Here is a 57,671-nt window from a genome sequence, read left to right on the forward strand (position 1 = left end):
GCGGCGCTGCCAGTGCCGTTCGGCGGCGCCCGGGTCGCGCCCGCGCAGCCAGCCGACGTAGTCGCGGTGGGGCGGGCGGTCCGGGAGGGCGCCGGGGTCGCCGCCGGCGTGGTGGGCGAAGACGTCCGAGAGCACCTGGAACAGGCTCCAGCCGTCCAGGAGCAGGTGGTGGAAGGACCACACCACGCGCACCTCGGTGTCGGAGAGGCGGGCGAGGAGCAGCCGCTGGAGCGGGGCGCGGCCGAGGTCGATGCCGTCGGCGCGGTCACGGGCCAGTACGTCGTCCAGCCGGGCGCGGCGCTCGCCGTCGGTCAGGTCGCGCCAGTCCAGGTGGGTGACCGGTACCGCCGCGTGGCGCCGCACCACCAGCAGCGGCTCGGGCACGTCCTGCCACACGACGCCGGCGCGCAGCACCTCGGTGCGGTCGGTGACGTGCTGCCAGGCGGCGGCGAGGGTCCGCGGGTCGGGCACGCCGTCCAGGACGAAGGTCAGCTGCTGGAAGTAGACACCGCGGTCGTCCTGGGACAGGCCGTGGAAGAGCATGCCCGCCTGGGTGGGCGTGAGCGGGTACACGTCCGCGACCGCCGCCGGGTCCGCGCCGGTGATCCGGTCCACCGCGGCCTGGTCGAGCCGGGCCAGCGGGAAGTCGGACGGCGTGCGCCCGGCGGCTCCGGGCCGGGCGGCGTACCGGGCCAGGTCGGCCAGCGCGTCGGCGAAGCGGCCCGCCAGCCCGGCGACCGTGTCCTCCCGGTGCAGCCGGCCGGAGTAGAACCATGTGAACTCCAGCGTGTCGCCGGTGAGCCGGCCGACGACCTCCAGGGCGTGCGGGCGCTCGGCCGCCGGGTCGGCGTCCAGCTCCAGTGGCCGCACGGTGCACCGGTAGAGGCCGTCCGGGTCCTCCGGCAGCCCCATCCGGCCGAGGTAGTTGAAGCTGATCTGCGCCTCGGGGGTGCGCGGGGCCGTGGCGGGATCCGTCAGGCGGCGCAGCGCGTCATGGCCCAGGCCGTGCCGGGGTACGGCGCGCAGCTGCTCCTTGACCCGCTTGAGCACGGCGTCCCAGCCGGCGTCCTCGGGGACGGCGAGCGCGACGGGGTACCGGGTGGTGAACCAGCCGACCGTGCGGCTGATGTCCAGTTCGGGGAAGAGTTCCTCGCGGCCGTGCCCCTCGACGTCGACCACCACCCGGTCCTTGCCGCTCCAGGCGCACAGCGCCCGGCCGAGGGCGCCGAGCAGGACGTCGTTGGCCTGGGTGCGGTAGGTGTCGGGCAGGGTGCGCAGCAGGGCGGAGGTGTCCTCGGGGCTCAGGCGCACGGTGACGGCGCGCTGGGATGCGTAGGTGTTCGCGTGCGGGGAGCCGTCCGCGCCGGGGTCGCTCGCCGGCACCACGGGACCGGTCTGCGGGACGGCCCGGGTCCAGTACTCCCGTTCGTCGTCGAAGCCGCCGTCCGCCGCGTGCGCGGCCAGCCGGCGGGCCCACTCCCGCAGGGCCGAGGACTTCGCGGGCAGCGCCGCCGCGCCGTCGTCGCCGGCCCGGCGGGCCCGGTAGGCACGGTCCAGGTCCTCCAGCAGCACCCGCCAGGACACCCCGTCGACGACCAGGTGGTGGACGGCGAGGTGCAGGGCTCGGGGGCGGCCGGTTGCGTCGTCGTGCAGCACGGCCCGCAGCAGCGGGCCGCGGGCGAGGTCGAAGGGGCCGAAGTGCGGGGTGTCCGTGTCCGGGCCGGTGTGGCGGGCGAGGTGGATCCGGGGCGCCCGGTCCTCGATGTGCCAGCGGACGCCGGTGCCGCTGCCGTCGGTGACGAAACGGGAGCGCAGGGCGTCGTGGTGGGCGACCAGGTCGTTCAGCGCGTCTTCCAGCGCCGCCGGGTCCAGGTCGTCCGGCACGCGGACGGACAGCGCCTGGGCGTAGTGGCCGGCGCGTGCGGCGGCGGTCTCGAACAGCCAGTGCTGGATGGGTGTCAGGGGGGCCGGGCCGGTGGCCGCCTCCGGGGCGGGGGCGGCCTCGCGGGGACCCCGGGCGGCGTCCGCGCAGCGGGCGAGGGCGGCGACCGTCTGGTGCCGGTAGACGTCCCGGGAGGTCAGCGACAGCCCCTCCTGCCGGGCGCGGGCCACCACCTGGATGCTGAGGATGGAGTCGCCGCCGAGTTCGAAGAAGTTGTCGTCGACGCCGACGCGTTCCACGCGCAGCACCTCGGCCCAGATCGCGGTGAGCGCACGTTCGGTGGGCGTGCGGGGCGCGACGTGCCGTACCGCGCGCACGGCGGGGCCCGGGTCGGGGAGCCGGGCGCGGTCGAGCTTGCCGTTGGGGTTGAGCGGCAGGGTGTCGAGCACGACGACGGCCGAGGGCACCATGGAGGCGGGCAGGGTGCGGCCGAGCTCCCGGCGTACGGCCTCGGGTTCGACCCGCTGCCCGGCGGCCGGGACGACGTATCCGGCCAGCCGCCGGTGGCCGTCGGCGTCGGTGGCGACGGTGGCCGCCGCCTCGGTGACCCCCGCGCAGCGGCGCAGCGCCTCCTCGACCTCGCCCAGTTCGATCCGGAAGCCGCGCACCTTGACCTGCTGGTCGATGCGGCCGACGTACTCCAGTGCGCCGTCGGCACGGCGGCGCACCAGGTCGCCGGTGCGGTACATGCGCTCCCCCGGCGCGCCGAACGGGTCGGCGACGAACCGGGCGGCGGTCAGTCCGGGCCGGTGCAGGTAGCCGCGGGCCAGGCCGCCGCCCCCGAGGTACAACTCGCCGGTGACGCCGACCGGCTGGGGGCGCAGGCAGCCGTCGAGGACGTAGGCCCGGGTGAGCGCCACGGGTCCGCCGATGGGCGGGGCCTGTTCGGGCAGCCGGTCACCGGCGAACCAGGCGGTGGCGTACACGGTGGCCTCGGTGGGCCCGTAGAGGTTGGCGACACGGCACTCGGGAAGGGCGGCGCGCAGGTCCCGCAGCGTCTGCTCGGGCAGGGCCTCACCGGCCAGCACGACGGTGTCCGCGGTGACGGGCGCCGTGCCGGCCGCGATCAGGCGGGAGACGACGGACGGGACTCCGCTGAGCAGCCCGGCGCGCCGGGGGCCGGTGCCGTCGGCGAGGGCGGGCAGGTCGGGGACCACCTCGACGGTGCCGCCGGCCGTCAGCGGGCACAGCAGCTCGAAGACGGAGACGTCGAAGTTGAGGGAGGTGGAGGCGATCACGTGGTCCAGGCCGGCGGTCCCGAACCGCTCCTTCGTCCACGCGGCCAGTGCGGCGACCGTGCGGTGGGTGACCACGACTCCCTTGGGGCGGCCGGTGGAACCGGAGGTGTAGATGACGTACGCGGGATGGTCCGGCAGCAGCGGCCGGGGCCGGTCGGCGTCGGTGAGGTCCGTGTCGGGCACGGCCGGGCCGGCGCAGTCCTCCAGGAGGAGGGGGGCGCAGTCGGCGGGCAGGGCGGAGGCCGTCTCCCGGGTGGCGAGGACGAGGGCGGGCCGGGCGTCGTCGAGCATGAGCCGGACGCGTTCGGCCGGATAGCCGGGGTCGACGGGGAGGTAGCCCGCGCCCGAGGCGAGCACGGCCCACAGCACGGGCACGAGGTCGGCGGTGCGCGGCAGGCACAGCGCGACCAGGGTCTCCGGGCCCGCGCCGCGCGCGAGGAGCAGCCGGGCCAGCCGGTTGGCGCGCCGGGCCACCTCGGCGTAGTCCAGCCGGTCCGCGCCGCAGATCACGGCGGTACGGCCGGGGGTCCGGGCCGCCTGGGCGCGGAACAGGTCGGGCAGCGTGCCGTGGCGGGTGTCCCGGCAGCGGTGGGCGGGCGGGTTCCAGGCGTCGGTCAGGGTGCGCTGTTCCTCGGCCGAGAGCATGGGCAGCTCGGCGAGCGTGCGGCCCGGTCCGTCCGCCATGCCTTCCAGCAGGCGGTGCAGATGGGCGGTCAGCCGGGCCACGGTGGCGGCGTCGAACAGGTCCGTGTTGAACTCGGCGGTCAGCACGCAGCCGCCGTCCTGGTCCGGTGAGAACTCCAGGACCAGGTCGAAGCGGGCGGCGGGGCGGGGCAGCGGGTGCTCGGCGAGGCGCAGCCCGCCGGACCGGGGCGGCACGGGCAGCGCGGTCTGCTGCACGACGAGGGCCTGCACCAGCGGGGTGCGGCTCGGGTCGCGGGGCGGTGCCAGCTCCTCGACCACCCGGTCGAACGGCACCCCGTCGTGGGCGAAGGCGTCCAGCACGGTCGTCCGCACGCTCTCCACGAACCGGTCCACGGTGGCCCGTTCGTCGACCTCGCCCCGCAGCACCACCGTGTTGGCGAAGAAGCCCGGCACGTCCTCCAGGTCACGCCGCCCGCGCCCGGTGGTGACGGTGCCGAACGCGACGTCCCGCTGGCCCGAGTAGCGGGAGAACAGCAGCGCGGAGGCGCCGGCGAAGAGGGTGAACACCGTGGTGCCGCGCCCTGCGGCCAGTTGCCGCAGCCGGGTCACCAGCTCGGCGGGGAGCGGGTGCCGGTGGGCCGCTCCGGCGGTGGTGCGCACGGCGGGACGCGGCCGGTCGGTGGGCAGCTCCAGCTGCTGCATGCCCGCCAGGTGACGTCTCCAGTAGGCCAGGTCCTCCGTGTCGGCCTCGGTGGAACGCTGCCGCCGCTCCCAGACGGCGAAGTCCGGGTACTGCACGGCGGGCCGCGGCAGGCCGTCGGGTTCGCCGGTGGTCTCCGCGTGGTAGAGGGCGGCGAGTTCGCGGGTGAGGATGCCCACGGACCAGCCGTCGGTGACGATGTGGTGCTGGGCCAGGAGCAGCAGGTGGTCCTCGGCGGCGAGCCGGACGAGCAGCGCCCGGGTGAGCGGGCCGGCCGTCAGGTCGAAGGGACGGCCCAGTTCCTCGGTGAGCAGCGCCTCCGCCGCGTCCGGACGGCACGCCCCGGGTACGCCGGTGAGGTCCGCCGTGCGCAGGGGCAGGTCCGCCTCCGGTGCGACACGCTGGGCGCCCTGTCCGCCGGCCGTGGTGAACGTGGTGCGCAGGGAGGCGTGGCGGGCGGCGAGGCGGTGCAGGGAGCGGCCGAGCGCGTCGGGGTCCAGGGGTCCGCGCAGCCGCAGGGACACGCCGGTGTTGTACTCGGTGCCGCCCTCGGTGAGGTCGTCGAGGTACCAGAGCCGCCGCTGCGCGCTGGACAGGGGCAGGGCGCCCTCGCGCGGCGCCGGCGGTATCGGTTCCGGCGGCGCGGCGGCCGACGGGTCGCCCAGCAGGGGGGCCAGGGCGGCGACCGTCCGCGCGGTGAAGACGTCCCGGACGGTCAGCCGGACACCGAGCTCGTCCCGGATCCGGGCCAGCGCGCGGGCGGCGAGGATCGATTCGCCGCCCAGGTCGAAGAAGTCGTCCGTCACCCCGACCGCGTCGACGCCCAGCACCTCCGCCCAGATCCGGGCGAGGGCACGCTCGCCCGCCGACCGCGGCGCGACCCGGTCCTGCGTGACCGTGCGCCCCGGCGCGGGCAGGGCCCGCCGGTCGATCTTGTGCTGCGGGGTGAGCGGCATCCGGTCGAGCACCACGACGGCGGACGGCACCATGTGGGCGGGCAGGACGGCGGCCACGGCCGAGCGCAGGGCCGCCGGGTCCAGGGGGCGCGCAGGACCGGAGGGGGCGGGGGCGGCGGGGTCGGCGGCGCCCTGGCCGGCGGGGGTGACGTAGCCGACGAGGCGTTGGTGGCCCGGCTCGTCCTCCCGGACCACGACCACGGCCTCGCCGACGCTGCCGGCGCCGGCGCGGCGCAGCGCCGTCTCGATCTCGCCGGGTTCGATACGGAAGCCGCGGACCTTCACCTGCCGGTCGAGCCGGCCCAGGAACTCCAGTTCCCCGTCGGCGGTCCAGCGCGCCCGGTCCCCGGTGCGGTACAGACGGGCTCCGGGCGGGCCGAAGGGGTCGGGGACGAAGCGGGCCGCGGTCAGGCCCGGGCGGCCCAGGTAACCGCGGGCCACCGCGTCGCCGCCGATGAACAGCTCGCCGTCCGCGCCGTCCGGTACGGGGCGCAGCGCGGCGTCGAGGACGTGCACCCGGGTGTGCGGCAGGGCGCCGCCGATCGTCGGCGTGCCCTGGCCGGCGGTGAGCGGCCCGGTCCAGGTGGCGACGATGGTGGCCTCGGTCGGGCCGTACGAGTTGATCATGCGGCGCCCGGGGGCCCAGCGGTCGACCAGCGTGGCGGGGCAGGCCTCCGCGCCCACGATCAGCGTGCGCAGATGGCGGCCGGTGCCCCGCGCGGGGTCCGGCAGGGTGGCCAGCGCGGCCGGCGGGATGAGGGCGTGGGTGATGCGGTGCTCGTCGAGGACCGCGGCGAGTTCGTCACCGAGCCAGGGGCCGTGCGGCGGTACGACGAGGGTGGCGCCGGCCAGCACCGAGACGAACAGCTCCAGCACGGAGGCGTCGAAGCTCGGCGAGGAGAACTGCAGCACGCGGTCGCCGGGGCCCACCGCGTACCGTTCGGCGGCGGCAGCGGTGAAGCCGCCGATGCCGCGGTGGGTGACGGTCACGCCCTTGGGGGTACCGGTGGAGCCGGAGGTGTAGATGACGTAGGCGGCGTGGTCGGCGCCGGCAGGGACGACCGCGTCGGCCTCGTGTCCCCGGCTGTCGCCGGTGTCCAGCAACTCGCGGACGCGGCGCGGGTCGTCGAGGGTGACGGCGGGCGCGGCGTCGGCGAGCATCAGCGCGCGGCGCTCGGCGGGATAGGCCGGGTCCACGGGCAGGAACGCGGCACCTGCCCGGGCGACGGCCAGCTCGGCCGCGACCAGTTCCATGGAGCGCGGCAGGACCAGGGCGACGATCCGGTCGGGACCGGCTCCTCGCCGGGCGAGGTGTACGGCCAAGCGGTCGGCGCGGGCGGCGAGTTCGCGGTAGCTCCAGGTCCGCCGGCCGTCGGTGAGCGCCGGGGCGTCCGGGGTGCGGGCCACCCACGCGGTGAACAGCTCGCCGAGCGTCGGGTGCGCCACGGCGGCCGCGCTCTCCGAGGCGTCGGCGGCGGAGCCGGCCTGCGGCGGCAGGGAGGACGCCGGTGCGGGCTTGTCGTGCAGGTCCGTCATGGGTGAAGTCCTTTGGAGAGCGGGACGATGCGGCGCGGACGATCCCGGCCCCGCCGAGGGGGGCCGTGCGTGGGCTCGGGGTGACACACCGGGGGTGCGGGCGGTGCGGGGTGCGGCACGGCGTGCCGGGGCCGGCCGGCTGTGCCGGGGAGAGCGGAGGGCACGTTCAGGTGTGCCGCCCGGCCGGTGCCGGCCACCGGTCCCGGCGGCCGGCACCGGGGCCACCCGGATGCACCCGGACCGGGCGGAGACAGGCCGGAACCGGCCACCGGATCAGCGGCTGGACCGGAATCGGCACCGCCGCCTCACGGCCCGGGGCCCGAGTCGGCCGAGGCGCCGGCGGGGACGCACCGGGGCCGGCACCCCGGCCCGGGCCGGCGGGCACCCCTGTTCAGTCGGGGTCGGTACGGCGGGCCGTGCGGCCGGAGATCTGCACCCGTTCGATCCTCCCGGTGGCCGGATCGCGGTGGAAACGGCCTCCGGGTTCGAGGCACCCGGTGCCGGGATCGACCAGGTCGCAGGAGAGGTCGGCGTAGCAGACCAGCGGCAGGGGCAGGTCACCGTCCACCGACAGGGCGGGCGAGCCGTCGGGGCCGGGCGCGATGCGGTAGGTCGTGGTGCCGTTGCGGTAGGTGCCGGCGCACTCGGGCAGGGCGACGGGACGCCCCCGGTCCGCGGTCGGGGTGCCGGCGGGCACCCGCACGCCGGTCAGCCGGCCCAGTTCCTCCGTGAGGTCGCGCCACAGCGCGGTGGCGCCCCCGGCGTTGCCCGTGAAGGCGACCACCACCCCGCTCTCCGCGTCGGCCCGCAGATGGCAGGACGTGCCCTGGGCGTTGCCGTCGTGCCCGCACCAGACGCGCTCGTCCCGCTCGTAGAGGGCGAGCCCGGGGCTCCAGCCGTCGGCCAGGGTGCCCGGCCGGGCGGCGGTCTCGGGGCGGCGCATCTCCTTGGCGACGGCGGGCGGCAGCAGGTCCCCGCGGCCGATCAGCGCGTTGCCGAACGCGACGAGGTCCCGGGCGCTCGCGAGCAGTGCTCCGGCCGGTGCCTCCAGCGGCGCCAGGTTCTGCAGGGCCGGACGGATCTGTCCGGTCCGGGCGTTGACGGCGTGCCCGGTGGCCGTGTGCCGACCGGGCGCGGGGTCGCCGATGAACGCGGGTGTCACGCCGAGGGGTTCGAGGAGCAGCGCCCGTACCGCCTCGTGCCAGGGCATGCCGGTGACCGTCTCCACCAGGCGTCCGGCGGCGACGTAGCCGGCGTTGGAGTAGGAGAAGTCGGTCCCCGGCGGGAACAGCGCGTCGCGGGCGGTGCACACGGCGGCGAGATAGCGGGGGGCGGTGGTCGTGGCGGCGGTGTCCGAGTCCGGTCCGGTCGGCAACCCGCCGGTGTGGCTCAGAAGGTGACGTACCGTCACCTCGGGGACCGCGCCGAGCTCGGGGAGGTGGGCGGCGGCGGGTTCGTCCAGGTCCAGGTCGCCGTCGTCGGCCAGGAGCATGACGAGCGCCGCGGTGCAGGGCTTCGTGAGCGAGCCCAGCGGGACCGCCGTGTCGTCGGTGAAGGGGCTGCCGGTCGTGACGTCCGCGGTACCGGTGTGCACGGCGATGACGTCCGTGCCGGTGTCCAGGGCCAGTTGGGCGCCGGGCACCCGGTGGGTACGGGCGAGTGCCGCAAGGCGGTCCTGTATCTCCCGGCGTAACAGGGACGGCGGCCGGGAGGCGGCCGGAGCGGTGGGGATGGTGTACGGCATGAGAAGGGGACTCCCGTTGGGTGGGTCTCATGTGCGGGTGTGCCGGTCCGGGCCCGTGTCCGAGCGGTGGCGGGGCCGGCCGGTGCGCTGGTGCGCTCGGGCTACGGTCTGCGGACCTCGACGGGCAGCTGCCGTACGCCGATGATCACGGCCGGATTCTGGTAGGCGATGTCCTCGTAGGAGGGGATCGCCAGCATGCGGAATCGTTCATGCAACATCCGCAGGGCGATCCGCGCCTCCAGCCGGGCCAGGGGCGCGCCGAAACAGAAGTGGATGCCGTGCCCGAAGGTCAGATGCGGGTTGGGGTGCCGGGTCACGTCGAAGACGTCGGGCGCCTGGAAGCGGGCGGGGTCCCGGTTGGCGGCGCCCAGATGGGCCATGAGCAGGGTGTCGGCCGCGATCTCGTGGCCGCCGAGGACCACGGGCCGGGTGACGCGGCGGCCCAGCTCCGGGAACGGGGGCAGCCAGCGCAGCACCTCCTCGACGGCGGCCGGGATCCGCGCGGGGTCGGCGCGCAGCGCGGCGCTCGTACCGGGGTGCCGGTCGAAGGTGACGACGGCGTTGCCCAGCAGCGCGGTGGTGGTGATGTGCCCGGCGACCAGCAACAGGGCCACGAAGCCCACCATCTCCTGGTCGGCGAGGCGGACGCCGTCCACCTCGGCGGCGATGAGTCTGCTGGTCAGGTCGTCACCGGGGTCGGCACGGCGGGCTCGGATGTGGTCGAGCATGTAGCCGTTCATCTCGCGCACGGTGGGCGCGATGGCCTCCAGCGCCCGTTCCAGGTCGGCCATGTCGGGCGCCTCGCCGAGCTGGTCGCCGCCGAACAGGACGCTCGCCCACTCCTGGAAGAGGCGGTGTTCCTCCGCCGGGATGCCGAGCAGTTCGGCGATGACGATGATCGGCAGCGGATAGGCCAGCGCGTCGACCAGGTCGAACCGGTCGCGGTCGGCGACGGCGTCCAGCAGCCGCGCGCAGACGGCCTCGATGCGGGGGCCGAGCCCCTGGACCACCCGGGGGGTGAACGCCTGGCTCACCAGGGTGCGGAGCTTGCGGTGCTCCGGCGGGTCCATGCCGACGAAGTTGCCCTGCCGGAAGGTCTCGAAGTCGGACTGGGTGGGCGCGAGGGAGGACATGTCGGAGGAGTACGTCGCCGGATCGGCGAGCACCGTGGCGACGGTCTCGTGGTCCAGCACCTGGAAGACGCCCTGCGTCTCGTCGTACCGCACCGGCCCGGCCTCGTGTAAGCCACGCCAGCGTTCGGGTAACTCCTCCAGGAGGAGCCGTTCGCCCGTCGATTGCTTGCTGATCACCTTGTCTCCTTGCTGGCGCGTGCGGGCATGGAGGAGTCGTGCGGCGGGGAGGGCCGTGGACCGCCGCCGGCCGGGAGGCCAGGCGGGTTCCGGGCACGGCTGCGCCCCCGCTGCCGGGACATCCGGACGGGAAGACGGGAAGAACGTGACCCCCGTGTCCCCCTGGGGTGCGGCGGCGTCGGCCGCCGTCGGACTGGTGTCCGGGTGGGCCGGGGAGCCTCCGCTCCGCGACGAGGTCCCGCCCCGTGTGGCGGGACTCGGCCCCCGCGATCGGTGAGCGGGCCTCAGCCCGTGCGAGGGAGCCCCGGCACAGGCGACGAGGTCTCCGCCCGTGCGGCGCGGCCCCCGGACACGTGGCGCGTCCTCAGCACATCCGGCGTAGGACGTGGCCGCTGCGCGGCCGGCCACGGCCCCGTAGCGAGCGCTGTCGTGCGGCGCGCCGATCCGACATAACAGATCCCCCTCGGCGATAGCTCCCGCGCACGGCTCACGCGGGACCCTCCCGGCTGATGAGGTGTGAGAATACGCAGTCGCAGCGCGTGCCGCCCCACGATTGGCATGATGCGTACCCCGAGACACCTTCGTTTCGATGGAACTCGGCCACAGTCTTCACGGCGCGTCACACACAAGCAACCCCCTGAAGTTGAACGGAGAGTACTCTGGCGGTGCTTTTGCGTCACTGCCCGGCCACTGCGCCGGGCCTGTGCGCACACGAGACCCCCGGCCGGATCGTCGCACCCGCGTGTGCCCCGGTGTCTCGTCCGCAAACCGAGCACGCGCAGAAAATCTGTCATCGATCGCCGGACGCCACGTCGTGCGGGGCGCGCCTGTCCACGGGCCGGTGTGCCGCCCCGCTGTGACACCCGGTGGCCGAACTGCCCCTGATCAGGCGTGATGATTCGGCCAGCGGAGACCTCGGCCCCCGCCGGGCGACGGCGACGACACGCGCGGCGCGCCGCACCGGCCCACCGCCGACACGCCCGGCGGTCACCCGTCCCGCCGCTCCGCACTCGACCGCTCGGACGCCGCGCAGGGCCGAGAACCGGCGCCGATACGCATGTTTTCGGCCATACGGGCGCGGCGGGGGCGCACACAAGAAGCCCGAACACCACCCGTGCTTCCCGCCCACCGCCGGGCGCCGCCCCGGGAGGCCGGCCGGTCCCTCGCAACGGCGCGCTCGTCCGCCGTGGTCTCGTCCGCGGCACGCCCGTCCCCTCTCCCGCGGCACGCCTCCCCTTCCGCGCCGGCGCATGGAGACGGCCGGGCGGGGTATTCGGAGCCATCCGGCACGCGCGGGCGCGAACGGAGCCCGGTGCGCGTTCACCGTGCGCGGGGCGCCGCCGCGAGGGAGTCTTGTGGCCGGGATGCGACGCGCGGCCGTACGAGGAGGTGGTCGGCGTGTCCGACGGGCCGGAGCCGGGACGGGCACCGGCGGCCGGCACCGCGCCGGCCCGGCAGCCGGTGCTGTCGCTGGAGCTGGCCACCCTGCTGGAGGAGGTGCAGGCGCACTCCGGCGCGGTCTACCTGCTCAGGCCCGACGAGCCGGTCCTGGAGATGGCGGTCATGGCGGGCATGCCCCGCGCCTTCGCGGCACCGTGGGAGCGGGTCGGCCTGAGCGCGCCGATCCCGGTCGCGGACGCGGCGCGGGAGAGACGGCTCGTGTGGGTGGGCGGCGAGGCGGAGATGGCCCGCCGCTACCCGAGGATCTCGGTGGTGCTGCCGTACCCCTTCGCGCTGGCCGCCGCGCCCGTGGCGACGGAGCGCACAGTGTACGGCGCGGTGTTCGTGACCTGGCCGGGCACGCGCGCGGAGCTGTCGGACCGGGAGCGGGAGCATCTGACGGCGGCCTGCGCACGGCTGGCGCTGCGGCTGGAACGGGCCGCGCGGCAGGACCGCCCGCTCGGGAACGAGCCGGACGTGCTCGCGGCGCCGGCGTCGTTCGTGGCGGAAACGCTGGGCTCGGTCGAGGCCGCGCGGATGGTGTCCCGGCTGCCGTACGGACTGATCTCGCTGGATCTGCGCGGCCGTATCGGCTTCCTGAACGCGGCCGCCGCCGAACTGCTCGGCCGGCCCGCCGCGGAACTGCTGGGCACGGTGCCCTGGGCGTCGGTGCCCTGGCTCAACGACCCGATGTACGAGGACCGTTACCGGGCGGCGCTGGTGAGCCAGCAGGTGACGTCGTTCGTGGCGCTGCGCCCGCCCGGTGAGTGGCTGTCGTTCCGGATGTATCCGAGCACGACCGGGCTGAGCGTGCGCGTCACCCGCGCCCGGGCGGTGGCGGAGATGACGGGCGCGGCCCCGCAGACCGGCCCGGGCCCGTACCGGCTCGTGACGATCTCCCAGCTGCTGAGCCTGGCGGGCGCGCTGACCGAGGCGGTCGGGGTGCGGGACGTGGTGCAGCTGGTCTGGAACGAGGTGGTCCCGGCCGTCGGCAGTCAGGCCCTGGCGGTACTGCGGGCGCAGGGCGGGCGGCTGCACGTCCTGGGGCACCGGGGCTATCCGGACCCGCACGTCGTCGAGCGGTTCGACGGGCTGCCGCTGTCCGAGCGCACCCCGGGCACGCACGTCCTGAGCAACGGGGTGCCCGCCTTCTTCGACTCCAAGGAGCAGTTGGAGCGGCTGTATCCGAGCCGGCACCACACTCCCGACGGCTTCGCGGCCTGGGCGTACCTGCCGCTGATCGCGTCCGGGCGGCCGGTCGGCACCTGTGTGCTGGCCTACGCCGAGCCGCACGTCTTCCCCGCCGACGAGCGGGCGGTGCTGGCCTCGCTCGGCGGGCTGATCGCACAGGCCCTGGAGCGGGCCCTGCTCTACGACGCCAAACACCGCCTCGCGCACGGCCTGCAACAGGCGCTGCTGCCGCACTCGCTGACGCCCCCGCCCGGCATCGAGGCCGCGGCCCGCTATCTGCCCGCCACCCACGGCATGGAGATCGGCGGCGACTTCTACGACCTGGTGCCGAGCCGGCCGCTGGCGGCGGCGGTGATCGGGGACGTCCAGGGGCACAACGTGACCGCGGCCGGCCTGATGGGCCAGATCCGCACCGGGGTCCGCGCGTACACCACGGTGGGGCAGGCCCCGCACGAGGTGATGAGCAGCACCAACCGGCTGCTCATCGACCTCGGTTCCGAACTGTTCGCCAGCTGTCTGTATCTGCGGCTTGACCCGGCGCGCGGGCGGGCCGTCATGGCGCGGGCGGGTCATCCGCCGCCGCTGCTGCGCCGGCCGGACGGACGGGTGCGGGTGCTGGACCTGGCCGGGGGCCCGCTCCTCGGGATCGACGCCTCGGCCCGGTATCCGACGACCGAGGTCGCCCTGGTCCCCGGCTCGGTGCTCGTCCTGTACACCGACGGCCTGGTGGAGTCCCCGGGCATCGACATCGAGGACGCGCTGGTCGACCTCGGCGGGCTGCTCGCGGAGATCGGAGACCAGCCGCTGGAGAGCCTGGCGGACGAGGTGGTCCGGCACAGTGCGGGGGCCCGGGGGCGGGTGGACGACGTGGCGGTGCTGCTGCTGCGCGCACGCGACGACGGGTGACGCGCGGCCGGCCCGGCCCTCCCGCCGGAGGGCCGGGCCGGCCAGTGGGAGGACCGGTCAGCGCGAGCGCGGCCGGTCAGTGGGAGCCGGTGGAGGACGACGACCCGTCGTCCGCCGCGCCGGCACCGGACGGATCGGCGCCGCCCCCGATCCGGTCACCGCCGGCACCGGCCTGGTGACCGGCACCTGCCGGCTCACCCGCACCGGACGGGTCGCCCGCACCGGACGGGTCGCCCGCACCGGACGGGTCACCCGCGCCCGCCTGGTCACCGGCACCGGCCTGGTCGCCCGCCCCGTTGCCGCCACCGCCGCCGTCGCCGAGCGTCGCGCCCGTGGCCTGCAGGGCGGTGGTGACCGGCTGGAAGAAGGTCTCGCCGCCGCTGGTGCAGTCGCCGCTGCCACCGGAGGTGAGGCCGAGGGCGCTGCCGTCCTGGGTGAACAGGGAGCCGCCGCTGTCGCCGGGCTCGGCGCAGACGTCGGTCTGGATGAGGCCGGTGACCGTGTCGACGCCGTTCGGGTCGGTCTCGCTCTGGAAGTTGACGGTGGCGTCGAGGCCGGTGACCTGGCCGTCGTGCAGCCCGGTGGTGGAGCCCATCCGGAACACGGTCTCGCCGACGGTGGCGTCGGCGGCCTGCTTGATCTGGACGGTCCGGCCGTTGCCGGCGTCGACCTCGCTGGGCGCCTGGGTGTTGGGGTCGTCGTACTTGACGAGGGAGAAGTCGCCCTCGCCGGGGAAGGTGGCCTGGTCGACGGTGGCGATGGGCTGCCCGGTCTCGGAGTCGGACCACTGCTTGGCGGCGACCCCGCAGTGACCGGCCGTCAGGAAGGCGGGGCTGCCGTCGGAGGCGGTGACGTTGAAGCCGAGGGAGCAGCGGACGCTGCCGCCCTGCACCTGGGAGAAGATGGCGTCGCCGCCGGAGACGAAGGTCTTGAAGGTGCCGGAGGACTTCTTGAGGGTCGCCATGCCGGTCCCGAGGCCGCGCACCGCCGACTGGAGCCTGTTCCAGTCGGCGCCGGTCACGGTGGAGTCGGCGGTGACCTGGATCTTGTCGGTGCGCGGGTCGACGGCCCAGGAGGTGCCGGGGATGGTCGCCCTGGCCTTCAGCGTCCGTGCGGCGGCCTGGAGTTCGGCGGCGCTGTTGTCGACCTGGCGGACCACCGCTCCGGCCTTCTTCGCCTGCACGATGACGTTGTCGTCGCCGCTGACGACGTTGACGACGAGCTGCTGCTTGCCGCTGTCGTAGTAGGACCCGGCGAAGGCGTCGCCGAGGATCTTCTGGAGCCGCCCGGCGAGGTCCGAGGCGTCCGTGGCCTTCAGGGTCCTCACGTCCGCCGTACCGCCCGCGGTCGCGTTGTCCTGGTCCTGGGAGGCGTTGGCGTTGGGCAGCAGGAGGGCCGCCGCCCCGAGCGCCGCGACACCGCCCACCGCTATCGCGGCCTTGCGCTTGGGCATTCGCTTGTGACTCAACTTCTCGACCTCCACGGGGTCTGCCGCTGACGGGCAGTGCGTATCGGGTTCGTACCGGGGCGCCTGGATGGCCGTACGTACGCACCGGCCGCGTGGTGTGTTCAATTCCGCTTCCGCGCGGCCGCACCGGCGTGGGGAACCGGCCATGCTCCGCGTGCCGGGACGGCCGGCCGGGAACCATCCCCCCTATGACGATGACCACTGCCGAAGCCGACAAGATCCTCTCCGCCCGCTTCGCCCCCTGGGTGCTCGATCTGGGCCTGGCCGTCGAAGCGCTGGGCGAGGACCGGGCCGTGCTGCGTCTGCCCTGGTCGGACCGGCTGGCGCGGGAGGGCGGCGGGCTGTCCGGACAGGCGCTGATGGCGGCGGCCGACACGGCGACGGTGATCGCGGTCTCGGCGGCCCGGGGCGGGTTCGTGCCGATGACGACGGTGCAGCAGTCGACCTCGTTCCAGCGGGCGGTGAGCGGCGCGGACGTCCTGATCGAGGCGGTGCTCACCAAACTGGGCCGTCGGATGGCGTTCGCGGACGTCACGTTGAGCGACGCCGCCTCGGGCGCGCTGGCGGCGCGGGCGAGCACGGTCTACGCGATTCTCGGCTGACGCCACGTCGGCTGACGTCCCGTCGGCTGACGTGCCGTCGGCTCGCGTACCGTCGGCTGACGCAATTCCGCGCCGATACGCTCGGCAACCGATCGGACACGTTCAGCTGCGAACACGAAGCGGAATCCACCCTTCAGGGAATCTGCACATCCAATACCCAGGCGCGTCACGGCCGTACGGAGATCTGCACATCCGCGCGCCCCCCGGCACGTCTTTGGCGAGGAGTGCCGGATTCGCGATCCGAGGGGCAAGGTGCCCGGCGCGGCGATGCCGTGCGGCATGTGAAGGAGTCGCCGACATGCCGTGCGCACACCTGCACGGTTGGACCCCTCTCGCGCGTCAAATCCCCAGGTGGGAGCCCTGGTTGATTGGAAGCGCGCCCCGCGTGCGTGCTTTGATCCATCGCACCGCGGGGGTCCGGCGGGCCCCCGGAGACGGGTGCCCGGCGCCCGCGGCCGCGGCCGTCCGTCTGTCCCCAGAGGGGGCCGCTCCCCCCTTGTGAGATATCCATATGAAGGGAAGTTCCATCATGAACTCCACCCCCCAGGTCCAGACCGTCGAGATCTCGGACGCCGAGCTGGACAACGTCTCCGGCGGTCTGTCCGTCAACACCCTCAACAGCACCCTGGGCACCGTGAACGCGGTGGCCCCGGGCGTCACCGGCCTGGTCAACACGGTCGTCGGCACCGTCGAGGGCGTCTCCGGCCTGAACGTCGCCCCGGTCAACGGCCTGGTCGCCGGTCTCTGATCGCACCCCCGGTGTGACCGACGTCCCGGAGCCGTCCCACGGCTCCGGGGCTCATCGGTGCCCTGAAACACCCGCGTCTCTCCCACAGGTGAGGGAAGTCCCGTGCAGTTCCGCCAACAGGCCCTCGCCAAGCTCCAGTCACCGGAGGAGCTGGACCTCCCGGTGCGGCTGGCCCGCCCGCAGGGCTGGCTCGCGCTCGGGGTCACCGTCGTCGTCATGGCCGCCGCCTCCGTCTGGGCGGTGACCGGCTCGGTCGCCTCCACCGTGAGCGCGCCCGCCGTCCTCACCCACGCGCAGGGCAGCTACGTGCTGCAGAGCCCGGTGGCCGGACAGGTGACGGCCGTCCTCGCCCGGCAGGGCCAGCGGCTGCCCGCGAACGCGCCCCTGCTCAAGGTGCGCACGGCGGGCGGCGAGACCGTGGTGCGGACGGTCGCCGCCGGACGCGTCACCACGCTCGCCGCCACCCTCGGCCAGATCGTCCGGACCGGCACCGACGTCGCCGCGGTCGAGAAGGTCGCCCACGCCTCCGACCCGCTGTACGCGACCGTGTACGTGCCGGCCGAGAACGCCGCCGCCATCCCGGCGCACGCCCCGGTCGACCTGACCGTGTCCGCCGTTCCGACGCAGCGGTACGGCGTGCTGCGCGGCGAGGTGAAGTCGGTGGACCGCACGGCGCAGTCCGCCCAGTCGATCTCCGCGTTCCTCGGCGACAGCCAGCTCGGCGAGCAGTTCACCCGCAAGGGCCGCCCGGTGGCCGTCCTGGTGCAACTCGCCGCGTCCTCGTCGACCAGGAGCGGTTACCGCTGGTCCTCCACGGACGGACCGCCGTTCCGGCTCGACTCCATGACACTCGCCACCGGCTCCGTCCGGCTCGCCGACCAGCATCCCGTCGATTGGCTGCTCCCGTGACCACCGCCCAGGAGACCCGAGGCCGCAGACGCGCGGCCCCCGCCAAGCGGCCGGTTCCCAAGTCCCGCACCGGCACGGTCCGTACACCCACCGTGCTCCAGATGGAGGCCGTCGAGTGCGGCGCCGCCTCCCTCGCGATGGTGCTCGGCCACTACGGCCGGCACGTCCCGCTGGAGGAGCTGCGCATCGCCTGCGGTGTCTCCCGCGACGGCTCCCGCGCCTCCAACCTGCTGAAGGCGGCCCGCGGTTACGGCCTGACGGCCAAGGGCATGCAGATGGACCTGGCCGCCCTCGCCGAGGTGCGGGCCCCGGCCATCCTCTTCTGGGAGTTCAACCACTACGTCGTCTACGACGGCATGGGCCGCCGCTTCGGCCGGCGCGGGGTCTACGTCAACGACCCCGCCAAGGGCCGCCGTTTCGTGCCCATGGAGGAGTTCGACGGCAGCTTCACCGGTGTCGTGCTGGTGCTGGAACCCGGCGAGGGCTTCACCAGGGGCGGGCGCAAACCCGGTGTGCTCGGCGCGATGCCGGCCCGGCTGCGCGGCACCGCCGGTACCCTGCCCGCCGCCGTGCTGGCCAGCCTGCTGCTGGTGGCGGTCGGCGCGGCCGTGCCCGCGCTCAGCCGTACCTACATCGACATGTTCCTCATCGGCGGCCAGACCTCGCTGCTGGGCGTCCTGTTCGCCTCGATGGCCGCGTGTGTGCTGCTCACACTGGTGCTGACCTGGCTCCAGCAGGCCAACCTGCTGCACGGCCGGATCATCTCCTCCACCCTCTCCAGCGCCCGCTTCCTGCGCCATCTGCTGCGGCTGCCGGTGACGTTCTTCGCCCAGCGCTCCCCCGCCGACCTGGTGCAGCGCCTGCAGTCCAACGACCAGGTCGCCGAGACCCTGGCCCGCGACCTCGCGGCGGCCGGCGTCGACGCGATCGTGGTCGTCCTGTACGCGGTCCTGCTCTACACCTACGACCCGCAGCTGACCTTCGTCGGCATCGGCGTGGCCCTGCTGAACGTGGTCGCCATGCGGCTCGTCGTACGGCTGCGCGCGACCCGGACGGCGAAGCTGCGCGCCGACACCGCGCGGCTCACCAACACGTCGTACACCGGCCTCCAGCTCATCGAGACGCTGAAGGCGACCGGCGGCGAGGACGGCTACTTCCGCAAGTGGGCCGGGCAGCACGCCACCACGCTGGAGGAGCAGCAGCGGCTCGGTGTGCCGAGCGCCTGGCTCGGCGTGGTCGCGCCGACGCTCGCCACCTTCAACAGCGCGCTCATCCTGTGGATCGGCGGGATGCGCGCGGTCGAGGGGCACATCTCGGTCGGTCTGCTGGTCGCCTTCCAGGCGCTGGTCACCCGCTTCACCGCGCCGCTGACCCGGCTCAACGGCGTGGCGGGCCGCATCCAGGACTTCGCGGCCGACGTGGCCCGGCTGAAGGACGTGGAGAACTTCCAGGCCGACCCGCTCTACGCCCGCCCCGGCGACGGCGACTCGACCCGGCGGCTGCACGGGCACGTCGAGCTGGAGAACGTCGCCTTCGGCTACAGCCCGCTGGACCAGCCGCTGCTGACCGGGTTCGACCTGACCGTCGGCCCCGGGCAGCAGGTGGCGCTGGTGGGCGGCTCGGGCAGCGGCAAGTCCACGGTCTCCCGGCTGATCTCGGGGCTGTACACGCCGTGGGACGGGGTGATCCGCATCGACGGCCGCCGGCTGGAGGACATCCCGCGCGGCGCGCTCGCCGCCTCCGTCTCCTTCGTCGACCAGGACGTCTTCCTGTTCGAGGGCTCGGTCCGCGACAACGTGGCCCTGTGGGACCCGTCGATCCCGGACGAGGCCGTGGTGGAGGCGCTGAAGGACGCCGCGCTGTACGACGTGGTGATGCGCCGGCCCGGCGGCATCCACAGCAGGGTCGAGCAGGACGGCCGGAACTTCTCCGGCGGGCAGCGCCAGCGCCTGGAGATCGCGCGGGCGCTGGTGCGCCGGCCGAGCATCCTCGTGCTGGACGAGGTGACCAGCGCGCTGGACGCCGAGACCGAGCAGGTCGTGATGGACAACCTGCGGCGGCGGGGCTGCGCCTGCGTGGTGATCGCGCACCGGCTGAGCACGGTCCGCGACAGCGACGAGATCGTCGTCCTCCAGCACGGCACGGTCGTGGAGCGCGGACGGCACGGGGAGCTGGTGGCGCGCGGCGGCGCGTACGCGGCGCTGGTCAGGGAGCGGTGAGATGACCTCCGTACACGAAGGCGACCTCGTCCTGGGCGCGCTCGGCTCGCTCGGCACGCGGTTCGACTGCGCCGGTCTGGGCCGCCTGGACCTGGAGGGTCCGCAGGTGCTGTGGCTGGTCGCGGCCGGCGCCCTGGACCTGTACGCGGTGGACGCCGCCCAGCAGGGCCACTGGCACCACCTCGGCCGGCTGGAGGCGGGCACGCTGCTGCTCGGCCCGGTCGCCGGCCCCCAGCACACCCTGGTGGCGCGGCCGGTCCGGGACTGCGTGGTGCACCGCGTCAACCTGCGCGAGCTGTACCAGCCGGCGCAGACCCAGACCTGGTCGTACGACGAGTACGGCAACCCGCAGTACGTGCCGCCGACGTCGAGCCCGCTGGAGTACGCGCTCGCCCTCGGTGTCGGCCGCGGCCTGTCCGTCCTCTTCCAGGCCCCGCTGGCCGAGGAACGGGCGGCGGCCCCCGCGGACGACGACGTGTTCTGGATGCAGGTCCCGCCGGGCAGTGTGCAGTACGGCTCGCTGTACGGCGCGGAGGCCGCCGCCGATCTGCTGGTGGACCCGGCGCTGTGGCAGAGCATGGTGGACCAGCAGTACCGGCTGCTGACCGCGCTCGACCGGTGGATCGAGCAGCTGGAGCGCACCCACGAGACCCGGACGGCCGCCGGGATCAAGGCCGGTGAGGCCGTGCGCGCCCAGGCCGACCGGACCCTGCTGGCCTCCATCGGCAAGCGCTCCTCGCGCCGTACGACCGCCGCCGACGCAGACGCCACGTACGCGGCCTGCAAGCTGGTCGCCGAGGCGGCCGGCATCCGGCTCGCCGAGCCCGCGCAGAGCGGCACGGGGGGCGACCGGCTGGACCCGGTGGAGCGGGTGGCGCTGGCCTCCCGGGTGCGGACGCGGGCCGTCCGGCTGGACGGGCGCTGGTGGCGGGAGAACGTGGGCCCGCTCGTCGGCCACCGGGCGCTGTCCGGGGCGCCGGTCGCGCTGCTGTGGCGGCGCGGCGGCTATGTCGCCGTGCACCCCGGGACGGGGCGCGAGACACCGGTCGAGAAGGCGAACGCGGAGGAGTTCGAGCCGCGCGCGGTGATGTTCTACCGGCCGCTGCCCGACAAGCGGCTCGGGCCGCTCGGGCTGCTGCGGTTCAGTCTGCGCGGCACCCGCGCCGACCTGGTGAACCTGCTCCTCGCGGGGCTGGTGACGGTGGCGATCGGCGCGCTGGTGCCGATCGCCACCGGCAAGGTGCTCGGCGAGTACGTGCCGAGGGCGCAGGAGGACCTGATCGTCCAGGTGTGCCTGGCGGTCATGGTGAGCGGGGTGGTCGGGGCGGCGTTCACGCTGCTGGAGAACCTGTCCATCCTGCGCCTGGAGGGCCGGATCGAGGCGGCGCTGCAACCCGCCGTCTGGGACCGGCTGCTGCGGCTGCCCACCCGTTTCTTCACCCGGCGCTCCACGGGTGAGCTGGCCAGTGCCGCGATGGGCATCAGCACGATCCGCCGGCTGCTGGCGGGCGTCGGACCGGTCGTCGCCCAGTCGGTGACCGTCGGCGCGATGAACCTCGCCCTGCTGTTCTGGTACAGCCCGGCGATGGCGACGGCCGCGATCGGGATGCTCGTCGTCATCGCGGCGGTGTTCGGCGGGCTCGGGCTCTGGCAGGTGCGCTGGCAGCGGCGCCTGGTGGTGCTCGGCAACAAGCTGAACAACCAGGCGTTCCAGACCCTGCGCGGGCTGCCGAAGCTGCGGGTGGCGGCGGCCGAGAACTACGCCTACGCGGCCTGGGCGCGCCAGTTCGCGCACAGCCGGGAACTCCAGCAGAAGGCCGGCCGGATCAAGAACCTCTCCACGGTCCTCGGCGCGGTCTACCTGCCGGTGTGCACGCTGCTGATGTTCATGCTGCTGGCGGGCCCGGCCCGGGGCACGATGTCGGCGGCGGACTTCCTCGCCTTCAGCACGTCGGTGACCATGGTGCTGACCTCGGTCACCCAGCTGACCGGCGCGTTCGTGTCGGCGGTGGCGGCACTGCCGCTGTTCGAGGAGATCAAGCCGGTGCTGGAGGCCACGCCCGAGGTGCGCACGGCGAGCACCCGCCCCGGCCCGCTGTCCGGCGCGGTGGAGGCCCGCCGGCTGTCCTTCCGCTACGCCGACGACGGCCCCCTCGTGCTGGACGACGTGTCCTTCGCCGTACGGCCGGGCGAGTTCGTGGCGGTCGTCGGGCCGAGCGGCTGCGGCAAGTCCACGCTGCTGCGCCTGCTCATCGGCTTCGACCGGCCGGTCTCCGGCAGCGTGCTGTACGACGGGCAGGACCTGGCGGCGCTCGACCAGTCCGCGGTGCGCCGCCAGTGCGGGGTCGTCCTCCAGCACGCCCAGCCGTTCACCGGCTCGATCATGGACGTCATCTGCGGCACCGAGCCGTACACGCCCGAGGAGGTGATGGCGGCGGCCGAGCTGGCGGGGCTGGCCGAGGACATCCAGCGGATGCCGATGGGGCTGCACACGATCGTCGCGGGCAGCGGAGCGATCTCCGGCGGCCAGCGGCAGCGCCTGATGATCGCCCAGGCGCTCATCAGGCGCCCGCGCATCCTCTTCTTCGACGAGGCCACCAGCGCCCTGGACAACGACACCCAGCGCGTCGTCATCGACAGCACCCGCAAGCTGAACGCCACCCGGATCGTCATCGCCCACCGGTTGTCGACCGTCATGGACGCCGACCGGGTGATCGTGATGGAGGACGGCAAGGTCGTCCAGCAGGGCACCCCGGCCGAACTGCTCGCGGACACCGGGGGCCGGCTGCACGAGTTGGTGCGCCGGCAGCGGGCCTAGAGCCGTTCGTCCGGCTCACGGCGGGCCGGCTCGTCCTCGTGGTGGGACGGCACCCAGTGGTGCTCGGTGAACCAGCGGCCGAACAGGGCACCGCCGTAGATGACGAAGCCGACGCCGATGAGCCAGGACTCGACGACGAGCACGGTGCCGACGGGGCCGTAGCTCAGGGCGTTGGTGACGATGAGCGGGGTGAAGACGAGGTAGGAGAAGGCGCGCAGGCCGGCCAGGCCGACGACCGTGGCCACCGCGCCGGGCAGCAGTGAGCGCCAGTGGACCTGCCCGCCGAGCAGGAAACGCTGCCCCCACCAGAAGAACAGCACACCGATCAGCGCGGAGAACACGATCCGCTGCGTCCCGTACAGCGTCGACTTCGTCGCGACCTCCTGGTAGAGGTACGCCGTCAGCACCACCAGCCAGGTCGCCTGCCGCCACACCCGGTGCCAGGGCCCGGAGGCCAGTCCCCAGATCCGCTCGTAGGCGTTCTGCACGCTGCCGCCGAAGGAGATGCCGAACACCGCGAGCAGGACGCCGCTCCACACGCTGGTGGTGCCGATGACCTTGCGCGGGGGGCTGATGACGTCGGTGACGACGTGGGCGGACCGGCCGGACAGGCCCATGCCGTCGGTCAGCCAGGAGGCGAAGCCGCCCCGTACCAGCGGGTCGGCCGCGGCGACCACGATCAGCAGCGGGGCGAGCGTGACCAGCGCCAGGGTGGCGAAGCCCATGGCCCGGTGCATCAGCTCAAGCTCCCGGCCGTGCTCGAACAAGGCCTGGACCCGCAGCCACCGCCACGCGCGGTGCAGGCCGCGCCGCAACCGCCTCACGGCTCCTCCCGCCGCTCGCCGCCCACCACACGCTTTCCCGTGCCGATTCCTCCAGCCTGGCACGCGCCGCGCGACTCGCAGCCGCAGGGTGGGGCACCGGCACGGCGCGCTGCTGCGCACGGGTGACCGTCCGGCCGGCGACACGGCCGGCGGGCGCGGTTTGCGCGGCGCGGCGGCGGAGAATCGGACTCCGTGCCTACCACCGAGGACGCGCCGGACGGCCGGCGGCGCATGCTGATCCTGAGCGCGAGCATGGGAGCCGGTCACGACACCGTGGCCGCCGAGCTGGCGCGGCGGGCGGCCGGCCGGGGCCACGAGGCCCGGGTGGCCGACGTGCTGGCGCTGCTGCCGTACGGCCTGGGTACGGGGCTGCGCCGCGGCTACCAGGCGTCGGTGCGGCACCTGCCCTGGCTGTACGGCGGGGTCTACGGCGCTTTCCTGCGCGGCGGGCCCGGCCGGCGGCCCAGCGGGGTCCCGCTCGCCCGGCTGGCCGGGGACCGGCTGACGGAACTCGTGGACCGGACGGGCGCCGACGTGGTGGTGTCCGTCTTCCACCTGGCCGCGCAGCTGACCGGGCATCTGCGGGAACGGGGCGGGCTGCGGGTGCCGAGCGCCGTGTTCCTGCTGGACTTCGCGGTGCACCGGCAGTGGCTGCATCCGGGCAACGACCGCTATCTGTGCCTCACGGACGCGGCGGCGGCGGACGTACGCCGGTTCCTGAGCGTGCCGGTGGTCACGACCGGCCCGGTGGTCGCGCCCGCCTTCCGCGCGCCGGCCGCCGGGGAGGCACGCTGGCGGGAGCGGTTCGCCCGGCGGGCGCCGGGCCGGCCCCCGGTGCTGCTGTCCGCCGGTGCCTGGGGCGCGGCGTCCCGCCCGGCCGCCACCGCCCGGCTGCTGGCGGCGGCCGGCTATCTGCCGGTGGTGCTGTGCGGCCGCAACGAGCGGCTGCGCGCCCAGGTCTCCCGGGAGCCGGCGGCGCTGGTCCTGGGCTGGGTCGACGACATGCCGGGCCTGCTGGCCGCGGGTCACGCCCTGGTGGACAACGCCGCCGGCCAGACCGCCGTCCAGGCCCTCGCCGCGGGCCTGCCCGTGATCGCCCACCGTCCGCTCCCCGGCCACGGCGCCGACGGCGTGCGCCGCATGACCGAGCTGGGCCTGTCCGAACTGGCCCCGGACGCCCCCGCGCTGCTGGCGGCACTCGGGCGGCTCGGGGAGCACACCCGGGAACGCGCGGACCGGGTGGCCCGTGGGCGGGCCGTGTTCCGGGCGGACGCGCTGGACCGCGTGACGGACCTCGCGACGAGTACGTGAGCCCCCTGTCACTCCCCCACCAGCTCGGCCGGCGCCACCGCCCCGCCGTGAACCGGGACCGGAACCACCCCGTGGTCACGCAGCGGCCCCACCGTCCACCCCGCCTCCCGGCAGTCCCGGACGACCGTCGGCAGCGCGGCCAGGGTCGCGTGCCAGCAGCCCGGGGCCGCGTGGCGGTCGGAGTCGTGGAGCAGGACGGTGCCGCCGCCGCGCAGGTCCGCGGCGACCCGGGCCCGTACCGACGCGGCCGTCGCGTCGGCGGTCCAGTCCCTGCCCCATGCCGACCACAGCACCGTGCGCAGTCCGGCCCGGCGGGCGGCCAGCCAGCGGCTCGTGGTCAGGATGCCGTACGGCGGGCGGTACCACCGGGGCCGGTGGCCGGTGAGGTCGTGCACCGCGCGGACGGTCCGGGCGACCTCCTCGGCGTCACGGGCGAACGCCGGCCACCAGGGCCGGTCGTGGGTCCAGCCGTGCACCCCGAGCTCGTGCCCGCGCCGTACCGTCTCCCGGACCAGCGCGGGATGGCGGACCGCCTGCTCGCCGAGGACGAAGAACGTGGCCCGCGCCCCGAGCTCGTCCAGCGCTTCGAGGAACTGCGGGGTCGACGCCGGGTCCGGTCCGTCGTCGAAGGTGAGCGCGATGTGCCTGCCGGGACCGGTGCCGGCGAGCCCGGGGAAGAGCGGCAGCCGTACGCCCGGGAGCCAGGTGGCCGCCGGGCCGATGTGGGCCGCGGCGACCGCGGCGGGCAGCAGCACGGCGGCCGTGCGTACGGCGCGGCCGGACACGAGGGACATGGGTGACCTACCTCCTGGGGGTGCGCGGGAGAGCGGTGGCGGAGCCGGGGGACTCCTCCGGGTCGGTGGCGTCCCACTCCCCGCCGACGGACGGCGAGTGGACGAGGCCGATGCTGCCCGCGCCGATGAGGGCGACGCCGATCGCCTCCGGCAGCAGGCTCAGGCCCAGGTGGATCGATTCGCCGAACAGCACCCAGCCGAGCACGACGCTGGTGAGCGCGTCGCCGAGGGTGAGGGCGGGCTGGGAGGCCGTCAGCGAGCCGGCGCCGAGCGCGCCCTGGAGCAGCAGGAAGGCGACGAGTCCGGCGGCCCCCGTGGCGTACAGCGACCAGTGTCCGAACATCTCCGCCGGCCCCTGTGCGAGTCGTCCCACGGCCTCCTTCAGCAGCGCCGCGGTCGTCGCGAAGGACACGGCGGAGGCGAGGCCGAGCAGCGCGGCCCGGGACGCGCCCCGGGCCGGGCGCGCGACCAGGACCAGCAGGACGACGACGCCGAGCGCCCCGCCGCCGCCCAGCAGCCAGTCCCCCGGCCGCGCGGTGGGCCGGCCGGCGGAGGGCGCCGCCGCGAGGAGGAACAGGGCCAGTCCGCCGGCGAGGGCGACGAACGCGAGCCAGGTGCGGGCCTCCGGGCGGCGCCGGAAGACGACACTGCCCACGGCCAGCGTGAACAGCAGTTCGGCGGTGAGCAGGGGCTGGACCAGGGACAGGCTGCCCACGGCCAGCGCCCCGGCCTGCAACAGGCTGGACAGCCCCAGCAGCCCGGCGCCCGCCAGCCAGGAGGGCTTGCGCAGCAGGTGGGCGAACCGGCGCACCACGGACCCGGCCCCGCCGTCCTGGTCCGGCTCCTCCTGGACGGCGGCCCGGCGCTGCAGCACCGACGCGGACGCGTTGGACAGGGCCGCGAGCAGGGCGAGCAGGACCGTCAGCGCCATCATGGCCGCTCACCCGAAGCGGGCGGCGAGCCGCCGGTAGAGTCCGGGCGCGGCGCCGCGCACCCGGGCGGGCAGCCGCAGCCAGCCGGGGACGTACACCTCGTCCCGGCCGTGCAGGACGGCGGCGCATACCGCGTCGGCCACGCGTTCGGCGGACACGGGCCTCGGCCAGGACCGCGCGTACGGGGTGCCCCGCCGGTCGAAGAAGGGGGTGGCGACCACGCCGGGGATGACGTGGCTGACGCCCACCCCGGTGCCCCGGAGTTCGTAGCGCAGGCAGTCGGCGAAGGTCGCCAGCGCGGCCTTCGCGGCGGAGTAGACGGCCTCGCCGCGCACGCCCACGCTGCCGGCGAGGGATCCGATGAGCACGACGCGTCCGGATCCGGCGGCGACCATGTGCGGCAGCACGGTCCGCACCAGGTGCACGGTGGCCAGCAGGTCGACCCCCACGATCTCGTCGATCCGCGCGGCCGGCATGCCGGTGAAGTCCCCGGCCCAGCCGAGGCCGGCGCCCGCGACGAGCAGGTCCAGCCGTCCGAGGTGGTCCAGCGCGAGGCCGGCGAGCCGGCGGTCGGCGCCGGGCCGGGTCAGGTCGGCGGGCAGCGCGACCGCACCGGCCTGTGCGGCCACCTGCTCCAGTCGGGTGACGTCGCGTCCGTTCAGGGCCAGCCGCCAGCCGCCCTCGGCGGCCAGCCGGCGGGCCACGGCCGCGCCGATGCCCGAGGAGGCGCCCGTCACCAGGGCGGCACCGCCCCGGCCGGGGCGCGGGGTGGTCTCGGCCCTTCCGGCCGGGGCCGGGAGCGGCCGGGTCTCGTTCGACGGTCCTGCGGGGGACGGGGCTTGGGACATGGTGACGACCTCACTGCGACGGCGTTGCACGGGCTCGCGAACTCCGGGGCCGAACCTTCGCGGTGTATCCAGGGCGCCACACACTGAAACACCGCGCACGGCGAAGTGGGCCGCCGTAAAGAAACGTTGCCGTTTCGCTCGGGGTGACCTAAGCTCTCGGTGTACGAAACAGTTTCGTTTACGAGCTGTTCGCCTTCTCGTACCCCTCTGCCGTCCCGTACCCGAACGACTTCCCTGGAGTGGTTCCGCATGCCCGAGAAGACCCTGGCCGAGACCTCCCGCGCGGGAGCCGCGGCGCCGGAGCACGCCGAGGCCTCGCCCAAGCGGTGGTGGATCCTCGCGGTCATCGCGACGGCCCAGCTGATGGTGGTGCTCGACGCCACGATCGTGAACATCGCCCTGCCGTCCGCCCAGAGCGACCTCGGCTTCTCCGACGGCAACCGGCAGTGGATCGTCACCGCCTATGCCCTGGCCTTCGCCTCACTGCTGCTGCTCGGCGGCCGGATCGCCGACATGTTCGGCCGCAAGACCGCCTTCCTCGTCGGCGTCGTCGGCTTCGCCGCGGTCTCCGCGCTCGGCGGCGCCGCGAACGGTTTCACCATGCTGGTCGTCGCCCGCGCGCTCCAGGGCGTCTTCGGCGCGCTGCTCGCGCCCGCCGCGCTCTCGCTGCTCAACACCACGTTCACCGACGCCCGGGAGCGGGCGCGCGCGTTCAGCGTGTACGGCGCGATCGCCGGCGCGGGCGGTGCGTTCGGTCTGCTGCTCGGCGGTGTGCTGACCGACGCGCTGGACTGGCGCTGGACGCTGTACGTGAACGTGGCCATCGCGGTCGTCGCCTTCGCGGGCGGCTGGCTGCTGCTGGGCAACCACCGTGACGCGGCGAACGCCAAGCTGGACGTCCCGGGCACGGTCCTGGTCGCCGCCGGCCTGTTCTCCCTGGTCTACGGCTTCTCCAACGCCGAGACCCACGACTGGGACTCGCCGCTGACCTGGGGCTTCCTGATCGCGGGTGCCGTGCTGCTGACGGCCTTCGCCTGGTGGCAGACCCGGACCGCGCACCCGCTGCTGCCGCTGCGCATCCTGCTCGACCGCGACCGCGCGGCCTCCTTCCTCGCGGTGCTGATCGCCGCCGGCGGCATGTTCGGCGTGTTCCTCTTCCTGACCTACTACCTCCAGCTCAACCTCGGCTTCAGCCCCACGAAGACCGGTGTGGCGTTCCTGCCGATGGTCGGCGCGCTGATGGTGACCGCGCAGCTGGGCACCACGGTCCTGCTGCCCCGGACCGGCCCGAAGGTCGTCATCCCGCTGGGCTTCGCGGTCGCCACGGCCGGCATGGCCTGGCTGACCGGCATCGGCCTCGGCTCCCACTACCTCGGCGCGGTGCTCCCGCAGCTGATCGTGATCGGCGTGGGCCTCGGCCTCGTCATGCCGACCGCCATGCAGCTGGCCACCGGCGGGGTCGCCGCCGAGGACGCGGGCGTGGCCTCCGCGACCGTCAACGCCATGCAGCAGGTGGGCGGCTCGATCGGCACGGCCCTGCTGAACACCCTCGCGGCGAGCGCGGCCACCGACTACCTGGCCGGCCGGGACGCCACCAGCGAACTCGTGCGGGGGCAGGCCACGATCGAGAGCTACACCACCGCCTTCTGGTGGTCGGCGGTCCTCTTCGGTGCCGGCGCGGTCATCGCCTTCCTCTGCTACCGGCGCGGTGTGCCGCGGCAGGACGCGGGCGCCGCACCCGTCGTCCACATGTGACAGCGACAAGCGACAGCAGTCCGGCCCGAGGGGCCGCCGTCAGCAGGGAGACGGCGGCCCCTCGCCCCGTCCGGGGGACGCTTGGGACGCCTCCCTCGGGTAACCCGCCAAGGAGATCACCTCGACGACGGAAGGAGACGGCATGCCTGGCGGGAACGGCCACGACGACCACGAGGACCGGCCGGAGACGGCCCTGGAGGAGGTGCTCCGGGAGGCCGAGGAGGCCGAGACGCACGACGAGGACCCGTCCGCCTCGGGTGAGGCCGGGGACACCATCACCCCGAGCCCCACGGCGCAGGAGCAGGCGAAGGGCGACTGAGACCGGCCGGGCGGGGCGCCCTCGGGGCGCTCCGCCGGCGCCCCGGCCCGTACGGATGCGCGCACGTGACCGGGCCGGTGCGGTGCCACCGGTGGCGGCGACGGCGAGCCGGACCGGGCGGACGAGGCACGCCCGCGCCGGGACGGCGGGCCGGAGCGGTGATCACTGGTGCTTTGCCGAGCTGCGGGTACCCGAGCCCCATGAACCACCACGTGCGAGGACCCCTGCTGCCCCCGCCCCGAGGCCCGCTCTCCGCCGCGGTCGCCGCGTACCTGCGCGGTACGGGCCCGCTTCCCGATCCCGCGGACGCCGGGGCCGCCGATCCGTACGGCGACGACCTCCAGCTCGCCCTGTACCTCTGCTACGAGCTGCACTACCGCGGCTTCGCCGGTGTCCCGCCTCAGACCGAGTGGGACCCCGAGCTGCTGCGCGTGAGGGCCGCGCTGGAACACCGCTTCGGCGCCGCGCTGCGCGCCGACACCCCGGTCCACGACACCCTGGACGACGCGCTGGCCGCCCTGCTCGTCGAGCCGGCCGAGGGCACGGGGGTCACCCACTTCCTGTCCGCCGAGGGCGAGCTGTGGCAGCTGCGGGAGTACGCCGCGCTGCGCTCGCTGTACCACCTGAAGGAGGCCGACCCGCACGCCTGGGTGCTGCCGCGGCTGTGGGGCCGGGCGAAGGCCGCGATGGCCGCGGTGGAGTACGACGAGTTCGGCGGCGGCCGGGCCGACCGGGTGCACGCGCGCCTGTTCGCCGACCTGATGACGGACCTGGGCCTGGACACCACGTACGGCCGTCACCTGGACGCGGCCCCCGCCGAGATGCTGGCCGTCGTCAACCTGATGTCCCTGTTCGGCCTGCACCGCGACCTGCGCGGCGCGCTGGTGGGCCACTTCGCCGAGGTGGAGATCACCTCCTCGCCCGGCTCGCGCCGGCTGGCCGAGGCGATGCGCCGCACCGGCGCCGGCCCGGCCGCCGAGTTCTTCTACGACGAGCACGTGGAAGCGGACGCGGTGCACGAGCAGGTCGTCCGGCACGAGGTGATCGGCGGACTGCTCGACGAGGAACCGGAGCTGGCGCCGGACATCGCCTTCGGGATCGACGCGACCGAGTACCTGGAGGGCCGGCTGGCCCGGCGGCTGCTGGACGCCTGGCGCGCGGGACGGTCGTCCCTGCGGACCCCCCTGGACCCCCCGGTGCGCACGGCCCCGGAGTCTCTCGTGGGGGCACCCGTGGAACAGGAGACTTCTCATACATCCTGATTCCCGGGGTACCCGCGCCACGTGATCGCTATGGTGCTTCCGGGTGTGTACGCCCCGCAGGACGACACGGAGCTGCTGGCCGAGGCGCTCCACGAGGAGGCGCCGCCGCCCGGCGCACGGGTGCTGGACGTCGGAACCGGGAGCGGGGCACTGGCCCTGGAGGCGGCCCGCCGGGGCGCGGCCGTGACCGCGGTGGACGTGTCCCGGCGGGCGGTGTGGACGGCCCGGCTGAACGCGTGGCTGAGGCGGCTGCCGGTGCGCATCCGGCGCGGCAACCTCTTCCAACCGGTGCGGGGCCGGACGTACGACCTCATCCTGGCGAACCCGCCCTACGTCCCGGCGCCCGACGCCGGCCGCGGGCCGCACGGCCGGGCCCGGGCCTGGGACGCCGGGTGCGACGGGCGGCTGCTGCTGGACCGGATCTGCCGGGACGCGCCGGCGCTGCTGCGCCCCGGAGGGGTGCTGCTGATCGTGCACTCGGCGCTGAGCGGTCCCGACCGCACCCTGGAGCTGCTGCGGGCGGCGGGCCTGAAGGCGTCGGTGGTCCGGCGCCGCTGGATCGCCTTCGGCCCGGTGCTGCGTTCCAGGGAGGACTGGCTGCGCCGGCGCGGGCTGCTCGCGCCGGCCGAGGACAGGGAAGAGCTGGTGGTCATCCGTGCCGAACGACCCTGCTGACGCCGCGGACTCCGCGGACGCCGTGGACTCCGCGGACGCCGTGGCGGGCTCCGCCGGCTTCGCGGCGGACACCGCCCCCGCCGGCCCGCCGGCCAGGGCTTCGGCCGACGGGGCGCGGCGGATCACCATGCGGCGGCGCGGGCCCCTCCTCATGGAAGGGCCCGTGGAGATCGAACTGGAGGACGGGACCACGGTACGCTCGGACCGCTTCCGCGTCGCTCTGTGTACCTGCCGGCGCAGTCGCCGCTACCCCTGGTGCGACACGAGTCACCGGCGCAAGGCCTGAACATCTGGTTGAAACAGATTGTTTTTCGCCGCTCCCCGGGCGGTCCCCCACGGACCGGCCCGGGGAGCGGCTGTGTGCCCGGGCCCGGCGGGCGGCCCCACTCCGCCCGCCGGCCCCGGCGCGAGATCGCAGGTTCCCCGTTCCAGGGGGCCGCACTCCCCAGTTGCGGGCCTGATCCGGTGTCCACGGGGACCCCTGCGATCCCGGTCCTAGAAGGCGAACAGAGCGCCGCCGACGGCATCCCTCATGCACACGTTGCCGAAGGTGCGCTCGTAGGAGACGCGCTTGCCCTGCCAGACGCCCTGGACGGTGACGACGACGGGGTCGTAGACCTTCGTGCACATCACGTCGCCGGCCGGCTTCAGGGCCTCCGGGTCGCCGCCGGCGAGGCGCAGTTCGGCGCAGGCCTGGGCCGCGGCCGGGTGGGTGCCGGAGGCGGTGGGGGCGCAGGTGAGGGTGACGGCGCGCTCCGGAGTGGCCGTGGCCGCGTCGTTGCCGTGGCCGGTGGTGAGCACCAGGGCCGAGGGGGCGTAGAGCGACGACGGGGCGGCGCCCGGTGCAGCGACGGCGGCCCCGGTCAGGGGTCCGCAAACGGCGGCGGCCGTGAGGCCGAGGGCCGCTGCCCAGCGCGCGGTGTTCCGCATTGTGTGCATCCTTCCGCTCGAACAGTCGGGTCGCCGGCTCCGGTCCGGTCGGGCACCGGAGCGGCGAGCGCCACTCTGCCGACTCCATCGGCGAAACTCACATCGAACCCATGGGTTTCAGTAACCTTTCGTGTTGAATCAGTGGCGTGAAGTCACGGAAATCGAACGACGCGCCCCCGGAACCAGGCGGATCCCCGGGTACGGGAGCGGCCGGATGGCCGAAACACAGCTCTTCGTTAATCGTCCTGAAACATTCCGGCTCCGACCGTGCCGCGCCCCTTCATGACTCCTCGTGTTCATGAAGCGATCACCAGATGCCGTTGCCCGCTCCGCCCCACCGATGGGCGATTCATCCACCGTCGGCGCGAAAGGTGGACGAACCGTCCTCTGGATCACATGGTCGCGCCCGCCGTACCGTCAGCGCACCCCGCTGCCGTCCCCGCTGGAGCGCCCGTGTCCGAACAGCCCGCCCCGCCCGCCGCGTCCGACTCCCCGACCGGACCCGCCCTCACCGAGGTCGAGGCGCACGGCGTGGAGCGCATCCCCGACGCCGACCGCACCGCGACCCCGCTGGACCTGTTCCGGCTCGCCTTCGGCGGCGCCAACACCTTCTCCACCTGTGTCCTCGGCGCCTTCCCGGTCCTGTTCGGGCTCTCCTTCTGGCAGGGTCTCGCGGCCACCGTGCTCGGTGTCCTCGCGGGCGCGCTGATCCTGTGCCCGATGGCGGTGTTCGGCCCGGTCAACGGCACCAACAACGCCGTGTCGTCCTCGGCGCACCTCGGTGTGCACGGCCGGGTGGTCGGTTCGTTCCTCTCCCTGCTGACGGCCGTCGCGTTCTTCTCCCTGTCGGTGTGGAGTTCCGGCGACGCCCTGGTCGGCGGCGCGCACCGGCTGTTCGGCCTGGAGCGCGGCGACCTGTCGTACGTCGTCGCGTACGCGCTCTTCGCCGGTCTGGTGCTCGCGGTGTGCGTCTACGGCTTCCGGTTCATGCTGTTCGTCAACAAGATCGCGGTGACCTCGGCGAGCGTGCTGTTCCTGCTCGGCGCGGTCGCGTTCGCCGGTGACTTCGACCCCTCGTACGCCGGGGTGTTCACCGCCTCGGCGGACGCGTCGACGCGGTCGATGTTCTGGCCGTCCTTCATCGGCGCGGCGCTGATCGTGCTGTCCAACCCGGTGTCCTTCGGCGCGTTCCTCGGCGACTGGTCGCGCTACATCCCGGCCGCCACCCCGCGCCGCCGGGTGGTCGCCGCCGCGTTCCTGTCCCAGTTCGCGACGCTGCTGCCGTTCGTGTTCGGCCTGGCGACGGCCAGCATCGTGGCGACGAAGGCGCCGCGGTACGTCGACCCGGCCGCGCCGGACTTCGTGGGCGGGCTGCTGGCGATCTCACCGAGCTGGTTCTTCCTGCCGGTGTGCCTGCTGGCGCTGATCGGCGGCATGTCCACGGGCACGACCTCGCTGTACGGCACCGGCCTCGACTTCTCCTCGGTGTTCCCGAGGCTGTCGCGGGTCCAGGCGACGCTGCTGGTCGGCGTGTTGTCGATCGCGTTCATCTTCGTGGGCCGGTTCGGCCTGGACCTGGTGCGGTCCATCTCCACCTTCGCCACGATGATCGTCACCTGCACCACGCCCTGGATGGTCGTGATGACGCTGGGCTTCTGGACCCGCCGCGGCTGGTACGACCCGGACGCGCTCCAGGTCTTCAACCGCCGTCAGCGCGGCGGCCGCTACTGGTTCGCGCACGGCTGGAACTGGCGCGGCATGACCGCGTGGTGGGTGTCGGCGCTCGTCGGTGTGCTGTTCACGAACATCCCGGGCCAGTTCGTGGGTCCGCTCGGCGATCTGGCGCACGGCGTCGACATCAGCCTGCCGCTGTCGCTGGCGACGGCCGCGGTGCTCTTCCTGGCCCTGCTGTGGCTGTTCCCCGAGCCCCGTGCCGCGTACGGCCCCGAGGGCGCGCGGCTGGTCCGCACCGTCGAGGTCCCGGTGCCGCCGATCACCGGCCCGGGAGCCGTCGCCGACGCCCCCGCGCCCGTGCCGGCTGGCGGCGTCGGCTGACGTGGTCCCGCGGCGCTCCGTCCGACGTACCGGTCGGTATCGTCGGGGGCGCACGCGGCCGACGACGGGCGGGAGTTGACGGATGGCACAGCACTGGGCGGACTTCCAGTACGAGATCTACCTGACCGGGATGACCGGGGCCGTGCCCCGGCTCCCCACCGACCTGACCCGGCTGGAGGAACTGGCCGAACACCGGCTCGGCCCCGGCCCGGTGGGCTATGTGGCGGGCAGCGCGGGCGACGGCGGCACGGCCCGCGCCAACCGGGCGGCCCTGGCCCGGCGCCGGATCGTGCCGCGCGTGCTGCGGGACGTGCACGAGCGCGACCTCACCACCGAGGTGCTCGGGCGGACCCTGCCCGCACCACTCGCCCTCGCTCCCGTCGGCGTGCTGTCGATCATGCACCCGGACGCCGAGACCGCCGCCGCCCGGGCCGCCGCCGCACACGGCGTGCCGTACGTCCTGTCGTCGGCTTCGAGCACGCCGATGGAGCGGGTCGCGGAGGCGATGGGGGACGCCGAGCGGTGGTTCCAGCTGTACTGGGGCAAGGACCGCGAGGTGACCCGGAGCTTCCTCGCCCGGGCCCGTGCGGCCGGCTTCTCGGTGCTGGTCGTCACGCTGGACACCCCGCTGCTGGCGTGGCGGCCCCGTGATCTGGACCAGGCCTACCTGCCGTTCGTGCACGGCGTGGGCACCGCCAACTACTTCACCGACCCGGCGTTCCAGGCGGGTCTGGCCAAGCCGGTGCACGAGGACCCGAACGCGGCGGTGCTGCACTTCCTCGGCCTGTTCGGGGACGCGAGCCACACCTGGCCCGACCTGGCCTTCCTGCGGGAGAACTGGGACGGGCCGATCGTCCTCAAGGGTGTCCTGCACCCGGACGACGCCCGGTTCGCCGCCGACGCCGGGATGGACGGCGTGGTGGTCTCCAACCACGGCGGCCGGCAGGTGGCCGGTTCGGTCGCCGCGGCCGACGCGCTGCCCCGGGTGGCGGACGCGGTGGGCGACCGGCTGGCGGTGCTGTTCGACAGCGGGGTGCGCACCGGCGACGACGTCTTCAAGGCCCTGGCCCTGGGCGCGCGGGCGGTTCTGCTCGGGCGCCCGTACGTCTACGGCCTGGGCCTGGACGGCCAGGCGGGCGTGGAGCACGTCATCCGGTGCCTCCTCGCGGAGTTCGACCTGACCCTGGCCCTGTCGGGCCACGCACGCCCGGGTACGGTGACGCGGTCGGACCTGGAGACGGACGGCACCGCGGCCTCCTGAGGCAGGCGGGGCGCACCCGGCGTGCGGTTCGAGCGGGACACGGGCGCCACCGGAGCCCTGACCGGGGCCGCCCGTCCACTGCCGCACGGGCGGCCGGCCACCGCCGGCTCAGCGGACCTCGGGCCAGCGGACCCGTGCCATGGAACCCTGGCCCACCGGGCCCACCGTCCCTGCCCGCCGGGCCGGCCAGGGCCCTGACCGGGCCGCCCATCGGCCCCTGACCTCCGGGCCGGCCGGGGCCCCGCGCGCCGCCCTGACCGCCGGGGCCGTCGGGCAGCCGCAGGACGCCGTTCGGCAGCCGGGCCGCAGAGCCCCTCCCACGCCCTGCCGCCGGCCCGACCGGGGCCCCGCGCGCCGCCCTGACCGCCGGGGCCGTCGGGGCCGTCGGGCAGCCGCGGGGCGCCGTTCGGCAGCCGGGCCGCAGCGCCCTACGCACGCCCTGCCGCAGCCCTACGAGGAACCGCCGGAGAGCCACCGCAGCCCTACGAGGAACCGCCGGAGAGCCACCGCAGCCCTACGAGGAACCGCCGGAGAGCCACCGCTGGCCGGGGGACCCGTCCCGGACCTTGACGACGAGGTCGGCCCCCGCCTGGTCACCGCCGGCGGCGAGCGCGAGCGTCCGGTCCCACCGCGGCAGCAACTCGCCCTGGCGAGTGAGGTCGTAGCGCACGTCGTCGCCCCGCTCCGACCCGGCGCCGGCGCAGCGGCCGAGGAGCACCACGCCGGCGTCGGCGTGCGAGTCCAGGCACAGACCGGCGCCGGCGGCGCTGCGCAGCAGCCCGTCGGGGCCGTACGTCCACCGCTGTGTGGCCGAGCCGGAACAGTCGGCGAGCACGGCACTCGCCCCCTCCTCCGGCGTGCCCTTGACGTCCAGGCACCGGCCGGCGCCGTTGCGCAGCGGGCCGGGCCGGCCGGCGGCGGGCAGGCCCGGGGTGCCCGACGGGGCCGGCGCGCCGGGAGTGGCGCTGGTGGCGACCGGAGCGGTGCCGTCGTCGCCGTCGGGCCACACGCCGACCGCGAGGACGGTGGCGAGCAGCCCGGCCGAGGCCACGCCGACCCCGGTGAGCAGCGTCCTGGACGACCAGGCGGTGCCGGGGGCGCGGTGCGCGGACACTCCGGCGAGGAACCGGGCCGGCAGCCCTCTTCCGCCCTCCTCGGCGCCGCGCCGGCCGACGCCGCGCCGGCGTCCGCCCGCCCGCCGCGCGCCGCCGCGGGCGGGGCCGGGCCGGCGGCCGGGGCGCGATTCGAGGTAGCGGCGGGCGCCCCAGCCGAGCACGGCCTCGGCGAGCAGCACGCCCAACGCGGCGTCGGTGTGGCCGAGTTGCTCGGCCGCGTGCCGGCAGTAGGCGCAGCCGGACAGATGCTCCTGGACGTCGGGCAGCAGCGCGCCGCCCCGGCGGATCGGGACGTCGAGCAGGCGGTTGTAGTAACGGCACTCCTTGCCGGGAGCGAGTTCCCGGTGGGCGCGTACCAGGCCCTCGCGGAATTTCTCCCTGGCCTGTTCGAGCGCGGCGGTGGCGTTGCGGATGTCCACGCCGAGCAGTCCCGCGGGCACGTCCACCGGTTCGGCCTCGACCTCGGCGTGCCACAACAGGGCTTGTTCCAGGCGGGAAAGGCCGTGGAAGGAACGGTCGGACAGGGCGCGGTTCTCGGGTACGAGCGGTTGCGCGGCGCGCATCCCGCGGCCTCCGGCGGGTTTGCCGAGCCCGGGGAGCACGGCGGTGATCCGGTCGGTGCCGGACCAGTTCAGGACCGTGTCACGGACGGCCACCAGCAGGCGGGGCCGCAGCGCGTCGGCGGTCTCGCCGAGCGCCAGCCGGCCGAGGACCTGGTGGAAGGCGGTCGCGGTGACCATGTGGGCGAGGGGTCCGGAGGCGGCCAGGCAGATGACCGCGTACTCCTGGGCCGGCTGCCAGTGCCGGGCCATCAGGAGGGCGGCCGACCGGGATGCCTCCGCGTCGGAGCCGGCCCGCAGCGGGCCGGCGAGGAACTCGTCGGATTCCCCCGGATCGGCGCCGGAGGGCGGATAGGGAGGACGAGGGGGGTGGGGGGTGAGCACGGAGCGGATTCCTTCTGGCGCGTGTGCGAGCGGGAAATTCACCGCGTTTGAACCCTTGCACAAGTGCCACAGGGGCAACAAGCCGCACGGGAGACATCGACCTTGTTGAAAGAAAGTCAGAACCGCGGGTGCGGCCGGTGGTTGTCGCGAGAGCGGCCGGATCTCCCATGCGCCCCGTGTGAAGCGCGCGCACGCGTCCACCGGACGCGCACGCTCCCGCGGCGGGCGGCCCGGTGGTGGACTGGGCACCGGTCCACCACGGAAAGGCCCGCTCCCGGCCGGCGGCTCCCGGCGGCTTCCCCCGCCGGCCGGGAGCGGGGCGGGCCCGGCGGCCTCAGATCTGCCAGGAGCGGAGCCGGTCGGCGGCGCCGTACACGTCGGTCTTGCCGGAGATCAGGTCGCGGGCCAGGTCGACGAGTGCGCCGTAGGGCGGGTCGATGCCGACGCCGCTGACGAACATGTAGGCCACCGCGGTCGCGCAGGCGAAGCGGGCGTTGGCCGCGGGCAGCGGCTTGAGCACGGCGAGGGTGTGCAGCAGCGCGGCGGCGCGCCAGGCGGCGTCGGAGTCCACCCCGAGCCGGGGCGGGTCCACCCGGTGCCGGGCGACGGCCGCGACCAGCGCGGAGAAGTCGTCCACGGCGGGCTGGTCGGGCAGGACCTCCTCGTGCCGCTGGAGCAGCCAGGGTACGTCGATATGGATGACGGAGGGCATCGCTCAGGCGGCCTCGCCCCTGGCGGGGCGCTCGTCGTCGGGGAAGGCCGCCGCGAACTCCTCGGCATGGCCGGCGAAGAAGCGGCGGAAGGCCTCGGCGCCCTCCTGCAGGGCCCGGTGGCGCGCGATGTCGGCGGCGGCGGCCTCGCGCACGAGGGCCTTCATCGAGGTACCGCGTTCCTTGGCGATCTGCCGCAGGTCCTCTAGTTCCCGTTCGCTGAACTCCACGTTGAGAGCTGGCATGCCCCTCACGGTACCGCGCGGGTACTCACGCGTAAATACGCCCAGGTCAGAACCGGTCAGATGCGGTACCGGACAGGGCTGAGGGCCAGGTGCGGTTCCCGCCGGTGACACGGTCGGCGGGACAGCGGCCCCTGCCTGCCGCCCCCGCCCTCGTCCCGCTGCCGCCTGCTGCCCGGCCGCCGCGGTCCCGCGCCCCGAGCCCAGTGCCGGGAGCGCGGAAGCGCACGCCGTGCCGTCACGCGTCCAGCCGGCTGATCCGCACCGCTCCCCTCGGCTGTCCCGGGTACGCGCTGGTGAGTGTCAGGCGCAGCCGGGAGCCGCGTACCGCGTCGAAGGTGAGGACCGTCGGACTGTCGGAGGCGGTGGCCCACTCCGTTGTCGTCCCGGTCACCGGGGCCCAGGCGTGGCCGTCCCACACGGCCACCTCGGCCCGCTCGGGCAGGCTGTGGCCGGTGTCCACGGTGAAGGAGACCGCCACCCGGTCGAAGGTCCGGGTGCGCCCGAAGTCGACCGACACCCAGTCCTCGGGCCGGGCCCCGCCGAACGCGGGCAGCAGCGCGGTGGCCGCCTTGACGAAGGCGTTGGACCAGCCGGTGGCCGGGTCGCCGTCCAGCATGGCGGCGGGCAGGGTGTCCGGACGGCCGGAGTAACTGGCGTCCGCGTGCGGATGGCCGGGCGGCGCCGGGTGGCCGGGCCGGAAGCCGGCGGGTGCGGTCGTCGAGGCCGGGCGGGCCGGGTGCGTGACCAGGCGGGCGGTGTCCGCGCGCAGGCCGTCCACCCGGGCGGTGACCTTCAGGGTGCCGGGCCTGGTGCCGGAGCGGACGATCGCGAGGGCCTTGCCGTGGAAGGCGGTGCGGGTGCTCGCCTGGTAGCGCTCGGCGCTCTCCTCGCGGCCGTTGTCGACGCCGGCCAGGGAGCCGCCGGCGACGTCGAAGGCGATGAGGTGGTCCGCGTCGGGCACGACCACGCCGTGCGCGTCGACGATCTCCGCGGTGACGAACGCCAGCGAGCGGCCGTCGGCGGCGAGGGACGCGCGGTCGGCGGTGAGCCGTACGGCGTGCGGGGCGCCGGCCGTGCGCAGCACGTCGGTGGCGACGACCCTGCCGCCGCGCCGGGCCACCGCCTTCAGCTCGCCCGGCCGGTACGGCACCTTCCAGGTCAGGTGCAGCTTGCCCGCGCTGCCGTCGGGACTGGTGTAACTGCCCGGGTAGGGGCCGTCGGTGAAGGTCTTGTCGTCACCGGTGGGCTCGGTGGTCTCCAGGTAGCCGCGGCCGTCGGTCGTCCGCTTGACGTCGAACTCCCGTACGCCCAGGGACTCCCCGTCGAGGAAGAGCTCGACGGTGGGCACGTTGGCGTACGCCCAGACCTCGACGGTGTCGCCCTCCTCGTGGTTCCAGGTCATCGGCAGCAGATGGACCATCGGTTCGGTCGTCCACTGGCTCCTGAAGAGGTGGTACATGTCCTTGGGGAAGCCGGCGGTGTCGACGGCGCCGAAGAAGGAGGCCTTGACCGGGAAGACGTCGTACGGCGTCGGTTCGCCGATGTAGTCGATGCCGGACCACAGGAACTGGCCAGCGAACCACTTCCGGTCCCGGTCCTTCTTGTGCCCGTACTCGCCGCTCATCGTCCAGGAGGCGAGGTTGTTGTCGTACGAGGAGACCTCCCGCCTGCCGGGCGTGTGGTTCTCCCCCGTGTTCAGGTGCTCCGGCTCCTGGTAGGTGCCGCGGGTGGAGGTCTCCGAGGAGGACTCGGACTCGAAGAGGAACAGGTGCGGGTAGGCCGCGTGCAGGGCGTCCACCGACTTGGCCGTGTTGTAGTTGAGGCCCAGGCCGTCCAGTTTGGCGAGCATCAGGTCGGCCGGCGAGCCCTTGGCCGGTACGCGCCGGTACTTGTCGGAGCCGATGACGAGCGGCCTGGTGTCGTCGGCGGCCCTGACGGCGGCGATGATCCGGTCCGCCATGGCGAGCCCTGCGGTGGAGGTCGAGTCGGGGATCTCGTTGCCGATGGACCACAGCACCACGGCGGGCGAGTTGCGGGCGGCCAGGACCATCTCGGTGGCGTCGCGTTCGCACCACTCGTCGAAGAACCGGCCGTAGTCGTACGCCGTCTTGCCGGTGCGCCAGCAGTCGAAGGCCTCCACCATCATCACGATGCCCAGCTCCTCGCAGACCTGGATCATCTGCGGCGAGGGCGGGTTGTGGGAGGTGCGGAAGGCGTTGACGCCCATCGACTTCATGATCCGCATCTGCCGGCGCACGGCGTCGACGCTGATCGCGGCGCCGAGCGCGCCCTGGTCGTGGTGGAGGTCGACTCCCTTGATCTTGGTGTAGGCGCCGTTGAGGGAGAAGCCCTCGTCGGGGTCGAAGCGGAAGGTGCGGATGCCGAAGGGCGTGCGGTGGGTGTCGGTGGTGCGGCCCCCGACGCGCAGCTCGGTGTGCAGGGTGTAGCGGTGCTCCGGGGTCGCGAAGTCCCACAGGAGGGGCTCGGGGACGGTCAGTTCGTGGGTCTCGGTGGCCTCGTCCGCGACGGCGGCGGTGGTGGCCGCACGGGCGACGGTCCGGCCGTCCGGGGCGACGACGCGGGAGCGCACCTCCACGTCCGCGCCGGTACCGGAGGCGTTCCGCACGGTGGTCCGCACCCGGACCAGCGCCCGGTCGGCGGAGACCTCCGGCGTGGTGACGTACGTGCCCCAGCGGGCCACGTGCACCGGCTCGGTGACGACCAGACGGGCCTCGCGGTAGATGCCGCTGCCGGAGTACCAGCGGCTGCTGGGCAGCTGGTTGCGGACCTTGACCGCGAGCACGTCGGCGGTGGTGCCGTCGGTGTGGACGAGATCGGTGAGGTCGAAGGCGAAGCCGGTGTAGCCGTAGGGGTGGCGGCCCACCTCGGTGCCGTTGCAGTAGACGTGGGCGTCCATGTAGACGCCGTCGAACTCGACCGAGATCCGCTTGCCGGCCCAGTCGCGCGGGAGGGTGAGGGCGAGCCGGTACCAGCCGAGGCCGCCCGGGAAGAAGCCGGTGCCGCTGGTGGTGCCGTGGTCGGTCGTGGGGGTCTGCTCGATGCTCCAGTCGTGGGGTACGGCGACCTCGCGCCAGGCCGAGTCGTCGTAGCCGGGCTCGGCGGCCCGGTCGTGGGCGCCGGCGGGGTCGGTGGCGCCGACCGGGTCGCCCAGGGCGAAGCGCCAGCCGTCCCTGAGGGGCACGGTGCGGCGTTCTCCGGTGCCGGGCGCGCCGGCGCCGCCGGCCGCCGTAGCCGTGGAGACGTTCGTAAGCGCCCCGGCCGTGGGCGCCGCCGCCGCTGCGGCCAGGACGGATCTGCGTGTGACCGACATGGGCGGCTCTCCCTCATCAGGGCCCAGAAGTACTCACAACTGATCGTGAACAAACAGATTCTGACGTCTTGCCACACTCGATCGTCAAGGGTCCGGAACCGCATGGGTACCGCCGGCGGCACATCGGCCGGATCTCCCCCTCGACCGTGTCCCCGACGTGTTCGACGGGTCGGCCCGGTGGCCCGGATCGGCGCTCACGGGCGGGCGCGAAGCACTAGGCTGGTACGCGAGTGGTGCCACCTGTTCACTGTGAGTGTGCGCTTGGGAGCGGCGACGATGAGCCGGGTCTATCCGTTCGACGATGCGGCGACGGCCCGGGCTGTCATCGGCCCCGACGGAACGCTGGTGGAGTGGAACGAGGGCGCCCGCCGCCTGCTCGGCCACCCGGCCGACGCCGTCCTGGGCCGCCCCGCCGCCGAGCTGCTGGCCGACGCCGGCACCCCCGTGCCGCCCACGAGCCCCCGCTGGGCGGGAACGGTCGGATTGCGCCACCGGGACGGCCGTACCGTCCCCGTCTGGCTGCTCGCCCACCACCGCCCGCCGCACGACGAGCACCCGGGTGACTGGCTCGTGGTCACCCCGCTCACCGGCACCGACCGGCCCGGCGGGGACGATCCGCTCACCGGGGCGGCCCTGATCCAGTCGCCGTGCCCGGTCGCCGTGTACGACGACCGGCTGCGGCTGCGCCGGATGAACGAGGCGATGGCCGACGTCGTCGGGCTGCCCGAGGAGCGGGTACGGGGGCTGCGGCTCGCGGAGATCGGCGGCAGACCGCAGAGCGAGGAGCTGGAGCAGGACATGCTCCGGGTGCTGACCTCGGGCCGGCCCCTGGACGTGCAGACCTTCATGCGGACCGGCGGCGAGGACCGGGCCCACGCCTGGCTCGCCAGCATGGCGCCGGTCCGGGACCCGGCCGGCCGGGTCCGGGGCGTGTGCCTGGCCGCGCACGACGTCACCGACAACCACCGCGCCCGGCAGCGGCTGCAACTGCTCAACGAGGCCGGCGTGCGCATCGGGACCACGCTCGACGTCACCCGTACCGCACAGGAACTGGCCGACGTGTGCGTGCCCGCGCTCGCCGACTTCGTCACCGTCGACCTGCTGGACCCGCAGGAGTACGGCGGTGAGCCGCCGGCCCGCGTCACCGCGCCGGTGCGGCTGCGCCGCGCCGCCCACCAGTCGGTGCTGCCGGACCTGCCGGAGGTGGTGGTCCGGCCGGGGACGACGGAGGAGTACCCGGCGCTCTCCCCGCAGGCCGACTCGCTGACCGCCGGCCGCACGATCACCGCCAGCGTGTCCGCCGGTGACATGGACCAGTGGCTGACCTGGCACCCGGAGCGCGGCGAGCGGGTGCGGCGGCTGCGCATCCACTCCTCGATGTCCGTGCCGATCCAGGCACGCGGACTCACCCTCGGGGTCGCGGTCCTCACCCGGCACCGCCGCCCGGACCCCTTCACCGCGGACGACGTGCTGCTGGCCGAGGAGATCACCGCGCGCGCGGCCGTCTCCATCGACAACGCCCGCCGCTACTCGCGCGAGCGGGAGACGGCGCTCGCGCTCCAGCGCAGCCTGCTGCCCCGCTCGCTGCCGCGCACGGCCGCGCTGGAGGCGTCCTCCCGCTATCTGCCGGCGGCCCGCGCCGGCGTGGGCGGGGACTGGTTCGACGTGATCCCGCTGTCCGGGATGCGGGTCGCCATGGTCGTCGGGGACGTCGTCGGGCACGGCATCCAGGCCTCGGCCACCATGGGCCGGCTCCGCACCGCCGTGCGCACCCTCGCCGACATCGACCTGGCCCCGGACGAGCTCCTCACCCACCTGGACGACCTGGTGCTGCGGCTGTCGGAGGACGCCGGCGCGGAGGGCAGCCCGGGCGAGGTCGGCGCGACCTGCCTGTACGCCGTCTACGACCCGGTGTCCCGGCGCTGCACGCTGGCCCGCGCCGGGCATCCGCCGCCCGTGCTGCTGCGGCCGGGCGGCCGGCCGCAGCTGCTCGACCTGCCCGCCGGTCCCCCGCTGGGCCTCGGCGGGCTGCCGTTCGAGTCCACCGAGGTGGACCTGCCCGAGGGCACCGTCCTCGCCCTGTACACGGACGGTCTGGTGCAGTCCCGGGAGCGGGACCCGGACACCAGCCGCGAGCTGCTGTACCGGGCGCTGGGGCAGGACGCGGAATCCCTGGACGAGGCGTGCGACTGCGTGCTGCACGCCCTGCTCCCGGGCGGGGCGGCACCGGACGACGTGGCGCTGCTGCTGGCCCGCACCCGGGGCCTGCCCTCCTCCCAGGTGGCGACCTGGGACATCCCCGCCGACCCGGCGCTGGTGGCGCCGATCCGCAAGCAGGTCGTGGACCAGCTGGACGCCTGGTCGCTGAGCGAGGCGACGTTCACGGCGGAGCTGGTGGTCAGCGAGCTGGTCACCAACGCCATCCGGTACGGGGCGCGGCCGATCCGGCTCCGGCTGATCCACGACACGACCACGCTGATCTGCGAGGTCTCCGACACCAGCCACACCGCGCCGCACCTGCGCCGGGCGAAGACGTTCGACGAGGGCGGCCGGGGCCTGCTGCTGGTCGCCCAGCTCACCCAGCGCTGGGGCAGCCGGCACACCCCGGAGGGCAAGACGATCTGGGCCGAGCTGCCGCTGTACGAGGAGGACCGGTAGGCCCGGGGCGGCGGTGCCTCAGGAGGCGGCCAGCCAGGGCCGTACCTGCTTGCGGGCCTCGTGCAGACGGGACTTGAGGGTGCCGAGCGGGATGCCCGCGCGTTCGGCGGCCTCGGCGTAGTCCAGCTGGCAGATGTCCCGGTAGACCAGCGGCGCCACCAGATGCGGGTGCTCGCGCTCCAGCCGGTCCAGGGCCTCCAGCAGATCCACCCGGGAGCCGGCGATGACGCTGGTGGTGCGCGGGTCGACGGCGTGTGCGGGCTCGATGGCCACGGGCTGTTCGGCGGCCCGCCGTTTCAGCTCGCGGTACTTCTGCCGGCAGCAGTTGGCGACGACGGTGTACAGCCAGGTACCGAAGCGGCTGCGGCCCTGGAAGCCGGTGATGTGCCGGGCGACCTGGAGCAGCACGTCCTGCGCGGCCTCCTCGGCGTCCTCCCGGCAGGGCAGGAAGCGGGCGCAGCGGCGCACCACCTCGGGCCGGATCCCGGTCAGCAGCCGGTCCAGGGCCTCGCTGTCGCCGGCGGCGGCGCGCCGGGCGAGGTCTTCCGTCGGCGCCTGGTCCTGCACGGACGGCCCCCCTCCACGTCGATCTCAGGCCAGGCATGATAGTCGTATGCACCCCCTGGAGCGGATCGGCCGCCACCGCCTCGAACGGCCGCTGGGCAGCGGCGCCTTCGCCACGGTGTGGCTCGCTCACGACCCCGAGCTCCAGGCCCCGGTGGCGGTGAAGGTCCTCGCCGAGAACTGGTCGCACCGGCTCGACATCAGGGAGCGCTTCCTGTCCGAGGCGCGGTTGCTGCGCCGGGCCGGGTCGAGCCGGGTGGTGCAGGTCTACGACATCGGTGAACTCCCGGACGGCAGGCCGTACTTCGTGATGGAGTACGCCGCCGGGGGGACCCTGGCCGATCTGCCGGCGGGCGGCCCGCTGCCGGTCGGGGAAGCGCTCGCGCTGACCGCCGAGGCGGCGCGCGGTGCCGCCGCTCTGCACGAGGCGGGCATAGTCCACCGCGACATCAAGCCGACCAACGTGCTGCTGCACCCCGCCCCGGACGGCACCCGGCGGGTGCTGCTGGCCGACCTGGGGCTGGCCAAGAGCCTCGCGCAGGCGTCGGTGCTGACCCTGGCGGCCGGTTCGGCGGGCTACCAGCCGCCGGAGCAGGCCGAGCCCGGCGAGGGCATCGACGAGCGGGCCGACGTCTACAGCCTGGGCGCGGTCGGCTACGAACTGCTCACCGGGACCGTGCCGGGCCCGCCGGGGAAGGTGGTGCCGCCCCGGCGGCTGCGGCCGGAACTCGGCGCGGACGTGGAGCGGGTGCTGCTGCGCGCGCTGGAACCTGACCGGGCGCGGCGCTGGCCGGGCGCGCTGGCGTTCGCCCGGGAGCTGGACCGGCTGGCCGCGGGTCCGCCGGTGCGGCCCGTGCGGCGCCTGGACGGGGTGCGCGGCCGGCTCAACACCGTGACGCTGGCCGTGGCCGCGGTCCTCGCCGCCACCGCCGCCGCGGCCACGGTGACCGTGGCGCTGCACCGGGACGGCGGCACGGACGACGGGGTGCGCATCGCGGACGCCACCGGGCGGGTGACCCTCCGGGTGCCCGCCGGCTGGGGCCGCGAGCTGCGCGACTCCGGCTGGGACCCGCACGCGCTCGGGCTGGCGGCGGGGCACGAACCGGGTCTGGTGGTGGCCGACGACCTCTCCCGCTGGTCCGATCCGAAGGCGGCCGTGGACGGGGTGTTCGTCGGGGCCGGCGGGCACGGCGACGTGACCGCGAAGGTGAAGGCGCTCGCGCACCCCGGCTGCCGCTACGCCGGCGCCCACACCTTCACGGACGCCGACTGGCACGGGTTGGTCCGGGCCTGGAGGCGCTGCCCGGACGGCGGCTCGATCACCGAGTCCGCGCTGGTCCCGGCGGGCGGGGCGGCGCGGTCGCAGGTGTACGTACAGGTGCGCGAGCGGGGTGACGGCGACGGGACCGACGGCGTGCTCCGTTCGCTGAGGGTGGCCTGAACGGAGGCTTCCGGTCGGCGGAGCGGGGAAGGGAATCCGACAGAACCCGGCGCGTCCCGAACTTTTCCGGCGGTCCGTGCATCGGACGGAGAGGACGGCGCACCCGGCGCCGCAGGCACGCGTTCCCGTCGCGTGCCGTGACCTCCAGGAGTGTTGAGCGACATGGTGTACACCCCCCGGTCCGCCCCCCGGTCCGCGCGGCACGGGGCCCTGCTCGTGGGCACGGTCGCCGTGCTGGGCCTGCTGTCCGCCTGCGGCAACGGCACGAGCGCGCACGGCGACGCCCCGGCCACCGTCCCGGGTACGGCCGCTCCCGCGACGGACGGCACGACGAGCCCGGCGCCGCCCGCCACGGCCTCCTCCGCCACCGGCACCGGCTCGCCGGACACCCCCCGGCCGACGGCGTCCCCCGGCGGTGCCACGGCCACGACCACCCCGGCCGTGGCCGGCACCCGCTGCCACACCTCCGAGCTGCGCGCCTCCGTGGGCCGCAACGACCCGGGCGCCGGCCAGGAGAACTTCCCCGTGGTCCTCACCAACACCTCCGCCCGGACCTGCACCCTGCACGGCTATCCGGGCGCGGCCTTCGTGGCCGGCTCCGGCGGCCGGCTCGGTCCGGACCCGCAGCGGTCCCCGGGCACCCCGGGGACCGTCAGGCTCAAGCCCGGGCAGAGCGCCTGGGCGGGGCTGACCTTCTCCAACCCGGGGGTCAGCGGGGCGAAGACGGCCACGCCGGCCGCGCTGCTGGTGACCCCGCCGGACGAGCGGGACCAGCTGAAGGTGGCCTGGAAGGGCGGGCCGGTACCGGTCTCGGGCAATGCCTCGACCGTCCGTCTGACGGTGTTCAGCCCCGGCGCCGGGCCCTCCTGACCCGGCGCCCCTCCGCGCGGACCCCGCTGTCACTCCCCCGAGGCAGCGGGGTCCGTCCTGTCGGCGCCGGCCTCGTTCGTCATGCCGGCGCCACAACTGTCACAGGACGGCAACAGCCGCCGTGGGCCGCGATCTTTTCCCGCCCCCCGGTCATCGAACCGGGTCGACCGCACAGCGAAGCGGCCCCACCAGGGGCCCGACCAGGGAATCGGGGAGAAGATGAGCGGGATCTCACGCAGGCGGGTGCTGACGGCGGGGGCGGCGGCGGGCGCCCTCGGGACACTGGCCGCCTGCTCCTCCGGCACCGGCATCCGGACCGGCGGACCGGACCCGGCGGACGGGAAGGGCACCGCGCAGGCCCGGCCGGTGAAGCCGATCGGCGACGGCTCCACCGCCGACACCGGCGCCCAGCCGCACCAGCCGAAGCCGGAGCGGCTGCGCCCGGGCCGGCGGCCCCCGCAGTTCGTGGTGTTCTCGTGGGACGGCGCGGGCGAGCTGAGCAACAGGCTGTTCTCCCGGTTCCGCACGGTGGCCGCCGACCACGGCGCCGCGATGACGTTCTTCCTCAGCGGCATCTACACCCTGCCCGAGTCCAGGAAGCACCTGTACCGGCCGCCGCAGCACCCGGTCGGCGCCTCCGCGATCGGCTACCTCGCCGACCGGCACATCCACGCCACGCTCCAGCAGGTGCGCGCGGCCTGGCTGGAGGGCCACGAGATCGGCACCCACTTCAACGGGCACTTCTGCGGCGCGACCGGTGTGCGCAACTGGTCCCCGGCCGAGTGGCGCAGCGAGATCGACCAGGCGGTGGACTTCGTGACGAAGTGGAAGACCAACACCGGGTTCACCGACCTCGAACCGCTGCCCTTCGACTACCGCAAGGAGCTGATCGGCGGCCGCACGCCCTGTCTGGAGGGCCAGGCCCGGCTGCTGCCCACCGCCGCCGCGCTCGGCTGGAAGTACGACGCCAGCTCCCCCGGCGGCCTCCAGGTCTGGCCGGGGAAGGTGCAGGGCGGCAGACTCTGGGACTTCCCGCTGCAGTCCATACCGTTCGCCGGGCACTCCTTCCAGGTCCTCTCGATGGACTACAACATGATGTTCAACCAGTCCGCCGGCAACCCGCTCGGCGACCGCGCGCAGTACGACACCTGGCGCGTCCAGGCCCGCGACACCTACCTGGCCGGTTTCCGGCGGGCCTACGAGTCCAACCGCGCGCCCCTCTTCATCGGCAACCACTTCGAACGCTGGAACGGCGGCATCTACATGGACGCCGTCGAGGAGGCGATCGGGAGGATGGCCGCCTACGACGACGTGCGGTTCGTCTCCTTCAGGCAACTGGTGGCCTGGCTGGAGGCGCAGGACCCGGCGGTGCTGCGCAAGCTGCGCACGCTGGCTCCCGGACAGCCCCCGCAGGGCGGCTGGGCGGAGTTCCTGGGCGCGGCGGGCGCCGGGGCGTCGTAACCGGCTCAGGATCATCTGTTTTGATGGGCGGGCACCCGCAGATCCACTCCGGAAGGACCCGCCCTGAACACCCCGCTCGCCGAGGCGCTGTCCGCCGTACTGCTGGTCGCCGTGCTGGCCTGGGCCGTCGTACGGCCCTTCGGATGGCCGGAGGCGGTCATGGCCGTGCCCGCCGCCGGGATCGCCGTCGCGACCGGCGCGATCTCCCTCGGCCACGCGCGGGCCGAGGCGGAGCGGCTCGGCCCGGTGGTCGGGTTCCTGGCGGCGGTGCTGGTGCTCGCCCACTTCTGTGACGTGGAGGGGCTGTTCCAGGCGTGCGGGGCGTGGACGGCGCGGTGGGCGGCGGGCCGTCCGGTGCGGCTGCTGACGGCGGTGTTCGCACTGGCGTCGGCCATCACCGCCGTCCTCAGCCTGGACGCGACGATCGTGCTGCTCACCCCGGTCGTCTTCGCCACGGCCGCGCGGACCGGCGTCCGGCCCAAGCCGCACGTCTACGCCTGCACGCACCTGTCGAACACGGCGTCACTGCTGCTGCCGGTGTCCAACCTGACGAACCTGCTGGCGTTCGCGGCGAGCGGGCTGAGCTTCACCCGGTTCGCGGCGCTGATGGCGCTGCCGTGGCTGGCCGCGATCGGCGTCGAGTACGTGGTGTTCCGGAGGTTCTTCGCCCGGGACCTGGCGGCGGCGGCCCCGGCGGACCGGGACACCGGTGAGCCGCCCGAGCTGCCCCTGTTCGCGCTGGTGACCGTGGGCTGCACGCTGGCCGGGTTCGTGGTGGCCTCGGCGTTCGGCGTGGAGCCCGCGTGGGTGGCCGCGGCGGGCGCGCTGGTGCTGGCCGGGCGGGCGCTGGTGCGCCGGAAGGCGGGTCCGCTGACCGTCGTACGGGCCGCGGCCCCGGCCTTCCTCGCCTTCGTGCTGGCGCTGGGCATCGTGGTGCGGGCGGTGGTCGACAACGGGCTCGCGGACGTGCTCGGGCGGGTGATGCCGGCTGGCACGGGGCTGCCCGCGCTGCTCGGGATCGCCGCGCTGGCCGCCCTGCTGGCCAACCTGATCAACAACCTGCCCGCCGTCCTGGTCCTGCTGCCGCTGGCGGCCCCCGCCGGACCGGGGGCCGTCCTGGCCGTGCTGCTCGGCGTGAACATCGGCCCCAACCTCACCTACGCCGGGTCGCTGGCGACGCTGCTGTGGCGGCGGATCGTCCACCAGCACGAGCACGACGTGGACCTGAGGGAGTTCACCCGGCTCGGTGTGCTCGCCGTGCCCTCCTCCCTCGCCGTGGCGGTGGTGGCACTGTGGGGGTCGCTGCACATCATCTGACGGGCAGTGAGCGGAGGAGGCCGAGGAATGCGCGTGATCGCCTGGCTCGTGGAAGGCACCTGGCCCGCCTGCGTGGACGCGGTGCGCGCCCACGCACCGGACGACGCCGAGGTGGTGCTGCTCCATGTGAGCGGACCGGACGTGCCGGCGGTGGCGCACGGGGCCTTCGCCGGACTGCTCGGGCGGCGCGGCCAGGACCCGGGTGACCGCCTCGAGGCGCTCGGCGGCACGTCGGCGACCGCCCTGCTCGGCGCGGCGGCCGAACGGCTGGGCCGGCCCTGCGTGCGCGAGGAGCGGTCGGGCCGGGTCGAACGGGAGGTCGTGGCCGCCGCCGAGGGAGCCGGGCTGCTCGTGCTGGCGCGGGACGGGGACCGCTCCCGGCTGGGTCCGAGGAGTCTCGGCCCCGCCGTCCGCTTCGCCGTCGACCACGCACCCTGCCCGGTCCTGCTGGTCTGGCCGGAACCGGCCCCGCGCCTGGACACGATCCCGCCGCCCCCGCCGCACCACCACCCCTGAGCCGGGCGCGGTGGCGTCCTGCGGGGCCGCGCTCCGTCAGGGCCGGTGCGGCGTCGGGGTGGGGACCGGCGTCCTGCCGCCGTCCCAGTCGACGTTCTCCATCCGCAGGTCCGGGTGGGCGGTGTCGATGGTCCAGCGCTGGGCGGTGCCCGGGGCGCGGGTCTTGAGCACGAGGGCGCCGGAGCCGTCGGTGGCGGCCGGGGTGAGGGCCAGCTCCCGGTCGGAGCGCGGCACCAGGGCTCCCTGGAGGGTGAAGTCGTAGTGGAGGTCGCGGGCGGCCTCGCCGGTGGCCGTGCAGGGGGCGAGGCGCACGGAGTAGCCGAGGCGGGAGTCCAGGCACAGATCGCGGGCGGCGGCGCTGCGCAGCAGACCGTCGGTCTCGTACGTCCACTGCTGGGCCGGGGCGGCGGAGCAGTCGGCGAGTTGCGTCTCGGCGCCCCGGACGGCCTTGTCGCCGACGACTCCGACGCACAGCCCGGAGGCGAGGCTGCGCAGCCGGCCGCGCAGGGCGCCCTGGCCCTGGGCGTGGCGGCCGGCCCAGGAGGGGCCCGGGGAGGCGGCGTCCCCGCCCGGCGCGCGGGAGGGCGTCCCGGCGGCGCCGGACGCCGGCACGTCGTCGGAGCCGAGCGCCGACCACAGCGCCAGGGGTACGACGACCAGACCGCTGACGGTGAGGACCGCCAGGGCGAGGTTCCGGCGCCGGGCCCGGCGGGCGGCGCGCTGGGCGGAACGGCGGGAGGCGGGCCCGGGTCCGGCACCTTCCGTGCCGGAGGCGGTGACGGGGTTCGCGGGCGTGTGGCGCCGGGTGCTCCGCGCGCCGGACACGGCGGCTGCCAGGCGCTCGACGCCTGCGGCGGCGGCCGAGGAGGCTCGGCCGCGGACGGGGACCACATCACGGCCCGCGTCCGGCGCGCCCGGCACGTCCGGTTCGGTGGACCCGGTGCCGTCGGCGACAGCGGAGGAGGCTCCCCCTCCGCGCCGCACACGCGACGCACCGCGCCCCCTGGGCCGCCGGGCGCCGCCCGCACCCGGCGCCCCGAAGCCGGCGTCGTCCGTGCCCTCGGCGACGGTGGACCGTGCTCCCCCCGGGCGGCGGGCGTACGAGGCGCGGCGGTGGGCCGGGCGACCGGGGGCGGGGGCGGACCTCTCGCCCGGTGCGGCGGATCCGGCCGGGGCGAAGTCCTCCCCGGCCCGGGGCCGCACGGGCGCGACGGTGGCGGCGGCCGGGGCCGGCGGCTCCTGCGTGTCCGCCGCCCGGGACTCCAGGTAGCCGGAGGCTCCCCAGCCGAGGACCGCCTCGGCGAGTGCGAGGGCCAGGCCGTCGTTGAAGCGGGCGAGTTGGTCGGCGGTCCCGGCGCAGTGGGAGCAGCCGGCCAGGTGCTGTCGCAGGTCGGGGTCGATGTCGGTGCCACCGCGCCGGAAGGTCACGTCGAGCATGCGCACATAGCGCTGGCAGTCGCCCTCGGGCGCGAGTTCGCGGTGGACCTGGAGGCATTCCTCCCGCAACCGCTCGCGGGCCCGGCGCAGTTCGACGCGGGCACCCTCCTCGTCCAGGCCGAGCAGGGCGGCGGGCACGGCCGGCGGTTCGGCCTCGACCTCGGTGTGCCACAGCAGGGCGCGGGAGGTCTCGGGGACCCGCTGGAACGCGCGGGACAGCAGCCGCCGGCCGGGGGGCGGCAGCAGCCGGGCCGAGGCCGGCTCGCCGGTGCCGGGCCCGGAGCGCAGCGCCGGGTGCAGCAGCTCCTGACGGCCGTCGGTGTCCCACTCGGCCGCGATCCGGCGGACGGCGACCAGGACATGGGGCCGCCAGGCGGCGGTCGGGCCGGACTGCCGGAGGGACGCACCGAAGAGCCGGGTGAAGGCGGCGGTGGTGAGCATGCCGGCGGCGCGCGGTCCGTCGGTGCACAGCCGGGCGTAGGCGAAGGCCGCCGCCCAGTGCCGGTCGAGGAGTTCACCGACGGGGTGCAGGGCGGGCGACGCTCCCGTCCACTTCTTCAGTTCGGCGCTCAGCTGCTCGTCCGACAGGCCTGCGTCGGTCACGGCCGAATTCCTCCAGGGCATTACCGGAAACAGTCCGCACCGAACGGTACGGCGAGATCATGGCAGCTCGAACGTCCACCTGAGGCGGCACTTTCGCACAGCCGGAGACACCGGAACAAGCGATCTCCCGATTCTCGGGATTTCCCACCCGGCTTTTCCCCTGCTGACATTTCGTCAAGGGCCGCCATTTCTTCCCTTTACCGCCGGTCACCCGCCCGACAGGCCCCGGGCGGCACGGCGCCCGGGACGGCTGAAGTGGCCGGCGCGGGCGATTCGTTCGCCCGGCGCGAGTCCGTGCCGCCGCCCGGACTACTCGGCCGAGCCCATCGGCGGCCGCTGCCGGACGCTGACGATGCCGAGGGGCGGTCTTCGCCGGAGAGCGGGCGCGGGTCCGTGCGGCACGGAGTTAGCGCCGCACGGATCGCACCGGCCGGTCAGTGGCCGCTGATCTCGTGCGGCGTGTACGGCTGCTCCAGCTCCTCGATCTCCTTCTCGCTGAGCTCCAGTTCGACGGCGGCCACGGCGTCCTCGATGTGGTGCGGCTTGGCGGCGCCGACGATCGGTGCCGCCACGGTGTCCTGGTGCAGCAGCCAGGCGAGTGCCACCTGGGCGCGCGGCACGCCCCGTTCCCCGGCGATCCGGGTGACGGCCTCGACGATCGCGTGGTCGCTCTCCAGATAGAGCCGGCTGCCGAAGTCGTCGTTCGCGCTGCGCTCGGTCACCGCGCCCCAGTCACGGGTGAGCCGGCCACGGGCGAGCGGGCTCCACGGCAGCACGCCGACGCCCTGGTCGGCGCAGAGGGGCAGCATCTCCCGCTCCTCCTCGCGGTAGAGCAGGTTGTAGTGGTTCTGCATGGACACGAACTTGGTCCAGCCGTGCCGCTCGGCGGTGTACTGCGCCTTGGAGAACTCCCACGCGTACATCGAACTCGCCCCGATGTAGCGGACCTTGCCCGCCTTCACCAGGTCGTGCAGCGCCTCCATCGTCTCCTCGACGGGGGTCGTGTGGTCGTAGCGGTGGATCTGGTACAGGTCGACGTAGTCGGTGCCGAGGCGGCGCAGGCTGTGGTCGATCTCGCTCATGATGGCCTTGCGGGACAGGCCGGCGCCGTTGGGACCCGGCCGCATCCGGCCGTGCACCTTGGTGGCGAGCACGATCTCGTCGCGGTGGGCGAAGTCCCGCAGGGCCTTGCCGACGATCTCCTCGCTGGTGCCGTCGGAGTAGACGTTCGCGGTGTCGAAGAAGTTGATGCCCGCCTCCAGCGCCTGCCGGATCAGCGGACGGGACGCCTCCTCGTCCAGGGTCCACTCGTGCGTGCCGCGGTCGGGCACTCCGTAGGTCATGCAGCCCAGACAGATCCGCGAGACGTCCAGGCCGGTGGAACCGAGCTTCACGTACTGCATCGTTGCTGCTCCTGCCTTCGGGACGATGGTCACGGCCGAGCCTACGACGTGCGGCGGGGGCCGACTTGACGTCCGGAGCGTGCGGGCGATGTGATCCTTGCGCGTCCGCGCCGCCCGGCGTGGGCAGGACGGAGCGGACGTGCCCCTGACACGTGTTCTCGGCGCCACGGGTGCGCGCACGGCCCCGGGCGCCCTGGCGGCGGCCCTGGTCGTCGCGGTGACGGCGCTGTCCGGGTGCGGCTCCGGCGAGCACCGGGACGGGGACGGGGCGCCGCGCGGCACCACGGTCCGGCTGCCCCCGCGGCACGCCGGGTTCGACTACCAGATCGGCGGTGCCTATCCCCCGCCCACGGGCGTGCGGATCGTCAGCCGCGACCGGTCGGACTCCCCCGCGCGGGGCCTGTACAACATCTGCTACGTCAACGCCTTCCAGGCCCAGCCCGCCGAGCGCTCCTCCTGGCCGGCCGACCTGCTGCTGCGCGACGCGCGGGGCCGGATCGTCGTCGACGAGGACTGGGACGAGCCGCTGCTCGACATCGGCACCCCGGCCAGGCGGGAGCGGGTGGCGCGGCGGGTGAACCGCTGGATCGACGGCTGCGCGGACAAGGGCTTCGACGCCGTCGAGCCCGACAACTACGACAGCTACACCCGCTCCCACGGACTGCTCACCGCGTCCGACGCGACGGCCTTCATGCGCCTGCTGTCCCGGCACGCGCACACCCGGCGGCTGGCCGTCGGCCAGAAGAACACCGCGGAGCTGGCCGGGCGGCGCGCGCGGGCCGGCCTGGACTTCGCGGTGACGGAGGAGTGCGGACAGTACGACGAGTGCGAGGTGTACGCGAAGGCGTTCGACGACCGGGTGGTGGACATCGAGTACACCGACGCCGGCCTGCGCGCGGCCCGCGCCCGCTGGGGCGACCGGCTGAGCATCGTCCGCCGGGACCGGGACGTGTCCACGCCGGGCAGCGCCGGATACGTCCGCGAGGCGGGCTAGGGCCGGATCGGGCCGGGCTCGCCACGTCGGGGATCGTCCGGCGGTACGGCGGTCCGGGCGCCGTACCGCCGGGCGGTCGTCAGCCGGTGCTGTCCCGGACGGTGATCGCACTGACCGGGCAGGCGCGTGCCGCCGCCCGGACCATGGGGTCGCCCCCGCCGTCCTCGTGCCCGGGCACGAGTGTGCTGTAGCCGTCGTCGTCCTGGGTGAAGACGCCCGGCGCGGCCAGCGCGCACTGCCCGGCGCCGATACAGACGTCCTTGTCGATGTCGATGTGCATGAGCAGAGCCTCTTACCAGGTCACCGGGAGTTCCAGCATTCCTTGGATCGTGTCGCCGGGTTTGAAGGGGATGTCCTGTGCCGGCGCGGCCAGCCGCAGCTCCGGCAGCCGGGTGAACAGGCTGCCGAGGGCGATCTCCAGTTCCGCGCGGGCCAGGTTCTGGCCCAGGCACTGGTGGATGCCGAAACCGAAGGCGACGTGGTGGCGGTCGGAGCGGTGGAAGTCCAGGGTGTCGGGGTCGTCGTACACGGACGTGTCGCGGTTGATCACGGACGTCCCGAAGAGCACGCCGTCACCGGCCCGGATCGTGGTGCCGGCGATCTCGATGTCCTCCAGCGCCACCCGCTGGAGGCCCTCCGCGATGGACAGCATCCGCATCAGCTCCTCCACGACGGCGGGCAGCAGCGCCGGATCGGCGCGCAGCTCGGCCAACCGGCCGGGGTGCCGGAGCAGGGTGTAGGTGCCGAGGGAGATCATGTTGGCGGTGGTCTCGTGGCCGGCGACCAGCAGGATCATGGCCAGTGACACGACGTCGGCACGGTCCAGCTCCCCCGTGCGCAGCCGGTCGTGGACCAGCTCGTCGAGGATGCCGTCGCCGGGCTCGGCCTCCCCCGCCTTGGCGTCGATCAGTCCGCCGAGGTAGTCCTCCAGCCGGTTGCGGGCCCGCACCGTCTCGTCGGCGGTCGGACCGCGCAGCAGCCGGCGGGACTGCTCCTCGAAGAACTCGTGGTCGGCGTACGGCACGCCGAGCAGGCCGCAGATCACCATCGACGGCACGGGCAGCGCGAAGGCGGAGACCAGTTCGGCGGGCGGCCCCTGGGCGATCATCGCGTCCAGCAGTTCGTCCACGATCCGCTGGATCCAGGGGCGCAGCGCCGCCGCGCGTTTGACGGTGAACGACGGGATCAGCATCCGCCGCTGCCGGTGGTGCTCGGGATCGTCCACCCCCAGCAGGGCCACCCTGCGGTCGCGGCCGGCCTCGAACCGGGGCGTGGGCACGGGGAAGCCGGGGCGGCGGCGCTCGGTGGACAGGCGGGGGTCGGCGAGCAGGGTGCGGGCGGTGGAGTAACCGGTGACCAGCCAGACCTCGCGGCCGTCGTAGAGGGTGACACGGGACAGGGGGCGCCCGTCGCGCAGCGGGCCGTAGCCGGTGGGCGGATGGTAGGGGCAGGTGCGGTCCTGGGGGAAGGCGACGGGGGCGGGCGGGGCAGCCGGGCCGGTGATGTCCGTCAGTTCCGTCATGGAAAGACCTCGCAGACGAAGAGTGCGTCGTGCCGATCTTCATTAGATGCCCCAGGCACCTATGGGTCGACGCCAAGTTCGGCCACATGGGTGACCTTCGTCATCTGGCCGAAGTACCCGGGGTCCGACCGGCGGAAACCGGCCACGGCCGGCGCGCCGCACGGGGGCCGCGGCCGGTGTCCGCCCCGTCGCGCCTGGTCACGGCAGCTGCGCGTGGCGCTCTTCGGGGGCGAAGGCACGGGCGACGGCGAGGCTGTCCTCGTACACGTGGTGCCGTACGACCAGGCCCTCGCGGACGGTGAGGTGGAGGGCGAACCGGGCGGCGTAGGCCCGTCCGGTCGGGGCGGCGGTCTGCCGGATGACGCCGAGCACGACCGCGTCCTCACCGTCGGCCAGGACGCGCTCGATGGTGGTGCCGGCCTCCTCGGGCACGTGGTGGGCGGCCAGCTCCCGGTAGTGGGCGGCGGCGTCGGCGCGGGTGGCCCGGTGCCGGATCCACGGGGTGTCGGCTCGGCCGTGCTCCTCCTCGGGCCAGTCCAGCCGCCAGTCGCAGCCCTCCGCGTACAGCTCGGCGATCCGCTCCGGATCGCCCTGGCCGATCCTGCGGAGCAGTTCCCGGACGACGGCGCGGGTCGCGGCGGTGCGGTCTGCGGACATGGGTGGTTCCCTCCCGGGGTGGGCGGTGATCGGGACGCGGACCACTGTGCCGCGCGCGGCGGGGCGGCGCGATGACCCCGGAGGTCATCACCGCGGCTCCGCGGGTGATGACGAGGCCGGACGGCGGTCACCCCTTCGGCGCAGTCGGCGCGCGGTACGGATGATTCGCGGCGTCACCGTCGTTGTCACGGTGGCAGGCAGCCGTTTGGACCGACGAAGGGAACGGAATCCCATGCCTCTTGAGGGCGAGTACGAGCCCAGCCCGACGCAGTGGGTGCGCGAGCAGGTCGAGTTGTACGAGAGCTCGGGCGGGACGAAGGGGACGACGCTGCTCGACACCGGGCTGCCGGTGATCGTGCTGACCACGCGGGGCGCGAAGAGCGGGAAGATCCGCAAGACGCCGTTGATGCGGGTGGAGCACGAGGGCCGGTACGCGGCGGTCGCCTCCCTCGGCGGCGCGCCCAAGCATCCGGTCTGGTACTTCAACGTGAAGTCCGACCCGCACGTCGAGTTGCAGGACGGCCCGGTGAAGCGTGACATGCGGG

At 74.6% G+C, this 57,671-nt stretch carries 41 protein-coding genes (2 of these 41 cut by a window edge); 22 read left to right on the top strand and 19 right to left on the bottom strand.

All coding sequences use genetic code 11. The features are described 5' to 3' along the window. The 3 genes from AB0946_RS24545 to AB0946_RS24555 form a co-directional block, all read right to left on the bottom strand. Nucleotides 1-7,017, bottom strand: partial view of a non-ribosomal peptide synthase/polyketide synthase gene (locus AB0946_RS24545; RefSeq protein ID WP_366762800.1) — the start only. It extends 11,646 nt beyond the left edge of the window; the window shows 7,017 of its 18,663 coding nt (coding positions 1-7,017); it begins with the start codon at nt 7,015-7,017; its stop codon lies beyond the left edge, outside the window. 391 nt (nt 7,018-7,408) lie between these two features. After that, entirely contained in the window at nt 7,409-8,761 is a 1,353-nt protein-coding gene (locus AB0946_RS24550; protein WP_366762801.1) for a serine hydrolase domain-containing protein, read from the bottom strand. A gap of 101 nt (nt 8,762-8,862) precedes the next feature. Next, nucleotides 8,863-10,071, bottom strand: coding sequence for a cytochrome P450 (locus AB0946_RS24555; protein WP_366762802.1), 1,209 nt, complete (start codon nt 10,069-10,071; stop codon nt 8,863-8,865). 1,398 nt (nt 10,072-11,469) lie between these two features. Here AB0946_RS24555 and AB0946_RS24560 point away from each other — a divergent pair. After that, on the top strand, nt 11,470-13,608 hold the full coding sequence (locus AB0946_RS24560; protein ID WP_366762803.1) for a SpoIIE family protein phosphatase: 2,139 nt from the start codon (nt 11,470-11,472) through the stop codon (nt 13,606-13,608). Between the two features lie 76 nt (nt 13,609-13,684). Here the strand turns inward: AB0946_RS24560 and AB0946_RS24565 are convergent, their stop codons facing one another. Next, on the bottom strand, nt 13,685-15,076 hold the full coding sequence (locus AB0946_RS24565) for a S1 family peptidase (RefSeq protein WP_366762804.1): 1,392 nt from the start codon (nt 15,074-15,076) through the stop codon (nt 13,685-13,687). 188 nt (nt 15,077-15,264) lie between these two features. Between AB0946_RS24565 and AB0946_RS24570 the strand changes: the two genes are divergently transcribed. The 5 genes from AB0946_RS24570 to AB0946_RS24590 all read left to right on the top strand — a co-directional run bounded on the left by AB0946_RS24570 (nt 15,265) and on the right by AB0946_RS24590 (nt 22,372). Further along, entirely contained in the window at nt 15,265-15,678 is a 414-nt protein-coding gene (locus AB0946_RS24570; protein WP_366762805.1) for a PaaI family thioesterase, read from the top strand. A 529-nt stretch (nt 15,679-16,207) separates the two neighbouring features. Beyond that, the gene (locus tag AB0946_RS24575; protein WP_366762806.1) at nt 16,208-16,426 is read left to right on the top strand and encodes a type A2 lantipeptide; all 219 of its coding nucleotides are present in this window, start codon (nt 16,208-16,210) and stop codon (nt 16,424-16,426) included. Between the two features lie 102 nt (nt 16,427-16,528). Beyond that, entirely contained in the window at nt 16,529-17,335 is an 807-nt protein-coding gene (locus tag AB0946_RS24580; RefSeq protein WP_366762807.1) for an HlyD family efflux transporter periplasmic adaptor subunit, read from the top strand. Beyond that, nucleotides 17,332-19,554 (top strand): NHLP family bacteriocin export ABC transporter peptidase/permease/ATPase subunit, encoded by a 2,223-nt coding sequence (locus AB0946_RS24585; RefSeq protein ID WP_366762808.1) that lies wholly within the window; start codon nt 17,332-17,334, stop codon nt 19,552-19,554. Before AB0946_RS24580 ends, AB0946_RS24585 begins: the two co-directional genes overlap by 4 nt. A 1-nt stretch (nt 19,555) precedes the next feature. Then, nucleotides 19,556-22,372, top strand: coding sequence for an NHLP bacteriocin export ABC transporter permease/ATPase subunit (locus AB0946_RS24590; protein ID WP_366762809.1), 2,817 nt, complete (start codon nt 19,556-19,558; stop codon nt 22,370-22,372). Here AB0946_RS24590 and AB0946_RS24595 read toward each other — a convergent pair. Next, nucleotides 22,369-23,187 (bottom strand): ribonuclease BN, encoded by an 819-nt coding sequence (locus tag AB0946_RS24595; protein ID WP_366762952.1) that lies wholly within the window; start codon nt 23,185-23,187, stop codon nt 22,369-22,371. The genes AB0946_RS24590 and AB0946_RS24595 overlap by 4 nt on opposite strands. A gap of 201 nt (nt 23,188-23,388) precedes the next feature. Between AB0946_RS24595 and AB0946_RS24600 the strand changes: the two genes are divergently transcribed. Beyond that, entirely contained in the window at nt 23,389-24,507 is a 1,119-nt protein-coding gene (locus AB0946_RS24600; RefSeq protein WP_366762810.1) for a galactosyldiacylglycerol synthase, read from the top strand. Between the two features lie 8 nt (nt 24,508-24,515). Here AB0946_RS24600 and AB0946_RS24605 read toward each other — a convergent pair whose 3' ends face one another. From AB0946_RS24605 to AB0946_RS24615, 3 genes are read right to left on the bottom strand one after another with little or no spacing between them, the layout of a single operon-like run. Then, a complete protein-coding gene (locus tag AB0946_RS24605) occupies nt 24,516-25,301 on the bottom strand; it encodes a polysaccharide deacetylase family protein (protein WP_366762811.1) in 786 nt (261 codons plus the stop codon). A gap of 7 nt (nt 25,302-25,308) precedes the next feature. After that, a complete protein-coding gene (locus AB0946_RS24610) occupies nt 25,309-26,235 on the bottom strand; it encodes a DMT family transporter (RefSeq protein ID WP_366762812.1) in 927 nt (308 codons plus the stop codon). Nucleotides 26,236-26,241: 6 nt separating this feature from the next. Continuing rightward, a complete protein-coding gene (locus AB0946_RS24615) occupies nt 26,242-27,081 on the bottom strand; it encodes an SDR family NAD(P)-dependent oxidoreductase (protein WP_366762813.1) in 840 nt (279 codons plus the stop codon). Between the two features lie 249 nt (nt 27,082-27,330). Here AB0946_RS24615 and AB0946_RS24620 point away from each other — a divergent pair, with 249 nt between their 5' ends. From AB0946_RS24620 to AB0946_RS24640, 5 genes are all read left to right on the top strand, one after another. Continuing rightward, entirely contained in the window at nt 27,331-28,836 is a 1,506-nt protein-coding gene (locus AB0946_RS24620; RefSeq protein WP_366762814.1) for an MFS transporter, read from the top strand. A 142-nt stretch (nt 28,837-28,978) separates the two neighbouring features. Then, nucleotides 28,979-29,155, top strand: coding sequence for a hypothetical protein (locus AB0946_RS24625; protein ID WP_366762816.1), 177 nt, complete (start codon nt 28,979-28,981; stop codon nt 29,153-29,155). Nucleotides 29,156-29,355: 200 nt separating this feature from the next. After that, entirely contained in the window at nt 29,356-30,417 is a 1,062-nt protein-coding gene (locus AB0946_RS24630) for an iron-containing redox enzyme family protein (RefSeq protein WP_366762817.1), read from the top strand. Nucleotides 30,418-30,447: 30 nt separating this feature from the next. Then, complete coding sequence (locus AB0946_RS24635) at nt 30,448-31,092, top strand: HemK2/MTQ2 family protein methyltransferase (protein ID WP_366762953.1); 645 nt, start codon at nt 30,448-30,450, stop codon at nt 31,090-31,092. 127 nt (nt 31,093-31,219) lie between these two features. Beyond that, on the top strand, nt 31,220-31,378 hold the full coding sequence (locus tag AB0946_RS24640; RefSeq protein WP_366762954.1) for a CDGSH iron-sulfur domain-containing protein: 159 nt from the start codon (nt 31,220-31,222) through the stop codon (nt 31,376-31,378). 209 nt (nt 31,379-31,587) lie between these two features. Here the strand turns inward: AB0946_RS24640 and AB0946_RS24645 are convergent, their stop codons facing one another. Beyond that, nucleotides 31,588-32,022, bottom strand: coding sequence for a protease inhibitor (locus AB0946_RS24645; RefSeq protein ID WP_366762818.1), 435 nt, complete (start codon nt 32,020-32,022; stop codon nt 31,588-31,590). A 453-nt stretch (nt 32,023-32,475) separates the two neighbouring features. On the opposite strand from AB0946_RS24645, the gene AB0946_RS24650 reads away from it, so the two are divergent. Then, entirely contained in the window at nt 32,476-34,077 is a 1,602-nt protein-coding gene (locus AB0946_RS24650; RefSeq protein ID WP_366762819.1) for a cytosine permease, read from the top strand. 82 nt (nt 34,078-34,159) lie between these two features. Next, nucleotides 34,160-35,338 (top strand): lactate 2-monooxygenase, encoded by a 1,179-nt coding sequence (locus tag AB0946_RS24655; RefSeq protein ID WP_366762820.1) that lies wholly within the window; start codon nt 34,160-34,162, stop codon nt 35,336-35,338. A 514-nt stretch (nt 35,339-35,852) separates the two neighbouring features. On the opposite strand, the gene AB0946_RS24660 is transcribed toward AB0946_RS24655, so the two are convergent. The 4 genes from AB0946_RS24660 to AB0946_RS24675 all read right to left on the bottom strand — a co-directional run bounded on the left by AB0946_RS24660 (nt 35,853) and on the right by AB0946_RS24675 (nt 41,683). Beyond that, nucleotides 35,853-37,397: an RICIN domain-containing protein gene (locus AB0946_RS24660; protein ID WP_366762821.1), complete on the bottom strand. Its 1,545-nt coding sequence runs from the start codon at nt 37,395-37,397 to the stop codon at nt 35,853-35,855. A 334-nt stretch (nt 37,398-37,731) separates the two neighbouring features. Next, on the bottom strand, nt 37,732-38,109 hold the full coding sequence (locus tag AB0946_RS24665) for a toxin Doc (protein ID WP_041666033.1): 378 nt from the start codon (nt 38,107-38,109) through the stop codon (nt 37,732-37,734). A 3-nt stretch (nt 38,110-38,112) separates the two neighbouring features. After that, on the bottom strand, nt 38,113-38,352 hold the full coding sequence (locus AB0946_RS24670; protein ID WP_014676647.1) for a hypothetical protein: 240 nt from the start codon (nt 38,350-38,352) through the stop codon (nt 38,113-38,115). 235 nt (nt 38,353-38,587) lie between these two features. Continuing rightward, on the bottom strand, nt 38,588-41,683 hold the full coding sequence (locus tag AB0946_RS24675; RefSeq protein ID WP_366762822.1) for a glycoside hydrolase family 2 TIM barrel-domain containing protein: 3,096 nt from the start codon (nt 41,681-41,683) through the stop codon (nt 38,588-38,590). Nucleotides 41,684-41,959: 276 nt separating this feature from the next. Between AB0946_RS24675 and AB0946_RS24680 the strand changes: the two genes are divergently transcribed. Beyond that, on the top strand, nt 41,960-44,341 hold the full coding sequence (locus AB0946_RS24680; RefSeq protein ID WP_366762823.1) for a SpoIIE family protein phosphatase: 2,382 nt from the start codon (nt 41,960-41,962) through the stop codon (nt 44,339-44,341). An 18-nt stretch (nt 44,342-44,359) separates the two neighbouring features. Here AB0946_RS24680 and AB0946_RS24685 read toward each other — a convergent pair whose 3' ends face one another. Next, nucleotides 44,360-44,908 (bottom strand): RNA polymerase sigma factor, encoded by a 549-nt coding sequence (locus AB0946_RS24685; protein ID WP_366762824.1) that lies wholly within the window; start codon nt 44,906-44,908, stop codon nt 44,360-44,362. A 46-nt stretch (nt 44,909-44,954) separates the two neighbouring features. Between AB0946_RS24685 and AB0946_RS24690 the strand changes: the two genes are divergently transcribed. The 5 genes from AB0946_RS24690 (at nt 44,955) to AB0946_RS24710 (ending at nt 50,510) form a co-directional block, all read left to right on the top strand. Further along, the gene (locus AB0946_RS24690) at nt 44,955-46,346 is read left to right on the top strand and encodes a serine/threonine-protein kinase (RefSeq protein WP_366762825.1); all 1,392 of its coding nucleotides are present in this window, start codon (nt 44,955-44,957) and stop codon (nt 46,344-46,346) included. Nucleotides 46,347-46,508: 162 nt separating this feature from the next. Further along, on the top strand, nt 46,509-47,216 hold the full coding sequence (locus tag AB0946_RS24695) for a DUF4232 domain-containing protein (RefSeq protein WP_366762826.1): 708 nt from the start codon (nt 46,509-46,511) through the stop codon (nt 47,214-47,216). A gap of 219 nt (nt 47,217-47,435) precedes the next feature. After that, on the top strand, nt 47,436-48,677 hold the full coding sequence (locus tag AB0946_RS24700) for a hypothetical protein (RefSeq protein WP_366762827.1): 1,242 nt from the start codon (nt 47,436-47,438) through the stop codon (nt 48,675-48,677). Between the two features lie 63 nt (nt 48,678-48,740). Next, entirely contained in the window at nt 48,741-49,994 is a 1,254-nt protein-coding gene (locus tag AB0946_RS24705) for an SLC13 family permease (protein ID WP_366762955.1), read from the top strand. A 27-nt stretch (nt 49,995-50,021) separates the two neighbouring features. Then, entirely contained in the window at nt 50,022-50,510 is a 489-nt protein-coding gene (locus tag AB0946_RS24710) for a universal stress protein (protein WP_366762828.1), read from the top strand. Nucleotides 50,511-50,546: 36 nt separating this feature from the next. Here the strand turns inward: AB0946_RS24710 and AB0946_RS24715 are convergent, their stop codons facing one another. Both AB0946_RS24715 and AB0946_RS24720 read right to left on the bottom strand, forming a co-directional pair. Beyond that, nucleotides 50,547-52,550: an RICIN domain-containing protein gene (locus tag AB0946_RS24715; RefSeq protein ID WP_366762829.1), complete on the bottom strand. Its 2,004-nt coding sequence runs from the start codon at nt 52,548-52,550 to the stop codon at nt 50,547-50,549. 434 nt (nt 52,551-52,984) lie between these two features. Then, nucleotides 52,985-53,953, bottom strand: coding sequence for an aldo/keto reductase (locus AB0946_RS24720; protein WP_366762830.1), 969 nt, complete (start codon nt 53,951-53,953; stop codon nt 52,985-52,987). A 139-nt stretch (nt 53,954-54,092) separates the two neighbouring features. On the opposite strand from AB0946_RS24720, the gene AB0946_RS24725 reads away from it, so the two are divergent. After that, nucleotides 54,093-54,947, top strand: a complete 855-nt coding sequence (locus tag AB0946_RS24725) for an endo alpha-1,4 polygalactosaminidase (RefSeq protein ID WP_366762831.1) — start codon at nt 54,093-54,095, stop codon at nt 54,945-54,947. A 79-nt stretch (nt 54,948-55,026) separates the two neighbouring features. Here the strand turns inward: AB0946_RS24725 and AB0946_RS24730 are convergent, their stop codons facing one another. The 3 genes from AB0946_RS24730 to AB0946_RS24740 form a co-directional block, all read right to left on the bottom strand. Beyond that, complete coding sequence (locus tag AB0946_RS24730; RefSeq protein WP_014676634.1) at nt 55,027-55,227, bottom strand: ferredoxin; 201 nt, start codon at nt 55,225-55,227, stop codon at nt 55,027-55,029. A gap of 12 nt (nt 55,228-55,239) precedes the next feature. Then, nucleotides 55,240-56,469: a cytochrome P450 gene (locus AB0946_RS24735; RefSeq protein WP_366762832.1), complete on the bottom strand. Its 1,230-nt coding sequence runs from the start codon at nt 56,467-56,469 to the stop codon at nt 55,240-55,242. Between the two features lie 198 nt (nt 56,470-56,667). Next, a complete protein-coding gene (locus tag AB0946_RS24740; protein WP_366762833.1) occupies nt 56,668-57,126 on the bottom strand; it encodes a nuclear transport factor 2 family protein in 459 nt (152 codons plus the stop codon). 232 nt (nt 57,127-57,358) lie between these two features. Between AB0946_RS24740 and AB0946_RS24745 the strand changes: the two genes are divergently transcribed. Then, a protein-coding gene (locus AB0946_RS24745) for a nitroreductase family deazaflavin-dependent oxidoreductase (RefSeq protein ID WP_171150489.1) crosses the window boundary here: on the top strand, nt 57,359-57,671 show its 5' portion. Its footprint extends 137 nt past the window's final position; 313 of the gene's 450 nt are visible here — the first part of the coding sequence; its start codon is at nt 57,359-57,361; its stop codon lies beyond the right edge, outside the window.

It is taken from the genome of Streptomyces sp. NPDC046870, assembly GCF_040704595.1.
In the GTDB taxonomy this organism is placed as follows: domain Bacteria; phylum Actinomycetota; class Actinomycetes; order Streptomycetales; family Streptomycetaceae; genus Streptomyces; species Streptomyces argyrophylli.

Bases quoted from the DNA above. Each gene is read 5' to 3' on its own strand.
- AB0946_RS24550 (WP_366762801.1), bottom strand. From the start codon at position 8,761: ATGCCGTACACCATCCCCACCGCTCCGGCCGCCTCCCGGCCGCCGTCC.
- AB0946_RS24570 (WP_366762805.1), top strand. From the start codon at position 15,265: ATGACGATGACCACTGCCGAAGCCGACAAGATCCTCTCCGCCCGCTTC.
- AB0946_RS24575 (WP_366762806.1), top strand. From the start codon at position 16,208: ATGAACTCCACCCCCCAGGTCCAGACCGTCGAGATCTCGGACGCCGAG.
- AB0946_RS24590 (WP_366762809.1), top strand. From the start codon at position 19,556: ATGACCTCCGTACACGAAGGCGACCTCGTCCTGGGCGCGCTCGGCTCG.
- AB0946_RS24605 (WP_366762811.1), bottom strand. From the start codon at position 25,301: ATGTCCCTCGTGTCCGGCCGCGCCGTACGCACGGCCGCCGTGCTGCTG.
- AB0946_RS24610 (WP_366762812.1), bottom strand. From the start codon at position 26,235: ATGATGGCGCTGACGGTCCTGCTCGCCCTGCTCGCGGCCCTGTCCAAC.
- AB0946_RS24615 (WP_366762813.1), bottom strand. From the start codon at position 27,081: ATGTCCCAAGCCCCGTCCCCCGCAGGACCGTCGAACGAGACCCGGCCG.
- AB0946_RS24620 (WP_366762814.1), top strand. From the start codon at position 27,331: ATGCCCGAGAAGACCCTGGCCGAGACCTCCCGCGCGGGAGCCGCGGCG.
- AB0946_RS24625 (WP_366762816.1), top strand. From the start codon at position 28,979: ATGCCTGGCGGGAACGGCCACGACGACCACGAGGACCGGCCGGAGACG.
- AB0946_RS24630 (WP_366762817.1), top strand. From the start codon at position 29,356: ATGAACCACCACGTGCGAGGACCCCTGCTGCCCCCGCCCCGAGGCCCG.
- AB0946_RS24635 (WP_366762953.1), top strand. From the start codon at position 30,448: ATGGTGCTTCCGGGTGTGTACGCCCCGCAGGACGACACGGAGCTGCTG.
- AB0946_RS24640 (WP_366762954.1), top strand. From the start codon at position 31,220: ATGCGGCGGCGCGGGCCCCTCCTCATGGAAGGGCCCGTGGAGATCGAA.
- AB0946_RS24645 (WP_366762818.1), bottom strand. From the start codon at position 32,022: ATGCGGAACACCGCGCGCTGGGCAGCGGCCCTCGGCCTCACGGCCGCC.
- AB0946_RS24655 (WP_366762820.1), top strand. From the start codon at position 34,160: ATGGCACAGCACTGGGCGGACTTCCAGTACGAGATCTACCTGACCGGG.
- AB0946_RS24665 (WP_041666033.1), bottom strand. From the start codon at position 38,109: ATGCCCTCCGTCATCCATATCGACGTACCCTGGCTGCTCCAGCGGCAC.
- AB0946_RS24670 (WP_014676647.1), bottom strand. From the start codon at position 38,352: ATGCCAGCTCTCAACGTGGAGTTCAGCGAACGGGAACTAGAGGACCTG.
- AB0946_RS24675 (WP_366762822.1), bottom strand. From the start codon at position 41,683: ATGTCGGTCACACGCAGATCCGTCCTGGCCGCAGCGGCGGCGGCGCCC.
- AB0946_RS24680 (WP_366762823.1), top strand. From the start codon at position 41,960: ATGAGCCGGGTCTATCCGTTCGACGATGCGGCGACGGCCCGGGCTGTC.
- AB0946_RS24690 (WP_366762825.1), top strand. From the start codon at position 44,955: ATGCACCCCCTGGAGCGGATCGGCCGCCACCGCCTCGAACGGCCGCTG.
- AB0946_RS24695 (WP_366762826.1), top strand. From the start codon at position 46,509: ATGGTGTACACCCCCCGGTCCGCCCCCCGGTCCGCGCGGCACGGGGCC.
- AB0946_RS24700 (WP_366762827.1), top strand. From the start codon at position 47,436: ATGAGCGGGATCTCACGCAGGCGGGTGCTGACGGCGGGGGCGGCGGCG.
- AB0946_RS24710 (WP_366762828.1), top strand. From the start codon at position 50,022: ATGCGCGTGATCGCCTGGCTCGTGGAAGGCACCTGGCCCGCCTGCGTG.
- AB0946_RS24720 (WP_366762830.1), bottom strand. From the start codon at position 53,953: ATGCAGTACGTGAAGCTCGGTTCCACCGGCCTGGACGTCTCGCGGATC.
- AB0946_RS24730 (WP_014676634.1), bottom strand. From the start codon at position 55,227: ATGCACATCGACATCGACAAGGACGTCTGTATCGGCGCCGGGCAGTGC.
- AB0946_RS24735 (WP_366762832.1), bottom strand. From the start codon at position 56,469: ATGACGGAACTGACGGACATCACCGGCCCGGCTGCCCCGCCCGCCCCC.
- AB0946_RS24740 (WP_366762833.1), bottom strand. From the start codon at position 57,126: ATGTCCGCAGACCGCACCGCCGCGACCCGCGCCGTCGTCCGGGAACTG.